General features: G+C 59.4%; 31 protein-coding genes and 3 pseudogenes (1 of these 34 only partly in view). 16 read left to right on the top strand and 18 right to left on the bottom strand.

Annotated elements, in window-relative coordinates; all coding sequences use genetic code 11:
* Positions 1 to 955: 955 nt before the first annotated feature.
* The 5 genes from LB555_RS02765 to LB555_RS02745 all read left to right on the top strand — a co-directional run bounded on the left by LB555_RS02765 (position 956) and on the right by LB555_RS02745 (position 8,408).
* On the top strand, positions 956 to 2,470 hold the full coding sequence (locus LB555_RS02765; protein WP_224682227.1) for a hypothetical protein: 1,515 nt from the start codon (positions 956 to 958) through the stop codon (positions 2,468 to 2,470).
* A 50-nt stretch (positions 2,471 to 2,520) separates the two neighbouring features.
* On the top strand, positions 2,521 to 2,730 hold the full coding sequence (locus LB555_RS02760) for a hypothetical protein (RefSeq protein ID WP_224598478.1): 210 nt from the start codon (positions 2,521 to 2,523) through the stop codon (positions 2,728 to 2,730).
* 186 nt (positions 2,731 to 2,916) lie between these two features.
* Positions 2,917 to 5,229: a peptidase domain-containing ABC transporter gene (locus LB555_RS02755; RefSeq protein ID WP_224682226.1), complete on the top strand. Its 2,313-nt coding sequence runs from the start codon at positions 2,917 to 2,919 to the stop codon at positions 5,227 to 5,229.
* Entirely contained in the window at positions 5,226 to 6,632 is a 1,407-nt protein-coding gene (locus tag LB555_RS02750; RefSeq protein ID WP_140877032.1) for an HlyD family type I secretion periplasmic adaptor subunit, read from the top strand. The genes LB555_RS02755 and LB555_RS02750 overlap by 4 nt, the downstream gene beginning before the upstream one ends.
* A complete protein-coding gene (locus tag LB555_RS02745) occupies positions 6,633 to 8,408 on the top strand; it encodes an SEL1-like repeat protein (RefSeq protein WP_140877034.1) in 1,776 nt (591 codons plus the stop codon). It abuts the gene before it with no gap.
* 12 nt (positions 8,409 to 8,420) lie between these two features.
* On the opposite strand, the gene LB555_RS02740 is transcribed toward LB555_RS02745, so the two are convergent.
* The 3 genes from LB555_RS02740 to LB555_RS02730 form a co-directional block, all read right to left on the bottom strand.
* Positions 8,421 to 9,140: a Crp/Fnr family transcriptional regulator gene (locus tag LB555_RS02740; RefSeq protein ID WP_140792991.1), complete on the bottom strand. Its 720-nt coding sequence runs from the start codon at positions 9,138 to 9,140 to the stop codon at positions 8,421 to 8,423.
* A gap of 714 nt (positions 9,141 to 9,854) precedes the next feature.
* Complete coding sequence (locus LB555_RS02735; RefSeq protein ID WP_141906359.1) at positions 9,855 to 12,155, bottom strand: mannose-1-phosphate guanylyltransferase/mannose-6-phosphate isomerase; 2,301 nt, start codon at positions 12,153 to 12,155, stop codon at positions 9,855 to 9,857.
* Positions 12,156 to 12,168: 13 nt separating this feature from the next.
* Positions 12,169 to 13,689, bottom strand: a complete 1,521-nt coding sequence (locus LB555_RS02730) for a phosphomannomutase/phosphoglucomutase (protein WP_224682225.1) — start codon at positions 13,687 to 13,689, stop codon at positions 12,169 to 12,171.
* A gap of 718 nt (positions 13,690 to 14,407) precedes the next feature.
* Between LB555_RS02730 and LB555_RS02725 the strand changes: the two genes are divergently transcribed.
* Both LB555_RS02725 and LB555_RS02720 read left to right on the top strand, forming a co-directional pair.
* Positions 14,408 to 16,288: a GumC family protein gene (locus LB555_RS02725; protein WP_140877040.1), complete on the top strand. Its 1,881-nt coding sequence runs from the start codon at positions 14,408 to 14,410 to the stop codon at positions 16,286 to 16,288.
* A 127-nt stretch (positions 16,289 to 16,415) separates the two neighbouring features.
* The gene (locus tag LB555_RS02720; RefSeq protein WP_224588080.1) at positions 16,416 to 17,207 is read left to right on the top strand and encodes a sugar transferase; all 792 of its coding nucleotides are present in this window, start codon (positions 16,416 to 16,418) and stop codon (positions 17,205 to 17,207) included.
* A gap of 15 nt (positions 17,208 to 17,222) precedes the next feature.
* Here the strand turns inward: LB555_RS02720 and LB555_RS02715 are convergent, their stop codons facing one another.
* From LB555_RS02715 to LB555_RS02705, 3 genes are all read right to left on the bottom strand, one after another.
* Positions 17,223 to 17,459: a hypothetical protein gene (locus tag LB555_RS02715; protein WP_140793001.1), complete on the bottom strand. Its 237-nt coding sequence runs from the start codon at positions 17,457 to 17,459 to the stop codon at positions 17,223 to 17,225.
* A 314-nt stretch (positions 17,460 to 17,773) separates the two neighbouring features.
* On the bottom strand, positions 17,774 to 19,087 hold the full coding sequence (locus tag LB555_RS02710; protein WP_140877044.1) for a polysaccharide biosynthesis/export family protein: 1,314 nt from the start codon (positions 19,085 to 19,087) through the stop codon (positions 17,774 to 17,776).
* 15 nt (positions 19,088 to 19,102) lie between these two features.
* On the bottom strand, positions 19,103 to 19,975 hold the full coding sequence (locus LB555_RS02705) for a glycosyltransferase family 2 protein (protein ID WP_140793005.1): 873 nt from the start codon (positions 19,973 to 19,975) through the stop codon (positions 19,103 to 19,105).
* 246 nt (positions 19,976 to 20,221) lie between these two features.
* On the opposite strand from LB555_RS02705, the gene LB555_RS02700 reads away from it, so the two are divergent.
* Positions 20,222 to 21,454, top strand: coding sequence for a glycosyltransferase (locus LB555_RS02700; protein WP_140877046.1), 1,233 nt, complete (start codon positions 20,222 to 20,224; stop codon positions 21,452 to 21,454).
* On the opposite strand, the gene LB555_RS02695 is transcribed toward LB555_RS02700, so the two are convergent.
* Positions 21,447 to 22,577, bottom strand: coding sequence for a glycosyltransferase family 4 protein (locus LB555_RS02695; RefSeq protein WP_224682224.1), 1,131 nt, complete (start codon positions 22,575 to 22,577; stop codon positions 21,447 to 21,449). The two genes, LB555_RS02700 and LB555_RS02695, sit on opposite strands and share 8 nt — an antisense overlap.
* A gap of 187 nt (positions 22,578 to 22,764) precedes the next feature.
* Between LB555_RS02695 and LB555_RS02690 the strand changes: the two genes are divergently transcribed.
* Together LB555_RS02690 and LB555_RS02685 are read left to right on the top strand one after the other, a co-directional pair.
* Positions 22,765 to 24,036, top strand: coding sequence for a glycosyltransferase family 4 protein (locus LB555_RS02690; RefSeq protein ID WP_224682223.1), 1,272 nt, complete (start codon positions 22,765 to 22,767; stop codon positions 24,034 to 24,036).
* A gap of 250 nt (positions 24,037 to 24,286) precedes the next feature.
* Complete coding sequence (locus LB555_RS02685; protein ID WP_224682222.1) at positions 24,287 to 25,723, top strand: DUF4214 domain-containing protein; 1,437 nt, start codon at positions 24,287 to 24,289, stop codon at positions 25,721 to 25,723.
* A 595-nt stretch (positions 25,724 to 26,318) separates the two neighbouring features.
* Here LB555_RS02685 and LB555_RS02680 read toward each other — a convergent pair.
* Complete coding sequence (locus tag LB555_RS02680) at positions 26,319 to 27,077, bottom strand: response regulator transcription factor (protein WP_140793011.1); 759 nt, start codon at positions 27,075 to 27,077, stop codon at positions 26,319 to 26,321.
* 611 nt (positions 27,078 to 27,688) lie between these two features.
* On the bottom strand, positions 27,689 to 27,907 hold the full coding sequence (locus LB555_RS02675) for a hypothetical protein (protein ID WP_140793013.1): 219 nt from the start codon (positions 27,905 to 27,907) through the stop codon (positions 27,689 to 27,691).
* Positions 27,908 to 28,416: 509 nt separating this feature from the next.
* Between LB555_RS02675 and LB555_RS02670 the strand changes: the two genes are divergently transcribed.
* Positions 28,417 to 29,883 (top strand): hypothetical protein, encoded by a 1,467-nt coding sequence (locus LB555_RS02670; protein WP_140877049.1) that lies wholly within the window; start codon positions 28,417 to 28,419, stop codon positions 29,881 to 29,883.
* 111 nt (positions 29,884 to 29,994) lie between these two features.
* Here the strand turns inward: LB555_RS02670 and LB555_RS02665 are convergent, their stop codons facing one another.
* From LB555_RS02665 to LB555_RS02655, 3 genes are all read right to left on the bottom strand, one after another.
* Entirely contained in the window at positions 29,995 to 31,080 is a 1,086-nt protein-coding gene (locus LB555_RS02665) for a glycosyltransferase (RefSeq protein WP_140877051.1), read from the bottom strand.
* 687 nt (positions 31,081 to 31,767) lie between these two features.
* Positions 31,768 to 32,091 (bottom strand): DUF982 domain-containing protein, encoded by a 324-nt coding sequence (locus tag LB555_RS02660; RefSeq protein WP_140877053.1) that lies wholly within the window; start codon positions 32,089 to 32,091, stop codon positions 31,768 to 31,770.
* 1,239 nt (positions 32,092 to 33,330) lie between these two features.
* Positions 33,331 to 33,747, bottom strand: coding sequence for an ArsR/SmtB family transcription factor (locus LB555_RS02655; RefSeq protein ID WP_140793021.1), 417 nt, complete (start codon positions 33,745 to 33,747; stop codon positions 33,331 to 33,333).
* A gap of 979 nt (positions 33,748 to 34,726) precedes the next feature.
* On the opposite strand from LB555_RS02655, the gene LB555_RS02650 reads away from it, so the two are divergent.
* The gene (locus LB555_RS02650) at positions 34,727 to 34,921 is read left to right on the top strand and encodes a hypothetical protein (protein WP_140793023.1); all 195 of its coding nucleotides are present in this window, start codon (positions 34,727 to 34,729) and stop codon (positions 34,919 to 34,921) included.
* 35 nt (positions 34,922 to 34,956) lie between these two features.
* Here the strand turns inward: LB555_RS02650 and LB555_RS02645 are convergent, their stop codons facing one another.
* From LB555_RS02645 to LB555_RS02630, 3 genes are all read right to left on the bottom strand, one after another.
* Positions 34,957 to 35,343 carry a response regulator gene (locus LB555_RS02645; protein WP_224682221.1) on the bottom strand — a complete coding sequence of 129 codons (387 nt, stop codon included), beginning with the start codon at positions 35,341 to 35,343 and terminating at the stop codon, positions 34,957 to 34,959.
* Between the two features lie 847 nt (positions 35,344 to 36,190).
* Positions 36,191 to 36,994, bottom strand: a complete 804-nt coding sequence (locus tag LB555_RS02640) for a DUF4239 domain-containing protein (RefSeq protein ID WP_140877057.1) — start codon at positions 36,992 to 36,994, stop codon at positions 36,191 to 36,193.
* A gap of 992 nt (positions 36,995 to 37,986) precedes the next feature.
* Entirely contained in the window at positions 37,987 to 38,499 is a 513-nt protein-coding gene (locus tag LB555_RS02630) for a ferritin-like domain-containing protein (protein ID WP_140877059.1), read from the bottom strand.
* 748 nt (positions 38,500 to 39,247) lie between these two features.
* Here LB555_RS02630 and LB555_RS02625 point away from each other — a divergent pair.
* Both LB555_RS02625 and LB555_RS02620 read left to right on the top strand, forming a co-directional pair.
* On the top strand, positions 39,248 to 39,661 hold the full coding sequence (locus tag LB555_RS02625) for a chemotaxis protein CheB (protein ID WP_224682220.1): 414 nt from the start codon (positions 39,248 to 39,250) through the stop codon (positions 39,659 to 39,661).
* 744 nt (positions 39,662 to 40,405) lie between these two features.
* Positions 40,406 to 40,720: pseudogene (locus tag LB555_RS02620) on the top strand (SOS response-associated peptidase family protein); the annotation flags it as partial.
* A gap of 149 nt (positions 40,721 to 40,869) precedes the next feature.
* Here the strand turns inward: LB555_RS02620 and xth are convergent.
* The 3 genes from xth to LB555_RS02605 form a co-directional block, all read right to left on the bottom strand.
* Positions 40,870 to 41,673, bottom strand: coding sequence for an exodeoxyribonuclease III (gene xth / locus LB555_RS02615; protein ID WP_140877063.1), 804 nt, complete (start codon positions 41,671 to 41,673; stop codon positions 40,870 to 40,872).
* Between the two features lie 4 nt (positions 41,674 to 41,677).
* A complete protein-coding gene (ligD, locus tag LB555_RS02610; protein ID WP_224682219.1) occupies positions 41,678 to 43,597 on the bottom strand; it encodes a DNA ligase D in 1,920 nt (639 codons plus the stop codon).
* Positions 43,598 to 44,027: 430 nt separating this feature from the next.
* The gene (locus LB555_RS02605; protein WP_140877065.1) at positions 44,028 to 44,408 is read right to left on the bottom strand and encodes a hypothetical protein; all 381 of its coding nucleotides are present in this window, start codon (positions 44,406 to 44,408) and stop codon (positions 44,028 to 44,030) included.
* A 718-nt stretch (positions 44,409 to 45,126) separates the two neighbouring features.
* Here LB555_RS02605 and LB555_RS02600 point away from each other — a divergent pair.
* A pseudogene (locus LB555_RS02600) lies at positions 45,127 to 45,530 on the top strand (DUF3788 family protein); the annotation flags it as partial.
* Positions 45,531 to 45,680: 150 nt separating this feature from the next.
* Positions 45,681 to 45,989 (top strand): annotated as a pseudogene (locus LB555_RS02595) (NADP-dependent oxidoreductase) (its annotated part continues 298 nt past the right edge of the window); the annotation flags it as partial.

Here is a 45,989-nt window from a genome sequence, read left to right as displayed (position 1 = left end):
GGCGACAACGGAGCAACTGGCGCAACGGGTGATACCGGAGCCACGGGTGCAACCGGCGATACCGGAGCCACGGGTGCGACCGGGGATCCTGGCTCAACGGGTGCCACCGGCGCTACGGGCGACACCGGTGCGACTGGGGACACCGGCGCCACAGGTTTAACGGGTGCGACTGGCGCGACCGGTGACACTGGAGCGACTGGCGACACTGGAGCGACTGGCGACAACGGAGCAACTGGCGCAACGGGTGATACCGGAGCCACGGGTGCAACCGGCGATACCGGAGCCACGGGTGCGACCGGGGATCCTGGCTCAACGGGTGCCACCGGCGCTACGGGCGACACCGGTGCGACTGGGGACACCGGCGATACCGGAGCCACGGGTGCGACTGGGGATCCTGGCTCAACAGGTGCCACCGGCGCTACGGGGGACACCGGTGCGACTGGCACAACGGGTGATACCGGAGCCACGGGTGCGACCGGCGATTCGGGTGCAACGGGTGCCACCGGCGGTACAGGCGACATCGGTGCGACTGGCGCAACGGGCGATACCGGAGCCACGGGTGCAACTGGCGATACCGGAGCCACGGGTGCGACCGGCGATACCGGAGCCACGGGTGCGACCGGCGATTCGGGTGCAATGGGTGCCACCGGCGGTACAGGCGACATCGGTGCGACTGGCGCAACGGGTGATACCGGAGCCACGGGTGCAACCGGGGATTCTGGCGCTACGGGTTCGACTGGAGCTGCAGGCGCGACTGGCTCTACCGGGGCGACTGGCGCGACCGGAGCCACGGGTTCAACTGGGGCAACCGGTCATTCGGGTGCGACAGGGGCCACGGGATCGACAGGTCATACTGGCGCAACGGGTTCGACCGGGGCAATTGGCCATTCTGGTGCGACCGGGGCCACAGGGGCGACAGGTCATACTGGCGCCACGGGTTCGACAGGAGCGACCGGTGCTACCGGAAGCACAGGCACAACTGGGACCACCGGCGCAACGGGCGACACCGGAGCAACTGGCGCAACCGGTGATACTGGTGCGACCGGAGCAACTGGCGCTATGGGTGATACTGGTGCGACCGGGGCTACCGGAGCGACGGGTGACACCGGAGCGACCGGCGATACTGGCGCCATGGGTGCGACTGGGGATCCTGGTGCAACGGGAGCTACCGGCGACACCGGAGCAACTGGCGCGACGGGTGATACTGGTGCGACCGGGGCTACCGGAGCGACGGGTGACACCGGAGCGACCGGCGATATTGGGGCCACGGGTGCGACTGGGGATCCTGGTCCAACGGGAGCCACCGGCGCTACGGGCGACACCGGAGCAACTGGCGCCACCGGCGACATTGGAGCAACTGGTGACACCGGAGCGACTGGCGCGACGGGTGACACTGGAGCAACTGGCGACACCGGAGCAACTGGCGCGACGGGTGACACTGGAGCAACTGGCGACACCGGTGACACCGGAGCAACTGGCGACACCGGAGCGACTGGCGCGACGGGCGACGCCGGAGCAACTGGCGCGACGGGTGACACTGGAGCAACTGGCGACACCGGAGCCACCGGAGCAACGGGTGATACCGGGGCGACTGGCGCGACGGGTGACACTGGGGCGACTGGCGCGACGGGTGACACTGGGGCAACAGGTGCGACCGGAGCAACGGGTGCGACTGGCGACCCTGGTGCAACGGGAGCCACGGGCGCTACAGGCGACACCGGAGCAACTGGTGACACCGGAGCGACTGGGGCGACCGGCGACACCGGAGCAACTGGCGCGACGGGTAACACTGGGGCAACAGGTGCGACCGGGGCCTCCGGAGCAACGGGTGATACCGGGGCGACTGGCGCGACGGGTGATAGCGGGGCGGCTGGCGCGACGGGTGACACTGGGGCAACAGGTACGACCGGGGCTACCGGAGCAATGGGTGCGACTGGCGACCCTGGTGCAACGGGAGCGACCGGCGCTACAGGCGACACCGGAGCAACTGGTGACACCGGAGCGACCGGAGCGACCGGCGACACTGGAGCAACTGGCGACACCGGAGCCACCGGAGCAACGGGTGATACCGGCGCGACGGGTGACACTGGAGCAACAGGTGCGACAGGGGATCCTGGTGCAACTGGTGCCACCGGGGCAACAGGTGCGACCGGCCATACTGGTGCGACCGGGGCAACTGGGCACACCGGAGCAACGGGTTCCACCGGAGCAACGGGCCATACCGGGTCCAGTGGTGCCACCGGTCATGGCGACAACGATCATGACCACAACGGCAACCACCATCACCATGGTCACAATGGCAATCACGACCACGATCGCCACAATGGCAATGGTGACCGTCATCACAATGACCGTGGTGACAATGGCCGTGGCAGCCGTGACAATGGTCATGGAGGGCATGGCAACGGGGATCATGGTTCGTCGGCCAACAGTCAAGGTGGCTATATCTCGACCGACACGCTTGGGCTGAAGGACATCAAGCAGTTCATACAGTCCAGTAGTTCCGCTGACAGCCAGGACTTGTTCAGGCAGCTCATCAGCCTCGCCATTGTTTCGGTGGCAGTGGACCTCCTGAACCTGCTCACTTCTGTCGCAGGCTTTGGTCAGACCCAGAACAAGCCGTTCGGTTCGACCTTGGACCTGACATCGGACAAGCAGAGCTCGGGGTATGCTCAAACCGACGACACACTGAAAAAGACACTGAGCAATATTCTGAAGCCGCATGACTAAGCGGTTGAAAACAGTGGACGCGGACCCTGCTGGAAGGCGGGGTCCGCGCCTGCGCGCTTCCAGCGCCGGCAATTGTCTCATCTCGTATGCCTGTTGGAGATGCGAACGGTCTCGCCAACTTCCATTGCGACAAGACGTAGCGAGCCTCTTCGAACTCTTGAGGCTGGTTCGCGGGAGCAGTGCACTGTGAGCGTACAACTCAGTCAAGGCCCCAAACCGAGCCCGAACCATCATGACGCGCAAGCGAATGCGGCCGGCAAGCATCCGGGCGAGGGCAAAGCGCAACGGAGTCCAGGCGGGCCTGCCGAATTCGGTCAGGTCGCACCGCGCCTAAGGGCTATGATCAAGGTCGCACGTTACCACGGTGTCGAGCTGGACCCCAACGAATTCAGGGCCGCAAGCGTAGGCACCACTCCGACCGCTGCGGATCTCTCTCAATGGGCGCAGAACGGCGGGATGTGGTCGCGCGCGGTTCGCGTCCGCTGGTCGCATCTTCTGCGCTTCGAACAAACCGGACCGGTGGTTCTGCTGTTCAGCGATGGCCGCGCTGGCCTGCTTACTGGAGCTAGCGCCGAACGCAATCTCATCTTCTTGAAGAGCGTAGATGCGCCGGATGATGCCCAAGCGATCGCGATCGACGAGCTGAGGTTGTCGCGGGTCTGGTCGGGTGAGGCGGTGCTGCTGCGTCCTCAACGATCCTTCGTCGCCGCCGACGCGCCGTTCACCTTTCGCTGGCTCGTAGATCTTGTGCGGCTCGAGGCTGTGCCGCTGCGCGACATCGGCATCGCTTCGTTCACACTCAGCATCCTGACAATTCTGCCGCCCCTTATCGTCATGACTGTGGTCAACAAGGTGCTGCAGTTCAACAGCATCTCGACTCTGGCATTGCTGAGTGCAGTGATAGTCGTCGTTTTCGCCTACGAGACCCTGCTCGGCCACGCGCGCCGCCTGATCATCAACGTGGTCGGCGCTCGCTTGGACACCAAGCTGAACTTGCACGTCTTCGGTCGGCTGTTGCGCCTGCCGCTTGACTATTTCGAGCGCCATCCAGCGGGCGAGACAATGTACCATCTGGCACAGGTCTACCGCATCCGCGAATTCCTCACAGGCAAATTGCTCAGCACCTTCCTGGATCTGATGACGCTGTGCGTGCTCATCCCGGTCATGTTCTATATCAACGCAACACTCGCCTGGATGGTGCTCGGCTGCGCCGTCTTGATCATGCTGATCATCCTTGCTTTCCTTGCGCCGCTGCGGGCCAGCTACCAACGCGTGGTGAATGCCGAGACCTGGAAGTCGGCGGCGCTCGGCGAGACCGTCGCCGGGATCAAGACGGTCAAGGCGCTTGGTCTCGAGCCGCAACGCAAGGCACTTTGGGACGAACGGGTGGCGGACGCGGGTAAGGCGCGCCTGGCTTTTGGGCAACTCGCCAATTGGCCGCAAACCCTCGTAACGCCAGTTGAGCGCGCGATGGTGTTGGGCACCATGCTGATGGGGGCGTATCTGGCCATGAGCGACAGCACTGGCTACATGGTCGGCAGCCTGTTTGCATTCATGATGATCGCCCAACGCGTCGCGCAGCCCCTTGTCGGCCTGGCACGTCTGGTAGAGGACTACGAAGAAGTCGGCGCGGCCATCGGTGAGGCGGCGTCAGTTCTCAACCGTCCATTAGAAAGCAGTTCAAATTCCGCGGGCCTGAGGCCAAAACTTGTCGGCGAAATCAAGTTTAGCGACCTGACCTTCACTTACATGGGTACCAAGACGCCGGCGCTCGACCGGGTCAGCTTCGACATTCCGTCTGGCTCGATGTTCGGCATCGTCGGGCGCAGCGGGTCCGGAAAATCGACCATCGCGCGTCTTCTGCAAGGCATCAACCGCGACTACAGCGGGTTCCTCAAGCTCGACGGGATCGACCTCAAGGAAATTAACCTGCGCCACCTCCGCCAGGGCCTAGGTGTTGTCCTTCAGGATAATTTCCTTTTCCGCGGTTCGATAAGGGACAACATCATCGCGGGACGTCAGGGCTTGACGCTTTCGGATGCCATGCGTGCTGCTCACCTCGCCGGCGCGGCTGAGTTCATCGAACGCATGCCGAATGGCTATGATACCTACATTGAGGAAGGCTCACCCAATCTGTCGGGCGGGCAACGGCAGCGATTGGCAATAGCCCGCGCGCTCATTCACAACCCGACCATCCTGATACTGGACGAAGCGACAAGCGCGCTCGATCCCGAGAGTGAAGCGGTGGTCAGCGACAACCTCATGCGTATCGCCAGCGGCCGAACGATGATCATCGTCTCGCACCGGCTGGCATCGCTGACGGAGTGCGATCAGATCCTCGTGGTGGATCAGGGCAAGGTTCTCGATGTCGCGCCGCATTCCGTCCTACTGGAGCGGTGTGGCGTTTACCGCCAGCTTTGGCTTCAGCAGAACCGGCACCTGGAAGGCCGGCGTGGCCGATTGGCGGCTGTGCCCTCCGTTGATGTGAGCCGGCCATGAGCGTCACCCCCTATGCGCCAATTGCTGCTCGCCGTCGTCGGGCAAAGGCCAGCGATCCGACGGCGCCGGTCATTCTCGAATTCCAATGGCCATCGACAGCCGTCGAAAACACGCCGGTTCCGCGAGTGGCTCGTAGCATCGTCTGGGTCGTATTTAGCCTGGTCGTCGCGCTGATAATGCTCGCAGCTCTGATACCGGTTGACCAGGTGGTCACGACGAGGGGCCTGGTGGTGGCACAATCGCCAAACATCGTCGTCCAGCCGCTCGAGACAGCCATCGTCCGCTCTATCGAGGTACGCGAAGGACAGCAGGTCAAGGCCGGCCAGGTGCTTGCCCGACTCGACGCCACTTTTGCCTCGGCCGATCTCACCGCATTGGCCGCCCAAGTCACGACCCTCGAAGCCGAGGTGGCTCGCCTGAAGGCCGAGGCCGACGGAAACTCATTCACCTATGACGGCCTGGATCCGAGTTGGACACTGCAGGCCTCGATCTTCGATCGTCGCAAGGCGGTCTATGACGCCAAGCTGGAGAGCTTCGATCGACAGGGTGACCAACTCAGTTCGGTCATCTCCCGCTCCCAGTCCGATGCCGATGGCTATCGGCAGCGATTGGCCGTCGCGGGGTCGATCGAGCAAATGCGCAAAAAACTCGAAGTGAGACAGGTCGGAAGCCGTCTCAATACGCTTCTTGCCGAGGACAACACAGCTGAAATGTCGCGAGCTCTCACCAACGCCGAGCAGACATCCGAGGCTGCTAAGCGCCAGCAGGCTGGGGTTGCGGCCGAGCGTGACGGCTTTGTCCAGAGTTGGCGCGCAGACGTTTCGCAGAGCCTGTCGGAGGCCAATTCGCGCATATCCGACGCCCGCGAGCTTCTCAACAAGGCCAAGCTGCGCAAACAGTTGGTCGAGCTCAGGAGCGAGGCCGACGCTACCGTTCAATCTGTGGCTAAAGTTTCCGTGGGTTCGGTTCTGCAGTCCGGAGAGCGGTTGATCACCCTGGTCCCGGCTGACGCGGTGCTTGAGGTGGAGACGAATATCATCGGCCGCAGCAGCGGCTTTGTTCACGTCGGCGATCCCGTAGCAATCAAATTCGATACGTTCCCCTATTCGCAATATGGCCTGGCTCACGGTACGGTACGCTCGGTCAGCCCGGATTCCTTCTCTGCCAGGGATCAGGTGCGTGACCCGAATAGCTCGTTGGCCATGCTGCCCTCGGATGCCGACCAGTTCTACCGCACGAGAATTTCCATCGACGACGTCGCCCTTCATGGCGTGCCCGCCGGCTTCGCGGTCAGCCCCGGCATGCCGGTCACAGCTGATGTGAAGGTAGGCCGCCGCACGGTGCTCAGATACATCCTCGGCACGATGCTGCCGATCGGTCAGGAAGCAATGCGGGAGCCATAAATGGCGTTGATGGATCGGTTGGCCGGACGTATCCACCCGGCGCTGGCGCTGCGCAGGGCAGCTCAGCTTACTGAACAAGGCAAAGCTGCCGAAGCGTTTCCGCTTATAGCCACCGCTGCTCGTGCCGGGGTTCCAGAAGCGGAATGCCGCGTCGCGCGCTGCTATCTTGAGGGGTCGGGCGTACCGCCAAGCCGATTGGAAGGGACGCGCTGGCTACGGCGGGCTGCTGACCATGGTAACCCCGATGCGCAGGCACTCCTTGCCGCGCTTTACAGCACTGGGCTGGCCGAACACGAGGACAACACAGGAACCAGCAGTTCAGAAAGCCTGTTCAAGTCGCCGTCTTCACGAAAGCCGGATTTCGAGGCAGCGCTTCCGTTCGCCCAAAAAGCTGCCGAGGCTGGCTCCGCAACAGGGCAGGCCATACTCGGCTATATTCTAAGCAAGGGCCCAATGCCGATGCGCAACCTCAATGCCGCTCATGGCTTGTACGAGAAGTCCGCGGCGGCCGGTTGTCCGGAAGGATGCCTTGGCCTCGCCCTGTCACTTGCCCGTCGCAAGCAACCGGAGCACAGGACTAGGATTGCCGAAGCGATGCGGCGTGCGGCCGATGCAGGTCTGCCGACAGCGATCTACCTTCTTGCGGTCCTCACCGAGCACGGAATGGGGGTGCCCGTCGATCGCGAGGCGGCTGCTGAGCTTTATCAGCTGGCTGCGGAAAAGGGCCTCGCTTCGGCCCAATTCAGGCTGGGGCTTTCTCTCATCGAGGGCAGCTTGTCACGTCAGGACCCCGCAGCAGGCGAGGCGTGGATGCGTCGCGCCGCAGTGGCCGGAAACCTCGACGCCGCCTATCGTATAGGCGAACGGTATGTGAAGCGCCCTCAACCGGATTATGCGGAAGCCGCGACGTGGTACCGGCGCGCTGCGGAGGCAGGTCATCCAGTAGCCGCTCGTGCCTTGGCATCGCTGTATCTTTCCGGGAACGGTGTAGCTCAGGACGCCGAGGAAGGAACGCGCTGGCTGCGCGGCGCCGCTAATGGTGGCAATCGAGAATCCCAGGTCGACCTTGCGAACCTTATCCTGGAAGGCGCCGGCGACCCTACTGATGGTCTCGATGTCGCGGAGTGGTTCGAAGCGACTGCTTCGTCAGGAGACGCAGTCGCGGCCTTCAATCTCGGGCTTTGTTTTGCCGAAGGGGTCGGAGTGAGCAAAAACCAGGAACTGGCGGCGAAGTGGATGAGGCGCGCAGCCGAAGGCATGGCGCAGGCGCAGTATATGTATGCGCGCATGCTTCAGAATGGACGCGGTGTGCCAGCTGACCAGATGCAGGCCAGGCTTTGGTTTGACCGAGCGGCCAATGCTGGCATGGTGGACGCGCAGGTGGCTTTGGCCGAAATGCTCTACAATGGGCGTGGAGGAGAGCGCTCGGCGCGCGCCGCGGCGCATCTATTCAAGCAGGCTGCCGCCACCGGCCATGTTGGCGCGATGTTTGCAATCGGGGCTCTATACGAGAGCGGGCAGGGGCTTACTCCGGATCGGAAGGCGGCGCAGAAATGGTTCGCAGCCGCCGCTGAGCGAGGGCATGGACACGCCCAACTCATGCTGGGCCGCTACCTTTCCCAAGGTGTTGCCGGTGAGTACGAGCCAGTTGCCGGCCGGATCTGGCTCGAGCGAGCCGCCTCTCAGGGCATTGATAAAGCGGCCGATGAGCTTGCTGTTCTTCGAGAGAGACGCGAAGCTTCAGGTCCCTCAAATGCAAGGATCCCAAGGGGCTGAGGCGCCTGGTGCTCAGCTCCTGATGTATTCGCCGTCGAATCCGGCGAACTTCGTCAGGCCCGGAGAATCGAGCACGCGGACATGGCCCTGGCGGAATTCGAGAAACTTCCGCTCGCGAAGTTCCCGCAGCATTCGATTGACATGGATCGGAGTAAGACCAAGGGCGTCCGCGAGATCGTATTGGGTGAGCGGGCAGTCGAAGCCGTTGCGGTCAACCGCGCCTACTCGTTGCAGGCGCGCTGTCAGTTCGAGCAGCAAATGTGCTGTTCGCTCCAATGCGTTGCGTCGTCCTATGTTGGCGAGGTGCTGGGCCATCACCGCGCCGTTGCGTACGAAAGCCCCAACAATGAACGAGAAGAGTTGAGGCGATTTCATAGCAGCAAGCGTCAAAGTCTTGGTGGGTGCCACAAGCAACGAAAGTTCAGTTCGAGCTACGAACGTCTCAATAGAGCCGCTCCCATGTGATTGAGGCAGAACGACATCGCCTGTCAGGGCAAAATCGAGAATTTGTCGCTGGCCATCCGGAAGCTCATGGGAAATGCATCCCCAACCCGACTCGACGACGTAAATACGATCCTTGTTGTCACTTTGGCTGAAGATCACCGCGTCGGCTGGATATCGCTTTGCGGTGAACCCGAGAGTCTTGATCAGAGCGGCGTCGTCATCGCTAAGTCCAACGTATGTCGAACGGTGCTCATCTCCTCTCGAAAAAGAACGTGAAGCATTCGCCATCCCTACCCCCTACGCCAACTCCATGTGTACCTTCCTGAACTTCACCATGTATATAAAAATTCATGTGATGGGCGCCTCTTTGGATCCCGGCAAAGAAAGGTCGCGAAGTCAATGTCGTATCGAAATCTGGCTCGCAACACGCTAGGGCTCGATTGACGCCGCTTAGAGCTGGCGTCATCTATGACTTACTTCTCTTAAAATTCTCTCTCATTGACTCAACTATTTCGCTGGCAACGAGACAGCTCCGATTATCTGCCTGGTCGGCGGCGTTGCGCAACGTCAGCGACGCATCCCTCAGCAGTCCCCTGATCTCAGACGGAGACAACAACTCCGATGCTTCGAGTTCCAGGAGGACCGATTCACTCACATGAAGCGCGGCAAGCGCAACGGCCCGAGGCCTTGTTGCAAGCAGCTTCAGAAGATCACCACTGCGCCTGTGCCGCGATTTCTTTTTTGCCATCGTCGCCTTCAACTGTACGGACAACGGTTTCTAATTCCCACGTCTTGACAACTTTACGCAGCCTCAGATCGAGAGGCAGGTCGATCCTCTCGTTTTGGCGTGACTTCCACGATATCGCACTTTGCTGTGGTGACACAGAGACAAGAAGATACCGAATTAGCGGTAGCTGGCGTCCAAGGCGTCACAGGGACGAATGGCGAGAAAACATTCTGTTTGGAGAAGATCCGTCCCTTTGCGATGAGCGATCGCTTTCTTTAGCCATAACTCTGCTTCGCGACAGCGCTGTCGTCTTTGAGAGACGGTACGGGGAACGCCTCCACCTGCCCCTCGGTCTTGTCGAGATATTGCATTAACGCTGTCACCAAATGGTAGAAGATGCTGGCAGGAACCTCCGTCGCCAGCGATCGGCCGCGCTCGTCGATCCTGTCCATCCACAGGCCAAGCGGTGCGGGATCGATATGCCATCTGAAAAGGCGCGCGACACGAGCTTCGATCTCTGGTTTCAGATCGGGCCCGCCGATGCCATCCAACGCGATCGCCGCCTTGATCGCTTCGCATTGCGGCCAGCTACGCGAGAGCCTGTCGAGAGGCAGCCCTTGTCGCGAAACGGCCGCATACGCCAACCCTGTGGCTCGATTCAGCCCGCTGGCGACCGCCGACGAATAGAGTTTCCTCGCATAAGCAGCCAGATCTTTCTGCCCGCTTGCCCGCGCGAAGTCGACGAGCAGAGAGGCCCATTCGAAATGGTGCCCCGGTTCGGTCCACTGCCCCTGGTCTCCGGGCAACGGCAGCCAGTCCGCATCGAAATACTCGCCGAGCGTCCAACTTTCCTGATCGAAGAAATGGCTGCGGAAGAGATCGATGACGCGAGCCGCTCGACGCAGATATACGCGATCGCCGGTTACGGCATACCAAGCAAGGAAAGCTTCAAGCATGTGCATGTGTGGGTTCGAGGACCGAACCCCATTCCAGCCAGGTGTCTCAAGGAAGCCATTCAGGCTGCCATCCTCGAGGTGAGAGTCGATGAACTGAAATGTCTCCTGTGCAAGCTGAAGGCCAGCCTTGTGGCCGCATCGATAGGCATGGGCAAGTGCGAGGAGCACGCAGGAGTGATCATAGGCGTCCTCCACGGGGTCCGCCACGCTTCCATTCGGATTGAGGGTGCGTACCCACCCTCCGCGATCGGTGCGGCCGTATTTTGAGATGAAGTCGATTCCGTGATCGATGAGCTTGTCGGCGTCCCCGGTCCAGCCACGTTCCTTGGCCACCGCAAAAGCATAGATCTGGCGAGCCATCGTCCGCATCCGCTTGGGTTTGCTTAATGGCGTCGCATCGAAACGAAGCGCTTCGTGGAAGCCGCCATGCACATTGTCGACCCCTGCGTTTGACCAAAGCGGAAGGGTCTCGTTGAAGAGCCAGTGCTCGACGCGCTTGCGCCATGACCCGCTGACAATGACCCGGTCTTCCGACGCCGTGAATTTCGTCTCGAGACGCCCACTCTTCTCGAGTTGCTCGACGACCTTCTTCACATTCTGGCTATGGCTGACCGGGGCGACGAATATTGCGTCCGGCGTTGCGACCACCGCCACATCCTTCATCCCTATAACGGTGAGCAGCCGACCTTGGCTTCTGAGGTAGGAACTGTCGCAGTCCATGGCGACAACATCGCCCATTACCACGTTGCCATTGCCGTCCACGGGGCTCGCCTCCAGCAATGATTGCCACGATCCAAGGTCGTTCCAGCGGAAGGACGCCGTCACCATCGCGATGCCCTGCCCATGTTCCATGACCGCATAGTCGATCGATGTGGAGGGGACCGCCGAGTAGAAGCCTTGTGGCAGGTAAAGACCCGAGACATCCACCTTGGCCGTCTTGAAGGCGCGTTCCGCCGTTTCCCATATCTCCGGCTGAAATTCGATTAAAGCTCTCTGCATTGTGTCGGCACGAAACAGGAAGATGCCCGCATTCCAGTAGAACCTTCCCGACGATAAATACTTTTGCGCCGTCTCGATGTTCGGCTTTTCGACAAACCGTGAAACCGCGGCCGCGCCGTCACCATTGGCCGCAACCTCAATGTATCCATATCCCGTCTCTGGATGAGTGGGCTTGATGCCGAACACGACGATGCTTCCCGAGTCGGCGGCAGGCATGCCCGCTTCAACGGTCTCCCAGAACTGCGTCTCGGTCGATATCTCGTGGTCGGAGGGGACCACGAGCACAAGCGCGTCCTTGCCGTGCTTCGAAATCGTCTGCAGTGTCGCAATAGCGACAGCTGCCGCGGTATTGCGGCCCAGGGGTTCGAAAATCGGCTTTCCGCCGTTCAGCCCAAGCGGAGTTATGTCCGAGATGACCCGTTCGGCATGACGTTCGGATGCTATCAGATAGATCGGCGTTTCGCTGTGCGGCCACGCCTTCAGGCGCCGAACCGTCTTCGCCAGCATGGAACCGTCCCCCGAGAGATCGTGGAACTGCTTGGGATTGTCTTCGCGCGAGAGCGGCCATAGCCGGGACCCGACTCCTCCGCTCATCACAAAACTTACGATGCGGTGTGCCATGCTTCAGCTCCTCTCAGAATGTCTGGTTGTAGGCCCCGACCTCTGGATTGCGGCGCAGGACGGCGTCGATCGCCTCGAACATCTGGCGACGGCGCTCCGACGAGACGGGGCTTTCGACGACGACGACAATTTCGGGCTTGTTCGACGAAGCTCTGACCAGACCCCAGGTGCCGTCTTGAGCCACGACACGCACCCCATTGACGGTAACCAGATCAGCCAGCGGCTGACCCGCGAACACCGTCCCGTCCCCCTTCATCTTCATGAAGTCGCCGACGACCTTGTCGACAACGCCGTATTTGACTTCGTCGGGACAGTGAGGCGACATTGTTGGCGTGCCAAAGGTTACGGGCAGGGCGCGATAGAGGTCGGCCAGCGTCCTTCCCGGATTGCGGTCGAGCATCTCGCAGACGGTGATCGCCGTTATGAGGCCGTCGTCATAGCCACGCCCGATCGGCGGGTTGAAGAAGAAGTGCCCCGACTTCTCGAAGCCGGCGATTGCGTTAAGCTCGGCAACCCGTCGCTTGATATAGGAATGCCCCGTTTTCCAATAGTCCGTCCGTGCACCGTTTTGCGCGAGAACGGGATCGGTCATGAAAAGTCCGGTTGATTTCACGTCTACGACAAAGGTGGATTGCGAATAGAGGCTGGAAATATCTCGCGCCAGCATGACGCCGACCTTGTCCGCGAAGATCTCGGAGCCTTCATTATCCACCACGCCGCAGCGGTCGCCGTCGCCGTCGAAGCCGACACCCAAATCGGCACCGGTTTCCAAAACCTTGTCCCGGATCGCATGCAGCATTTGCATATCTTCGGGGTTAGGATTGTAGCGCGGAAAGGTGTGATCGAGCTCCACGTCAAGGGGGATCACCTCACAGCCGATGGTCTCCAGCACCTGGGGGGCAAATGCGCCCGCCGTCCCATTACCGCAGGCAACGACGACACGCGGCCTGCGTCGAACGTTCCTTCCGGTAGTCAAGTCTTCGATGTATCTCTCGCGAAAGTCGGAAACGAATTCGTAGCCGCCGCCACCCACCAGATCGAAGTCGCCGTTCAGCACGAGCGCCTTGAGCGCTGTCATCTGGTCAGGCCCGAATGTAAGAGGCCTCTGCGCGCCCATCTTCACTCCGGTCCAGCCGTTCTCATTGTGGGAGGCCGTTACCATGGCAACAGACGGAGCGTTGAGTGCGAACTGCGCGAAATAGGCGGTCGGGGAAAGCGCAAGGCCGATGTCCTTGACACGTGCGCCAGCCGCCATCAGCCCTGACACCAACGCCATCTTTATGGACATCGAATAGCTGCGAAAGTCATGGCCGGTAATGATCTCAGGGCCCACGCCCATCCGGCGGATCAGAGTACCCAGACCCATGCCCAGCGCTTGGGCGCCCATCAAATTGAGTTCGGGCTCTTTCTCAGAGCCCGGATGCCCAAACCACCAGCGCGCATCATACTCGCGGAAGCCAGTGGCTTTGATGAGAGCATTGTTCTCGAACGCGAATGTGTTTGGCTTGGCTTGGCCGACTATGTTTAGGGTCACGACTTTCGCTCCGAAATTGCGCCAACATTCCTAGCATCTCGGCGAGCCACGGCCGCTTCATGAATTCGGGTAGCGCTACCCCACGCTTCGTGCCGCCTCATCCAATAGGTGGAGCCCATCGATGATCGAAAGGATGTCTCGTCTGGGCATGGCGGTTGAGTATCGTGGGAAGTAGGCCCGCGTCGGGCGCTAACCTCAATGTGGCTGTGTAGTGCCGCTGACACCATTCAGTTTCCTTTTTCGGAAGAACGTCGATCATAGGCGTTTCCGAGCCTTGGCACGTGCGCTCGACGGCATTCAGCCAGAAATCGAAAGAGAATCGGAGCGACTTCGCGGGGCCTGGAAACACATGACAGATTGTGCGGCGTTTTCCCTGGAGGCAACGGAAAACGGGGATAAGAGCGAACGCCTGTCAGCTAAGCTGGATATTCTCGCCCGGGACCTTGCAGCCAACGGAGCACGACAGTTGCTGCTGGAACGGCAGAAGTCATTTCTAGCCACGATAAGGGCCGGTCTGCCGCGCATTCTTCACTCCCACAGGGCGTAGGTCTACGCCAATTGGTGGCGTTTACCTTCCCCCGCGTCGGCGTAGTCTTTCTTGCAAAGCTTGGGATCGCGGGGCCTCGGCTCTTATGAGAACATCGGGCGGACGCCATGAAGCTCTTGTGTCGGGCGGCGTGCACGAAGGATTCTCCTTCATGCCCGCCGGAGACGTTGAATGAACCGTTTGTTCGCCAGCCAATGGCCCTTGGCAACCAATCATCAGGCCAATGCCGGACAAGAATTCATCGGCCTCTCGGACATAACCGAGTTTCTGAGATATTATGTCGGAACAATGTCGGCCTGCCTTGCCGCGGCACTCCTGGTCGCATGGTTTTACAATTCGACCACCGATCCGGTTTTTACAGCCAGCGCGAAGATATTGATTGAACCGAAGCTGCCCCAACATCTGCAGGAGGGTGGCGAAATAAATCTCTCGTTGGACACCGCACAAATAGAAAGTCAAATCGCTGTACTGCAATCCGAGAAGATTGCTTCCATGGTCATCGGTCGGTTGAAACTGATTGAGGATGCAAGTTTCAATCGCCCCGAGACACCGATATTGCAGGAGAGATTTAGGAAAATCAAAGATATAATGGTCCAGGCTGTGGGGCTTGAGAAAAGCATCTGGCTGAACGCGCTCTGGGGGCATATCGGTTTAGGCGCTCCGGAGTCGGTCGCGAAGCTGACCGACTACCAGAAGTCACGTCTCAGCATGCTGATTTTCCTCAATGGCCTCGATGTGCGAAGGGTGGGTGTCTCCTACGCGATAGACATATCCTTCACCTCCGCGGATCCCGAGGGCGCCGCCAAGATTGCGAATGCAACGGCCGACGCCTTCGTGCATGAGCAGATCGACACCAAGGCCGAGTCGGCAAGAGAAGGTGGGGCATGGTTGGAAAAACGCCTTCAGCAACTGCGCACCCAGATGAACGAGGCAATGGCCAGGGCACAGGCATTCCGCTCTCGACACGATTATAGCGTAGGCGCTGATTCAAGTGCCGGTGACGGCGTCAATTCTGAACCTACTCTCGAAGAACTCGAGGTGACCGCCGACACCTACCGAAAAATGTATGAGAGCTTTCTGCAGGCTTATACCAATTCAGTAAGCCAGCAATCCTATCCCGTCGCCGATGCAAGAGTAATCACGGCCGCGACACCACCGCTTCTTCCAAGCGCTCCAAAACCGAAGCTGGTGTTGGCCTTCGCCGGCGTCGCAGGGCTCATTCTCGGCATTGGCCTTTCCTTCGCGCGGCATTCATTCGACTGGACCATACGCTCGCCACGTCAAATCCGCGATAACCTGGAAATAGAGTGCGTAGGAGAATTGGCGCCCACCAGCAAGCGCAGGGAATTCGGAAACGTCGACGAGGTGACTAGGCATCCGTGGTCGCGATACAGCCAGAGTCTGAGGAAAGTGCGAACCGAAATCAGCTTGGCGGAGACGAACCATCCGGTGAAATTCCTTGGCCTGACTGCAGTGTCGAACAACAGTCAGAAGAGTTCCGTCGTCAGCAATCTCGCGACCCTGTATTCTATGTCCGGCCTAAAGACATTGGTGATCGACGCCGATGTCCGGAGATCGACGATCACCACTCAACTGCTTGGGCGCTCGAACGTCCAGGGCAAAGAGTGCCAGGATGGTTTTCAACACAATGTCATTCGCGCCCTGGGGCGGCGGTTCGACGTTCTTTCAAGTTCCGTGGTGGATGCAAAAAGCCTGCTCGTGCCAAGAAACATGCAGGCTTTCCTGTCTCAAGTCAGTGCTGAGGATCCGACAGCCGACGAACTGGCCGCTTATGATATGGTCATCGTTGACCTGCCAACGCTCGAATCCGGGGCGGATGACCTGATCGTTGGATCCGTGCTCGATGGTGTCGTGGTCGTTGCGGAGTGGGGAAGGACGCACGTCGACACGTTGCGGGAGCTTGTGAGGACGCTGCAGGCCTCCAGGACGCCGATACTTGGCGTGCTTCTCACGAAGGCGCGGGCAATGACGTCCAAGCACCGTCGGATTGCGGCCAAGCGCAGCGCTTTCGGAAGTCGGCAAAGCGTGTAGGGCAATCATACGTGAGGATTAGGGGGTAGCCGTTGGAGTATCGCGCTACCTCCTTTGCATTTCTTGCCGGCAAGTTCCGTCCTTGGAAGACTGTGGAAGTTGAACAACGAGAAACAGCGACCGTCACATGACAAACGCCTTCGAGAAGCAGTCGCACCAGGGGGGGGCGCTTTGGGGCCAGCCCGCTGTGCCGGCGGCGGTCGAGAGCAGGGCGGTCCTGCATGTTGTTTCTGCGCGTGACTACGCCGGCGCCGGGACCGTGTTGAATGACCTGTCGGATGTCATCACTGGAGCGACGAACCCTCCGATCGGAGGCGTCCTCAAACGGATCATGGATCTGGTCATCGCCGGCGCAGCGCTCGTTTTCGCCGCGCCCGTCATGATCCTCGTAGGTCTGTTGATCAAGATTACGGCCGGCGGTCCGCCAATATTCTCGCATAGCCGCGTAGGCTTCGGCGGAAGGTCATTCGATTGCTATAAGTTTCGCTCGATGGTGCGCAATTCGGACGAAGTTCTGAGTGCATATCTTGATGCCAACCCCGACGCACGCAGAGAGTGGGAAGAGACCCACAAGATCAGGAACGATCCGCGCGTTACGCTCTTGGGGCGACTGCTGCGCAAGTCCAGCCTGGATGAGCTTCCCCAACTCATCAACATACTGCGCGGTGACATGAGTTGCGTGGGCCCAAGACCTATCGTCAAGGACGAACTCAGGCGTTATGGCGAGCATCAGGCGGAGTACCTCGCAACCAGGCCGGGACTCACCGGTCTTTGGCAGGTGAGTGGAAGAAGCAGCATGGACTATGATAACCGCGTTGCGCTCGACAGCCAATATGTGCGGAACTGGTCGGTCTGGCTCGACGTCGTGATCCTGCTCAGGACCATTGTCGCGGTCATGCGGGTCGACAGGGCCTCCTGAAGCGTCGAGCGACGATCACTTTTCGTTTCGAGTCCAGCAGTGCGCTAGAGACAAGCCTGCGAGGTAGGCGCAAGCCAGAACAAATACCAGAATTAGAGATTTGCCAACGGTCACATAGCCAGGCAGCCCCATGCTATTCCAGGTGACCGCCCCGATCACCAGCAGCGCGGTCGCTGCCAGCAGCGCCGCAGCCTTGAATCGTAAACCCAGTAGTATCCCTGCCACCGACACGGCCAGTATGCTTGTGAGCACCGATATCTCCAGTGGCACCAGCAGAACCAGTCGGCTTGCCGCGGCAGGGAGTTCCGTCAGGGGCCAAGAGCCCGCGTGCGCCAACTGATATGCGGCCTCGCAGTGCAAGGCAAGTGCTAGAGACGGTGTGTCGGAATGCTGTTCGAGATCGCGAACGGGTACTTGTAGGGCGACATATTTTTCGGGTCATAGCCACGAGCATGACCATGCACGACCCGCTGTGCCCGTCCAACGCCACCTGTAGCAAGAGGGCAGCCCGGTCGATCAGCGGCCGAGCCAGGATACGGCCCTGGTTGGCCCCAACCCGGATCCGGTCAGTTCGTACTTCCAACAGCAGTTGTTTCCGCCTGGATGCTTGTATCCGCTGCGGGCAAGCTATCTAAGCCCGACTGCGGCAGCGGGATTTCGACCTTCACGGTATCGCCCGGCTCGACGAGGGTTGTCTCCTGGGCAGCAAACTCTTCCGTGCCGCTGTCTTTCGGCCTCACAATCGTGAAGATCGGCTTGGCCCTCGCGGCATTTTGCCTTAGCGCCAGCAGTGCGGGCACTGCAACCTGGGTCTCGCGCAGCAACTGCACCGCGGTGTCGGACTTGCTGGTGACCTCATTGAGCTGCTGTTGTGTCTCGCGCAAGCCCTCGGCAACCTCGCTGGAATGCTGATTGCTGAGGTTGAGGATTTCGATGTCCGTCTTGCTCATCTCCTGCCTGACACGCAGCATCGAGGTCTCGGCCGCCAATCTGTCGCTCTGCATCTGGGCGACGGTCCCCTCCAGCGAGAGTTCCCGCGGTGCGACCGCGAGGCCCTTCTGCACGAGATTCGAGACACCCGCGAGCTCCTTTTGGATGAGTTCGATCTGTTTGTCATGGAAAGTCAGCTGTTGCTCGAGCGAGGCCAGCTCCTGTTGCAGGAAGTCCTTGAGTTCTCGCAGTGAGCGCAGTTGGGTCGCCAGTGCATCCTTGCGGATAACGAAAATCTTGCGTTCCTGGTCCATTGCCAGCGCAACGGTTGCGTTCGAAGCCCTGTCCCTCAGTTCGCTCGGGAAAGCGATGTCTTCACTGCCGGCCAGCTCTGACAGCAACCGCGCTTTGCGCGCGAGCAGGCTGACATTGTTCAAAGCCAGCAGCCCGACATCGCCTTGGCCCGTAATGAACTCTCGTCCAAGCCGAGACACATCGTCCTCGCGTATAGGCAACCCGCCGGCGACCCCGAGCGCCTGCAGTACCGTCAGGCCGGGCCTGTAGGGAAATTCTCCGGATTGCTTGACGTTGCCGATGATATAGAATGGCCTATATTGGGCAATCTCCACGGCCACATCCGGCTGGCGGCCGAGACCCATGTGCTGCATCAGCCGATCGCCTATGGCGTGAGCGAGATCCCCGGGAGCGGAGCCCTCGGCGCGCATCTGCCCAACAAATGGCAGGAAGAGCGTCCCATCGGCACCGACAGTGAAACTGTCATTGAGAGCCGTCCACTCGAAGATGACGTCACGCGATGCGCGCCATTCGTAAACCTTGAGCCTGACCTTGTCCTGCGGCCCAAGCAGGTACTCCGCGGCTGACGCCGGCAGCGGACAGGCAGCAGCTGCCGCCAATGAAATCCCTGCCACTGTTGAAAGCAATTTGCGCATTGTCTTCCCCCGTCGTCAGATCTTCAGGATGTATTCGGGTTCGATTCGCCCCATGGCGATATGCAGGATCGCGAGCGCGTTCCCGCTGAGACGACCCCTTCGGTCGACATATGGCTCGGGCCAAAGGCTCTTTGCGAGGTTGGCTGCAATATTCCTGAACATAAGGGGAAGCGCGAAAGAGGCTGGAACTGTCCCTTTCCTTACCAGGTAGACGGCATTGGCGACCTGGGAGTAGCCGAACCGCTTTCCGCTGACGCGTCCCGTTTTTATTCCAAGATGAACACCCGTGATCGACGTCACGCATACGACGCGACCTCTGGTTCTCATTTGACTTGTGAAGTCGATGTCTTCCTGCCAGCCATAGAGGACGAGGCGCTCGTCGAAGCGCAAATCGCCAACCAGCGAGGAACGGAACGACATGTTGCATCCGTAGGCACCGACATGGTCGACCACGCAGGGTCCATTTGCTGTGTGGCCTTCCGATTCCCTTAGCGCAGCTTCTGCATCCTCCCAGGTAAGACCGGCATTGGTGGCGCCGTCTCTGACGACCCTGCCCATCACAACCGCCCATCCCTCATTTCCAGCAAATGCCTCCTCGACCTGCCCCAGGTATCGAATGGAGGGAACGAAATCGTCGTCGAAGAATGTTATGATGTCGAAACGCCCCAATGCGGGCACAAGAGCCGTGTTGCGTTGGGCAGCCAATCCTTTCGGACCGAAAACACTCGATACCGGGAACGGGCAGCCGTCCGGCAGTTCGATGTGTGTGGCGTCGGGTGCCGACAATATGACTTCATCGGGAGGTCTTGTCTGGCCGCCTAAATATCCAAGCAGGCGAGCAACTTGCTCGCTGCGTCCGAGGGTCGGGATAATTACTGCAAGTTTCATGTTTCTTCCAGGCATCGCTTCCCTGACCCTATGATGACGCGAGGGCTCAAGCAGCCTGCATAAAAGTGGGCTCGACCAACGGGGCCTACCCCCGGGTACCCGCTTTTGAAGTATTTCCCGCAAGCGGCTCACAATCATAAGCGGTAGGGCAAATGCCAGCCGGCAGCAGTCCGTGACCGATCGGACAACTTGCGATCCTCCTTCGACAAAACAGAAACTGAGGCCTCAAAGGGGAAGGGGAGAACCATGCTCCATGAACGCTCTTCCGACCTGGCCATCGCGGCCAAGGTCGAAATGCCGATTGAGGAGTTTCCGGCTGCTCCGGTGTCCGACTTCGACAGATATGCCAGGATAGCGGTCGTTCACGACTGGTGCCCAAATTTCCGGGGTGGCGAACGAGTTCTGGCGCAGATATGCAAGCAATTTCCCAATGCAGAGGTGTTCACACTTTTTGATTTCCTCCCGGCTGAGGTGAAGGAGCAATACTTTCGCGACGTGGAATTTCATGCCTCCGCGGCCAATCGGATACCGATGGTACGGAAATTCTACCGGTCCCTCTTCTTCTTTTGCCCATTTCTGATCGAGCAGTTCGACGTGACCGGCTATGATGCTGTGATCTCGTCTTCGGCGGCATTTTCCCGAGGTGTGATCACAAGACCTGATCAGCCGCATCTGTGCTATGTGCACAGCCCCGTCCGCTATGCCTGGGATGAGCAATTCTCCTACCTTCAACAGGGCAAGCTCGGCTTCGGTCCGAAAGGACTGCTCTACCGCTATATGCTGCACCGTCTGAGGACCTGGGATACGAGAACCGCGCACGGTCCAGACCTGATGCTGGCGAATTCAAACTATGTCCGTTCCCGAATCCAGCACATTTACGGACGTGACGCACGGGTTGTTTTCCCGCCGGTCTCGCTGAAGGAATTGCCCTGCGTAGAGGACAAGGACGACTACTACGTCTCGGCGTCCTTCCTGGCCCCCTACAAGCGCACCGACCTGGTGATCAGGGCTTTCAACGAGATGCCGTCGCGACGGCTGGTCATAGTCGGCGAAGGGCAGCAATCAGCCAGTTTACGATCGCTGGCGGGTCCGAACGTCACATTTTCGGGGTTCCTCCCTCGCAAGGAATATATCGATACGCTTGCCCGGGCGAAGGCGATGGTGTTTGCGGGTTGCGAGGACTTCGGCATCGCGCTGGCCGAGGCGCAGGCCTGTGGGACGCCGCTGATCGCTTTCGGCAGAGGCGGCGCGGTCGATATCGCGCGAGGCCTGGGAGCAAAGTCCGAGCCGACGGGGGTACTGTTCAAGGCTCAGACCATCGAGCACCTCATAGACGCGGTCAAACGGTTTGAGGAACACAGCCACCTCATCACGCCCCAGGCCTGCGGCAAGAACGCGCAGCGCTTCTCGGAAGAGAATTTCGACCGCGCCATGCTGGAGTCCATAGGAGCGGTCCAGGCACTTCACGCGATCATGTGAGTTCACGCAGCCTGACTATGTTGGTTTCTGTATCGATACCGTCAGCAACAGCCATCGCCTGCAGGTAGCGCAAGGCGCTTGCTCTCCAGCTATATGCCGAGGCTCTAGCCTGTCCCGTCCCTATCAACTGCAGGCGCAGGCTCCTGGAATTGCGGAGTTCCATGAAACGGTCGAACCATGCCTGCGGATTGTCAGCGGCAGCATAGAGGGCTGCGTTCCCACAGACCTCTGGCAGGCTGGCGCGTTCGGACACGACAACCGGACAGCCGAGCGCCATTGCTTCGACAACCGGGAGACCAAAGCCCTCTGTTAGTGAAGGAAAGGCCAGGCAAAGCGAGTCCGTCAACAGCGCAGCCAACTCGTTGTCGCAAATGCGTCCGAGCCAATGGATGTTTCGGGCTTCAGCTCTGGCCGATCCTGTTTTGAAAATGGCCGAACCCGCCATGCCGACAACCGCGATCTTCAGTCCAGCTTTGCCAAGGCGGTCGGCCATATCGAGAATGAGATTCACATTCTTGTGGGGTGCGGCGCTGCCGATCATGACGATGGTTTCGCGCGAGGCGGCCAATCGTGTCGCTGCCGAGTGTTCAGCCTTCCACAGCAAGGCATGTTCATGGCCGTTCGGCGCAACGAAGACCCTCCGCTCTGGGACGATGTCCCGCCGGACCAGTTCGCCTAGCGAAAAATTGGAAACTGTCGAAATGCGGCATGCCATCTTGCCGAGGCATGGTAACAGCGCTTTGTAGGAGGTCCTGAAGCCAAGTGAATAGCTTTGTGGGGCATTCCAGACATTTGCATCGTGAATGCACACGATATGCTTGCGCGACAGAACCGGCCCGGTATTGCACAGGCTGAGTAGCCCGCCGCCGCGCACAGAGGCGGCTAGCCGGGTCTGCTCCCATAGATGCCCACCGCTGCTGCCTAGCACGCAACGTTCGATAGAATTGAGCGGTATGTCCGAGCTCCCCGGTGGGCAGTGAAGCCTGAGCTCAAGCCCACAGGTGAGCGGCGCCTGTTCGGTGATCAGCGCGTCCAGCGAACGGACGATCTCTCCCGCATAGCGCTGGACGCCCGTTGTCGGTTGGGAAAGGAAACGTCCGTTTATTGTCCAGTGCCGTGCCATGTCACCCTCTCGATGTTTCTAGTTTTAAACCGCTAGCGCGTGCGGTCACTACGGCCGTTGGGTCATCCAGACGCGCTGAGGGTCATCCAGCCAGGCGAGGGCGAGCGTTGGAACTACCTCAAACGTTTGAGGGCCGCTGCGTTGGCGACGGTGTTAGTCTGGCTGTTGGTCCGGCAAGGTGGAGGAGATGGTGGGCAAATCTGAGTTCAATGCGGCGCCGGCGTTGCAGTCCAGGAACTCGCGCCGGCAGAGCGCCGCCGCGATGGTGGCAAGATCGCTTCCCGACGGCTCGCCGTACCTGATTGGCCATCCTGGCCGGACACCGTCGGACTTCGAGCCGCCCAAGCGGCGGTGGACGATAAACGGCGATTTCACGACGCTTCGACGCAATGGGATAGCGCGTTACGCCCACGAGGTGACGATGGCTCTCGATGCCCTTATTTCCGAAGGGCATCCCTTGGGTCGCGACCTTGAGATCGATCTCGTGGTGCCGCGCCCGCCTGCCGAGGCTCTTCATCTCAAAGCCATCTCGATGCGGATCGTCCCTGAGTTCAACAGGCCTCGACTTCCGCAGTTGTGGGTGCAGGCGCAGTTGCCCTGGCACGTGCCGGGAGGGCTGCTCAGCTTCTGCAACCTCGCGCCCGTCGTGCTGAGACGCCAAATTGCGTGCATCCACGACATGCATACGAGAATGATGCCGTCGAGCTACGCGAGAGGGTTCCGTTGGGCACACCGCCTGATCCTTCCAATGCTGGGCAGGCGGGCCGCACGGATCACGACGGTTTCGCAACTCTCCCGCAGTCATTTGGTCGAGTTCGGGATCGCACGCGAGGAAAATATCGTCGTTACCTACAACGGCAGCGATCATGCCAAGAAGTGGGACGCAACAAGATCATCCCTGACCGTCAATCGGGGCAGGCCATATGTCGTTTGCCTAGGCCGGGGGGATCAAGAATACAAGAACATGGGGCTTCTAGCCAAGCTCGCATCGTTTCTAGATGGGATGGGTCTCGACCTCTGGATGCCTGGGGATATCGACGAGACCACGGTCTTGCGGCACGTCCCGGAAATGCCGTCGAACCTAATCCTTCTTGGGCGCGTAAACGATCACGACTTCAAAAAGGCGCTCGAAGGCGCCCTCTGCTTCCTGTTTCCATCACGGATCGAAGGCTTTGGGCTGCCCGCAATCGAGGCGATGGCCTCGGGTTGCCCGGTCATAGCCTCGACTTCGCCCTGTTTGCCTGAAATCTGCGGAGATTCCGCGCTCTATGCGGACCCGGACGACGTACAGTCATGGGCCGAAAACGTTCGCCAGCTAGCGGTTGACCCGGATTTGCGTAAGCGAATGGTTGGCAAGGGCCATACCCGGGCGAGCAGCTATTCTTGGCGATGGATCGCATGGAAGTATCTCGAGCTTATGATCCAGGTCGACGCGGATTTCGGGGAAGTCTACGGGTAGTCGAACGCAAGTGCAGTTACCCCCAACTGATTGCCGCACAAAGCACATATCAATTCGTTTCATCACGGCACGCATCAACGCCCATCCGAGTGTCCTGTCAGGGAAGTGGCAGTCAAATAGTCATGCCGCCTGATGGCTAGGTCATGGCCTCCAAAGGAGGTAATGCGAAGCTTCCCACCCCCGTATAGGCAAATTGCTTCAACATCCGGTAGTTCCGACAATCCCGATATTGAATGTCGTACAGGGAGGCATGATCGCTATGTCGTTTCGTTTTGCAGCCGCGGCTGCTTTGTTGCTGACAGCATCCGCGCCCGCATCCGCCGATTTGCTCTGGGGCGTGAACGGCCATCCGGTGGTTTCCTACCCGGATGTTCCGATCGAAAGACAACTCGATTTCGTCAGAGATCTCGGCGTCAAATCATATCGGGTCAACATCACGGCGGCAGATCAAGGAGATACCCTTGCGCGACTCGTAAAGGCCGGCAAAGAAAGAGGGATCGAAATACTGCCCGTGATCACGCCGGGACTAGACCTGGACAAGGACAAGCCGGAAGAGCTTTATGGCGAGGCTCGGCAATTGGCGTTCGCCCTTGGGGCCAGGTTCAAGAACGATATCCGCGTTTGGGAACTCGGCAACGAGATGGAGATATACGCCATCATAAAGCCCTGCGAGAAACGCGATGACGGGTCGCAATATCCATGCGGGTGGGGTCCAGCGGGTGGAAACGGAGTGCTCGACTACTACGGTCCGCGCTGGGTGAAGGTGAGCGCCGTCCTCAAAGGCCTGTCCGAGGGCATGACGGCAGTCGACCCGAGCATAAAAAAGGCAATGGGTACAGCTGGATGGGGCCATACTGGCGCCTTCGCGCGGATGAAGCAGGATGGAATCGCCTGGGACATCTCCGTCTGGCACATGTACGGGGAAGATCCCGAATGGGCTTTCCGCGAGATTTCCTCCTACGGCAAACCGATCTGGGTCACCGAATTCAACAACCCCTACGGAAGTCAGCGCAGTGAGCGCCAGCAGGCTGACGGCGTCAAGCAAACAATGACACGGCTTCGCGAACTCCAGGACAAGTACAAAGTCGAAGCAGCGCACATCTACGAGCTGCTGGATGAGACCTACTGGGCTCCAAGCTTCGAAGCCAATATGGGGCTGGTCAGACTTGCCGCAAACAAAGGCAAATGGATAGCAGGTGAACCCAAACCTGCCTATATGGCTGTTCGCGACATCACCCGTGGCCCGCAGCCCCTGCCCAAACCACGCCGGGATTGCGATGCGGGTGCCAAGTTTGCCGACGGGTTCACCTATGTGCGTCAGGTAAATTTTGCCTATTGCCTCGTACTTGGCCATAACGGCGACGCTGCGGAGTTGGATCGCTGGTCGGCAACGCTCGAGAGCGGAGACGCCCGGCTCACCAACGTGATCATGGAAATGATTCGCTCCGAAGAATTCGAGGCTAAGTATGCCACGATTGGGCTTACCGACCGCGCCTATGTCGCGTTTCTTTACCTGCTCTTGTTGGAACGCCCTGCGGACAGCTACGGTATGGAAACCTATACCCGCCAGTTGCGCTTAGGATCAATGACGCGCGATGCCATTGCCTTTGGCATCGTCAGCTCGAGCGAATTCAAATCCCGACATTCTGCCATGCGCGACGCCTCGGATGTGCCCGCGCCCGACTAAGCAGGGCAAAGACGCCGGTTATGGCGGTGGCATTGCAAGTCCATTGCTCCGGCCGCGGCACAAGACTTGAGGCCACCGCCGGCAGGTCCGTCTGATTTCACGGTTGACCGGAATCTGTACAAGCATGGTTGTTTCGCGCCATACCATGGGCCCTGAAGGACGAGATCATCAGGCAGATGCATCACCAGCCGGCCGGGGCGCGAATTTACCAATTCCTTTCGCGACAGTGGCCGCGCCCCATCGGAGTTGCCGAGATGAACGCCGTTCCTTTTTGCCAGGGTCGCAGCACGCGCATTCGCGACGTTGGAACCGCCGTTGCAGCGCTGCCCCCCACTGCTCTTAAGACGGCCGGAGAGACCACGATTGATGAAACCTGGCGCGAGAACCGACACTGTCCTTTGCCCGCGTCGGTGTGAGAGCACCTGCAGTTGGTGCATGATCCTGCAAACGGAATAGATTTGCGAAAACAACCGCGGTGCTTAAGCCGATATTGCGTTTTGGCTCAGACGAGACGCCATTCGAACAATGGCGGAGCGATATTAACAAAAATACGGCCCCCCGGGGCTAATCCCCAACGGGCCGCCTGAAACCACTATCATTCTTGCGCGAGAGCGCCTTCGCCGAAAAGATCGTTCACCTTGTAGGCGACCTCTGTCCTGTTGGTTGCCTTCAGTTTTTTCATGATGTTTCGGATGTGCACCTTCACAGTGCTTTCGCGCAAGTTCAGTTCGTAGGCTATGATCTTGTTCGCCTTACCTCGCCGAAGCGCCTGAGCCACTTCAGCTTGCCGGTGCGTGAACATAGCCGTCAACGGACGCGTCTCGCGGCTGCCTGAATCGATCAGATGCCGCATCGACAGCACGCTGCTGGCCGGCACGAAGATGCCACCCGCCGCCGCAAGGTTGACGGCTTCGACGCAGACGTCAATACCAACAGAAGTCGGGATGTATCCGCGTGCGCCGCATTCAAGTGCTGTTAGTATTTGCCCGAGATCTTCTGTATCAGATAAGATTATTACTGGAACAGAGCTGAACTCAGAAGAGATGGCTCTGATCTCATCTGCAATCCCGCGGTCAGTAAATTTGCGTCCGCCAAGATTAAATAGAATGGCAGCTAGAGGAGGATAAGCCCCCTTCTTTATACGCCATTCTTCGATCAATCCCATGGCGGCAACGGCCATTCCCAGGTCATGATCCTCGAGGGCCGATGCGAGACATTCGCGGTCCAACGCCCTTCCGTCCAGAATAAGGAGGCATTCTCTATCTGCTTGTTCGCTGCCCCTTCTAATGCTGCTCGACGGAGTTTCTGGTTGACTTGCGGAGTCGAAATTATGCAGTCCGTTTGCAGAAATCATACTAGTACCCCAACCCTTGATCAAACACGACGACCTTCTGGCGGCCGACATAACCCCCTCAAATTCCCGGATTTTCTTGAAGTTTTCTGCCCGTCCCGTGAAGGCCTAGCTGGACTTCTTCAGCTTAGAGCGCTCCTCGTTTCCCAAACGCCACCTAGGATTGAATAGTTTATGCTTTACAAGTGGGTGCTAATCTAAGTTAATTTTCCGATAATTTTTTTATTCAAGCCGAGCGAATGTCGCCAGTTGCGCGGGCAACAGGGCCGGCCGATAAGCTCAGTTCATGAACCGAGCATGCAAATAGTCCGAGATTGACTAAGCCGTCATGCTCATTCAATAGGCGGAAGCTGGGCAGGCAGTACTCTGTGGCGTCTTGCCACAAAAGGCTTCGTTGACGAAATGCGTTGCCCAGGACGAACATCGATTTGCCAGCGTCTGCCCGGGCCTTCGCGGTCTGTCTGCGGACACGCGAGACAAGATAGGGGAGCCGCCCGCCCGCCCCGATGGCTCCTCTACCGCTTTGCGGGAGCAGCGCCAGGACGGCGTAGTAGAAATCCGCCTGCCGGCATTGGCTGACAGGCTGATAATGCTCCTGGAATTGACGCTGGACCTCAGGCGTTTCCCTGGGGATCCGTCTCACTCAGCCACCGCCTACCCTTTTCATCGCTGCGGGTCACGGTTTCGAAGGCATCGATCAACTTCTTGGCGGCCTTGTTGGCAAGGTGGGATTCAGGATAATGGGCGCTCACAGCGCGCGCCCGTTCGTAAATTTCCCTCAATTGCATCATCTGCTTAGGGCCAAATGCGCCATGGACAACCTGGGTGGTCATACCGCTTATCCTCCTCAACATGGACCTCTGGAGAACCCACCCCGTTTGCCAAGAGCTCCCGATAGTGTCCCATTAACACGACGTCTCTCGATTGTAAGCAGAGACGTGCCCGCAGTTCTGTGTATAAGTGTGACATTCGCCGCCGTCGAGGCGTTCTTTAGTGTGCGTTTGCCAATTAGCCGTTTGCAGGAAGGGGTAGGCGGGAATCCGCAAGGGCGGCGTCTCGAAAATTCCGGAGGTGTCGGCCCTACGCCGCACGTGCTTCTCTTGCTCAAGCAAATCGCTCCATGCTCGCCATCCATTTCTGGCAGCCCGTTTTACCAGGCTCACCGACAAGCATAACGCCGCGGTGGGGTCTGCCGCTGCTCGGTGCTAGGGCCTCCCGCGGGACACGGGACTACGCCGTTTGGCTCTCTTGCCCAAGCTATGTGCCTGTCGAAAGATGCATCACCGGATAGCGTCTTTCGTCAACGTTACCATGACCAACTGAGAGCGGGGCTCGATCAGCAATGCAGGTTTCTTTACCGGGTCTGCTGGTGTGCGCGGCTATTCTGATCATTGCATACTATTCCCGGGGACTGCTGATCGTTGGGCTGATTGCTTCCCAGGCATTCGGCGCCACGGCCCTCATGACCCTGACTGTTTTGGGTGGGTCATCTCCGCTCATCTACACCGTGTTCGAGGCTCTACTCGTCGCTGCCGTCGCTGCCAGACGACGTATATGGCTTGACTTGGGAAGCGTGTTTGGGAGCATCCGCCCGGTCTGGATCCTTGCGAGCCTCATGGTGTACGCAATCATTGGGGCGTGGCTGTTTCCAAGGTTCTTCGCCGGCCAAACGGCCGTCTTTGTCCAGTCGAAAATCCGCGGCACCGTCGTGGAAGCGTCGCTGGCTCCGGTTTCAGGCAACATCTCTCAGACGGGCTATTTCATTCTCGGTGGGCTCACGACCATTGCGCTTTGCACCCTGTTGCTGCACGCCGACAGGATAGACCAGCTACGCCGTGGCTTCTTCTTGTGGTGCGCCCTGCACGCTGGCATGGGGCTGATTGATTTCGTCAGCAAGAATGCCGGTGTGGGCGACGTGCTCGCCCCGGTCAGAACCGCCAACTATGCGATCATCAGCGACGCGTACGAGGCCGGTTTCGCGCGCATCACGGGACCTTTTTCCGAGGCTTCTTCGTTTGCCGGCGCTTCACTGGTCTGCCTGGCTTTCTCTTACACATATTGGAGAATGACCGGATCGCGCCTTGCCCAGTGGCTGTCGGCCATCCTGATTTTCCTGACCATCCTTTCGACGTCCTCGACCGCCTACGTTGGCCTGACTTTACTGTGTATTCCGGTCGCCCTCTCAATGCTGGCATCAGTTCTCCGGGGAAGAGTCGAACGGGAGGAGATATTGATCACGGTGCTGATGGTGCTGGGCGTGGCCGTTGTTATGGGCGTCAGCCTCTACCGGGCCGACGCGCTGGACCCCTTCGTCAGGCTCATCAACAGCACCATCGTCAACAAAGCCGATTCCGCCTCGGGGCATGAGCGCACCTATTGGAACCTCAAGAGCCTGCAGTCCTTCGTCGACACCAGTGGCCTTGGCGTCGGCTTCGGCAGCTCCAGGGCATCGAGCTGGCCGATCGCGGTTCTCTCCCAGCTTGGTTTGTTTGGGTCTCTGATGCTGGCAATGCTGCTCGGTGTCCTGATCAGGGGCTTGGGCGGGCTCCAACAGTGGGTGGCGCCTGAAACGGCTGCAGTTGCAATGAGCATCAGGAACGCCGCCTTCGCGGGCATAATCGCTAACTCGGTGTCTGGTGGCAGCGCCGACCCCGGCGCCGTGTTCTTCATCGCAATCGCCGTCGTCTCTGCCACCAGGGTCAGCGCCTTGCGCATGGCGGCAGATTTTGAAAGGCGCAATCCCTATCGGGCGGCACAGCCCACGCCTGCTGTCGATGCCGCTACCCCTTTTGGCGCCGAGACGGGCTGAAAATGAAGGCGTGCGCTGGCAGCGGGCAATGCCATTTTGATCTCGCGCGGCCCAGCCCCTTTTTGACCGCCGCCTATGGGCGAGGCGGCAATCCAACGCCCTGGACCCATTTTATGCTCCCAGCAGGAGACTTCTCCAGCCCTGCAGGAAGCTTCGTTTCGAGGCGCGGGAAGCAACGTCGCGCAGCTCGAGGCTGGTCTGCGCCTTTTCGTGAGAACTCCGTAAAAACGCGCGCCGCATCGCCTGTCCGATTGCTGCCGTGTCTTTCGGCGACACTTGTGCGCAGACGCCTTCCACGGCTTCCACCAAGGCACTGTCTTCGGAGACGATGGGGAGAAGGCCCATATGGGCAGCCTCCAAGGCTGGCATGCCGAACCCTTCCAGGAGGCTCGGCAGGACGAATGCCTCAGCGTGCGCGTAGAGCCAGCGCAACTGGCTGTCCGGCACATATCCCGGCATCACAACCCCCGGTATCGAGTTCGCAAGATCAATGATCTTATCGCGGCCCTCGCCTCGCGGACCGCAAAGCACGTATTTGATACCTTGCTCATAGAACCCGGCGTCCCGATATGCCTCAAGCGCGGCCTTCTGGTTCTTGCGTGTTTCAAAGGCGCCAACCGTCAGGAAGAAGGGGCTGTCGATACCAGGAAGGGCTTCCAGGGCTCCGGTAAATAGACCCGTACGCACGTACAGCGGAATCGTGGTGAGGAAGCGGAAGTGCAGCCCGAAGATCGAAACGAAATTATCTTTCGACCAATCGCTGACGAAAACGACCCCGGGTCTGCACCTGCGGATTTTTTCATAAGCGACACGGTAGTTCTCGACGGTTACAGCGTCATAGAGAAAACTATGGCTCAAAGGGCCGACGTCATGGCAGAGCACGATATCTTTTTCGGCCAGCTCCGATCTCAGCACAAAGAGCGGATCGAGAAAGACGCGCGTGTTCCGGTCGGCGGCTTTGCTGCCGATCAAGCAGCGTGGGCTGTCCTTGAGCCAGTTGATTTCCAGCATCATCAGCCGCGCCGCGATCTTGCGGGCCAGGCCTTCGGGAGCGAGCGCACCAAGCCGCCAATACCGAACCTGCGCGTGTTCGGGAACGAACTCCTGACAAAGGTCCTTGGCGATGTGCCAAGCGCCAGTCCGGTTCAATATCGATAGCGAGTTTTCAAAAAGTGGACGGCCGACAGCTGCAGCCACGGGCGGCTCTGCACAAGCCGATGCAAATCTTCCCTCCGCCCTCCGTGGAGCTTGCCGCTTCTCAATTTCCAACAACCGTTCACCTAATGTCGAACCGTCGGCGGCTTTGATCCGATGCGCAGCATCGGAAAAATTGTCGCAAGTTTCAGTTGATTGTCAAAAGCGTATCGGGGGGCAGGTTTTTGTCAACAAAATCACTGGGGAGGAGGCTCCTCTAAAAGAGCAGGTTCGGTCTAACCTTATTGGCTGATAGTTGCGCCACTGAGATTGACCATCCACCTGCAGATTTCGCGCCTCCTTGCGCTCGCTATGTCGGCCGACTGGCATGGCGCAGGTCGACTGCGGGTCAGGGCAGTCGGCGCTCTACCACCTCTGCCATGCCCGCCGCGAGTTCTGCAGCCAGTCATCGATAATTGGTGCAAGAGCGTCATCGTCAGGCCATTGCAAGGGCAGCGAGTGGACACGTATTCAGTCCACCCGGTCGAAGGATGCCAGCCTCATTCGGACTGGCGGGCCGCAGCAGGGGAGGGCGGATATGCCGCCTTTCATTCAGTTCCAGATCAGCGGGCGAGCGAGCGGAGCGAAAGTGGGGTCGTCCTCAGCTAAAACACCCAGGGCCTGGAGGAAGGAGCCTAACCCTTTCAGGCTCCTCCGGGAGCCTGCCGGGATTGTCCCCTCGCGGTCGATCTAATTATCAGCAAAAGATTCAGAACGCCCGTCGTAAGCTGTCATCCAATCATCCGCCGCGCGTGCGACCGCAAGTTCAGTTGGATCCGGCGCTTGAATTCCGTGGGCTTGAGCATAGGCCTCAAAGGTCGCGCACGCCGCCTCAATGTCTCTTTTGTCGGCAAGCGCGGACCGGCAAAGGGCGGCTGCCGCCTCATAGATGGGGCTGCGTCTGCCGGTCCACTCATCGAGGACCTGAACGGCTTCTTGAACGGACGTCACAGGATGGGGAAAGCCAAGCCCCACGAACACGTGAACTGGATGACTGAAGCGGTGCACCGACATTGTAGGAGGCTCCGTTGGGATGGGCTGTGGCCCGACTGCCGGGGATGATTTTTGGACTTATTTGGCAGCCGGGCCGGGGCCATCACTGGCGTGCTTATCTTCGCCGACTATCAGCAACAACACAACTAAACCTTAAGGATAGCCCTTCCGAACGTGGGCCATTGCCTCGATAACCAAGGTGCAGTTCGCGAAGTAAAGTCAAAGGCATTTGCGGTTTTCCTTTCGCGGGTTACGCAGTAGGACTTAAGTCTCATGTCCTAGGTTCCTAAGGTCTAAGCTGGCCGCTTTGGTTCCGCGAACGTCTATGGAATGTTCCTTCGTCGAGTAATCTCGATTAGTGCTCCAGGTAATACGCCGGCAACTCACGGCGGTCCAAGAGGGAGGTCGACTGTTCAGGTTCGGCGGAGCGATACGGGCAGACTTCTCATCTTGGTCAATCAAAACCAGATAACATCGGCGACCCGTTAAGCTCAGCACGCCCTTAAGGCACGGTGGCAGCAATCTACCGCCGAGCGCGGGAACGCCCGCTATTGCGCGGCTCCTTCGGCACTCCGTTAAATTAGACTCGAGGTGGCAGCCAGGCGAGATAATTTCAGCCAGATTATCGCACGCGAGACCGTCAGCACGGCAAAGCGCGCCGGTCTTACCCGACTCCTGTCTCACTTCATGATCCTGCCGCGACCTTTGCCCGGTCCTGGCTCCGCCCGCGATTGAAGTAGTGCTCATTTCCTCCGGGTAGCAGCGTCGCGATAACGCGCCACTCGAAGTCGATGGAATCCTATCAGCTCACGGCGATGCTGAACCAGGCTTCCAGCCCGGGCAAGACCGCCAGCCTGTGACTGAGCCTGCCTTGCCGTTGTGAGCGTCGCGGCCACATACTCACTGCGATTCAGTTTGCTCGAGCGAGGAAGGCAATGCGGACCTCACTCTACGACCTGAGCGAGCCTACCTTCCTGCAAGCCGTGAGACCCTTCCGAAGCGTTCTCGGCCGTGCCGTCACCTCTTTTCAACACCGGTGTCGATCCCAATCGGTTCGTGCACACCCGTCTTTTCGACGAGATGGCGCCATTTCATGTTCAGATCGAAGCGGCGTGGCATCATTCCGTGTTGGGAGGTTGAGGCTCTCAGGACTGGCGCGTTCAGAAACGGCCCTGAGGCCGTCGCCCCGGAGAGATTGACGGCTGCGCGGGCAAGCACCTAGACCTGACATACAAGGCGGCGCGGCTTGGTGCCCACCGATTAGCCGGGGCGCCAAGAAGATGACCCCTTTCCCGATCTCTTTCGCAGCGGAAGCTTGTCGCTTTCGGCGATGTCGCTAAGAAAGCCAATCACCATCTTCGCCTGTTCGGACGTACAGGAATAGAAGCGCCGTTTACCTTCGGTACGCGATCGGACGATTCCGAATTTGGCCATGCCGCTCAAATGCTGTGAAAGGGCGGTCTGGGTCCCGCCCACCAGAGAAACTAGGTCCGACACGGATTTCTCACCATCCATCAGATGAACGACGATCAGCAATCGCTTGCTGAAGCCCAAGGCTGCGAATAGCCGAGAGGCAACGGACATCTGCCGTCGCGAAGGTTTTCCCTTAGAGGGGCGGGTGCGAAGGGCGGGATCCGCTTTGATTTCTGCAAGGCGTTGCCGAACATAGGAGACCAAGGGACGAGCTCCAACAAAGGACCCGATTTGCCTTGGTCATCGAACACTTGTCAACGGTGCAGAAAGCCCGCCTGGACGGCGAGCTTTCCGAGCTGCCGGAGGCCAGGAGAGTGCGGCCAAAGCCTCACGGCCGCGTCTCGGTGCGACGGCGGCATTTCCATACGACCGCATGACGGTAGAGCGGTTTAGAAAGACCTTTCCTCGCGCCCGCTGGAAAGACGATCTGAAGGCGTGGTTCGTCCCAGGCAAAACTGCGGCGCGGCGTCGATCGATGGCTCGAACGAGAGCGTTCTCAGACGGAAACCCATGGCGATCTCAAATGCCGGGACGCCTTTGCCTTTGATCCCCCCTTTCCAAGTATCTTCGTCGGCTTGATGACTATTTGGAAGTGGTGACGCCCTATCCACGCGTCGTCGTCGTTGATGAGATGCGCGAGGTGCCATTTGCCTCCTGGAATGCCGATCGCCGTGTATGGACGGTCCCCTACCGGTCCTATGAAGCCCTGCGCCGGCGCTGGAGCCGGATCGAGGAGGCGGCTAGGCGTGATTGTTGAGTCCCCGTTCGATCTGTCGTGCTGAGGCGAAAAATGTCATCAAAGCTGGGCGATGCGTATTTCCGCGCCCGTCTGCTCACGTGCGGACGCTACCCGTGGCCTTTCGTTCTAGCAAGGGCACCGCAAACACCGAAGACAATGAACCCCACCCGCTGCCGCAAGGTGACGGGCTTATTGCTATGCTCTGGAACAGCCCGATCCAATGCAAGTTGGGGCCAACGCAGCGCACTCCCCACGTTCCTTCGCGCTGCTGCCCAAGGGAAAACTTGGTCGGCCCGCGCTTTTCTGCCAGGGGCGCGGGCCAAACCCCGCAGCCCGCTGACATTCGGACTTGCGCTTGCGAGTCCCTGCGATAGGCCGTATCCATTTGCGGCGAGGGGTATCTGAGGACCTGGTAGTGCTCCCGCTTGGGACGGGGGGACTGCAATGGGGGATTTGCGCTCAAGGGCTGAAGTCTCGACGTTCGATTGCAACATTATGCGCGATGCCTTCCGCGTCATGGTGCGTGAGGAACATATCCCTGAAGGCGAGTGGCAGGAATTCGCTGCTCAGCTATTTCGTGATTATACCGGCTACGAAGAGATCGAACCGCGCTTGCTGGAATGGATCACGCGCAAGTAGGGCGTTATCCACCGCTGGTACCAGTGAAATTGCATTTAAATTGGCGCGCCAGGATCGCGTGGTAGCTGCTGGTTTAGGAGCGTGGCTAGTGCCGTTGTGATCTGCGCGACGGCAAATGGCTTTGAAATCATGATGCTGTTTGGAACGCCCCGTTTAGCCCAATGCAAGGCACTGTCACCGCTGACGTAGACAACTGGCATGGCTGGTGCGGCCTGACGCAAATATTTGGCGAGTTCCCATCCACATTTCCCGGCCCCCAAACGAATGTCGGTGACTAGGGCACGAATATTCGATGGGTCTGTGTCAAACACCTCGATCGCAATTTCTGCGTTTTTCGCGCGCACGACCTCGAACCCAGCGTCTTCTAACCCCGATTCAATTTCCATTAGAATTAGCGGGTGATCTTCTACGACCAAAATCACGACTGTTACACCGGCCCCCTCAATGGACGGCATCTTGCGATGTAAGAGAAAATTAGTCCATGCTAATAGCCTTCCCTATTGAGGTTGGCTATCCACCCCCATAGGGCGTATGGTGACATCGTCGCCCGCGAGATTTGCCGGCATCGGACGTTTGGAAGTGAACATCATGCTTTCGCCCTAGCAGGGAGATGGAAGCATGGATTCCGTCAAAGATTATCTTCGTGACATCGTTTGGACCGCCTTGTCCATTCAGGACCGGATATTGGAGCGAATCAGGAAGCGGGCGGCCGACAGGGCAAGAGGAGCAGCTGCTTGAAAGTTTACTCGAAAACCTGAAATCCGCGCAGGATGCCTCCGGCGGCAGGAGGATAAGTGGAACCTATCAATCAGCATTCTCGCCACCTCCGGCCGCCGCTGCGCAGCAGCCGCAAGACCGCCCATCAAATGTTGAGTGTGTTACGAGCGCGCCGTATAGGTCGATGCGGATTCGGGCTCGCCCCGCTCACTGATAACCGCACGCGCAGCCTCGGCAACATCCTCCTTTTTGGAATTGCGAATCGCCTTGCGCTTAACCTGTGATAGTGCCTGTTCGTTCCGTTCAGAAGATGGCACAGAAGTCACAGGCTCCCCGGAGGCAAAGGCGTTCCACTGATCGATGCGGCGCAACAGACTGATTGAAGCTTGATGGCGAGGGGTGATCTGGCTGAGCCAATGAGACTTCCTGTGTCAACCTTTAGGGATATGCAGGCGTGCGGCGGGGTGTTTGTTGGGGTCGCCGGAGGGCGGCAGCAGGCGGCTGGCTTACCTGCAACCAGACGCATAATTGTCTAGGCGGACGGAGAATTTCCTAGCTCGTACGAGCCAGCATCGCCTGCAAAGCGCGCCGCATGCTCACGCTGGATATGCTGAAAAATCCCCCGTAGGGCTGACTAAGGTCGGCGATAACGAACATAACGCTGCTGAGTGAGATCGCGCTTAGAAGCATGAGGGTCCATGTCAGTTTCGTTCGTGGAGCGATGAGACCGTGGCAGGCGAAAATAATCATGAGCCACACGATCAGAATTCCGTAGAAGGGTTGCAGCAATTCACTGCGTGCCGCCTCGATCACGCCGAGACGGGCCGTAGAGACTTTATCATATCGGGCACGGCACATCGCTGCGATCGCCGTGTGTTGCGGATCGGCTGGCATGAGTTCGTTCACCTGGAGACCGATCTTGTTCATCAGCTCTTCAAGTTCCGGTGTGGCGCCCACAACAGGCATACGCGACGTGTCAGGGTAGGAAACACCGGTGGGCCGAGCTTCGTTAGGCCAAGTGCTCGCAATAGCGGCAGCGGTGTAACCTGCTAGGTCGACGCGAATGCGGGCGGCGTCAGTTCCGTAGTCATGTAGGCACGCATCCATTAGGTCAAGCTGCAGGGCATATTGCTGCCGGTCCAGAGCCGAATTGTCGTAGGCCTGCTTCACCGACGCGGTGAGAAGACCGAGAACAACCGCCGCAAAGGTCGCAAGCAAACCTACGGTTAACTGCATCAGCAGCGTGGCTTCCGGAGTCTGGTGCTGCGCGGGAAGCCAACCCCGGATAAGGATGCCCAAGCCTGCTCCAACGCATAGCAGCAGAAAGACCACTATTGCTGACAAGACCTCGACCAAGTGCCGCCCTCCTTCGACTGTCCAATCCTGCCCGCGACCGCCGCGCCTTCGTGTTTGCCGTGCGTACCTCTCATCCTGCCACAGGACCTGAAGGTGAAATAGCCGGCCCAGGATCCTGCGTACGTGAGGGCGAAGTCGTCGAGCATATGACATGTCGAGCCGCCATCTCGCGCCGGACCTGGTTTCGGCATTGTCGCGAGGACTGGAACCAGCGGGCATTCGCCTGGAATGGAAAGCCGCGCCGGTCAGCCCCGCCGGGCTAATAATCACCTTAGACTTCCCGCACCTCGCGCTGATCGCGCTCAGAGTTTCAGGCTCGTGCGAATGACGGTGACCGCACCGATGCGGCCGATATCTTGTCAGTTCGTGGTCGTCGATGTGTTTCGACGATGTCGGCTGCGAGTTGGGAGGTCAGGCCGCCGACGAGCCAGCGCGAATGCCGCATCCAGATGGCGCGCGCCGTGCTGGTTCTCGGGGCGGGTTCCTGCCTGGAACACGGAGCCGGCGAATCCTGCATGGTGCCTGCGGCGATGAGCCGATGATCGGAACGAACAGCTCCGTCAATTCCTCGAGCCACTCAGCAATCATCGCTGAGCTCTGCCCGGCCGGACGATGCACCGGAAGCCGAGATGGGAGATCGAAGTGTCCACCGGCTGAGCCATCCGCGCGGCCGGACGGTCGCGCCGGCGCGCGCACATGCGAGCCGCCCCTGGTGATGTTGCGCGGGATTTCACATTCGGCTGGCGGGGATCATAGCTCGCTTCACCGCGCGGGTTTTCGGCCGAGCAGCACGGGGTCAGGCCCCAGGAAGAAAACTGCCTACGCTCACGGAGATGAAGGACGGGAACCGGACCTTTGGTGACGTTGCTCGGACGAGGACCAAATGAGTACTCGCGTCAATCTCGAGACAGGAGCTGAGCGTCTGGAAGACACCCGCCGGCCACGGCGACCGCCAGAAGCCTTGCGGATGACAGAGACCGATGTCGCAGTTCCTAAGCCGCCTCGGCAGCGACGTTCACGGCTGACACTGCGAGCTGCGTAAGGGCTTCATCGGTGTCCTTTTCCTCGCCAAGGGTAAGCTCGAGAAGCTTAACCGCTTCGGCCATGCCGAGCTCGCTAGCCCAGGTCCGCAACGTACCATAGCGGGAGATTTCATAGTGCTCTACTGCCTGAGCCGCCGCAAGGAGACCAGCATCGAGAGCCTGAGAGCCCTTGTACTCGTCCATGATTTCGGCGCCCTCCTCGGTGATGCCCATAATGGCGGCACAGGTCTTGCCCTGGGGCTTCTTGCCTAGGGCTTCGAATATTTTCTCCAGGCGCGCGACGTGCTCCTGGGTCTGGCCGCGGTGCTTTTCGAAGGCTGCCTTAAGGTCAGGGCTTTGTGCCGCCTTGGCCATCTTGGGAAGTGTTGCCAGGATCTTCTTCTCGGCGAAATAGATGTCCTTCAAAGTGTCGACGAAGAGTTCGTTCAGGCCTTTCGTTGAGGCCCTTTTGGCGGTTGCCATGACTGTCTCCCTTTTTTCACTGCCTCACAAACGGGGCGGACGAGAAACAAAATTGCGCCAATGCAGTTCCATCGGGATTAGACTGGCATGCCGAACGGCTCTTGCCGGCGGTGCATGCAGATGCAAAATCACCGCCGAATTCCGACAAGCCATCGCCACTGCCGGCACACCTCTTTGTCACCAGCTCGATCAATCATCGCCACACATCGACTCCTTATCCATCCAGCAGGACGACTGACCGACTTTCGATCCGGCTCCACGCGCCTACAGAAAGGAGCCTGGTTAACCCTGTCGAATCTAGATGCGCTTGGCCTTCAGCCGGCGTATGACAAATTAGCAGGAGGGCATCTGGGAGGAGCCCATTATGTTTGAGGTGCGAAGTTTTATCGCCAAGCTGGTGAAACGCGAGCGGATAGCTGCCAAGCAGCGAGCGATGCAGCCGATAGCGAACACAATCGCCGATCGGCCTGTTCACAACAGACCCCGGCCAGTCAGGAACAGACCGTCTCCGCCGCAACATCACGCCGCCAGCAACATGTAGGCTGCCAGACGCCCTGGGCCGCGCCTTTTGCCGGCTGCGGCCCTCTCCGTACCCATTTGGATGACCGGAGGCCGGGCTCGGTGGCAGCCCCTGAGGGACCGTTGGGGAGCAATATTGTGCTATCGCGAATGCTTTGAGGTTATCCTCGCGAAGCTGGTGCGAACCTGTTACCCTAGCAGATGCATATCCCGCACGCTAAGCACGAACGTGGCCCCTTTCTTCGTCGCCGTCGGCGCATCGGGATCAGATGGCCTCAGCGACATTAAAGACCTTCTTAGCAACCTGCCCAAGGACCTGCAGGCCATCGAGGGCGCTGGACACATACATCGCGGGCAGACTGTCGACATCCTCTTCAATTCTGTGGCCGTTCACGCCAAGACGTGCGCAATCGGCATCGTGTTATCGGGCTCGCTGAGTGATGGCTCACGTGGACTTGCCGCAATAGCCCACGCCAGCGGCGCAACGAGGGTCCTTACCGAGGCCGGCGAGATCAAAGCCGGGATGCCGATGAAAGCGGCAATGTATGATGGGCCGCTCGACTTCACCGGTTCTGCCGATCAGATCGCCGGTGGGGTCATCCGAAGAGTGCGGCGAGCTCAGCCCCAGCCACTACTCGTTTAATCGAAAGCGAGGGGCAACTGAACATAACATTCTCGTTTGGTCCCACGGTCGGCAGCTCGCGTGCTGGTCAGGTCCCCGATACCCAGCCAGCCCCGCTTCCCTGCCGGTGAAGCAGGCCCACACGGTCGGCAAAGGTGGCAAGCTCCTTCGTTGGAACCTAAACGCCCATAATCGGTTGGGCGCTTGGTGGCAGTGGCCCTCCAGGCTCGCCGCTGGTTGAGGTCCGGCCTCAACTGCCCGCGCTTCTGCCGAGGGCGCGGGCTATCACTTAGGCCCAGAAAATGCGACGCAAGGTAGACAAATTAAGGCACGAACGGACTGACCGCGAATTTCGAGCCGTCATCGATGCGGAGCGCAGAGCCCGTGAAGAGAAGACGGCTCGTCTAAAGGCCGATCGGCTGGGGCAGCGTTCCGTCCCGCATGCAAATGTCGAGCCGAAGAACTTACGCTAGTCCGTGCAGCATGGGTAGGCTGCGGGCTTTTTTGCTACCGCCAAGAACCGATTCTATCGGCCCAAGGTCATTGCCTGGCGCCCATTGACACCTCCCAGGCCGGGAGGCGCCGAAGAGTTGTTCAGACAGCTTCGGGGCGCCCTCCGGACCCCCGAGAGCAACACATAAGACGCCGGTCGGCTTTGCCCAGGCCTTCCAAAAAGGTGATACCTATTGTGATACCTATTGTGATACAAATTCGCGTCAGGTACACAAAAAGAAAAATAAAAACAATAGCTTATCCATCGGATCGATCCCAGCCGATGGGTTTTATGAATTCACCGAACCAGCAGAGAAGAGCAAGAAGCGCAAGGACAAGTGGCTCTTCACCAAGCGCGACGAGCCGGTCTTCTGCATTGCCGGGATCTGGCGCGATACCAGTGATGCCGGGGAGGCGTTCACCATGCTCACGATGGAACCTGGCCCGGACATCGCGCCATATCACGATCGGCAGATCGTGATCCTGGAGCGCAAGGATTGGGCGAGTTGGCTTGATCCCTCCGTGTCCGCCAAATCCCTGATCAAGCCGCTTCAGGCGGGGACGCTGGTCGTGGAGCAGGTCGGGTGATGTGAGGCGGTGCGCCGCTCAATGCTGCCGCGATTTGGGCGGAGGCATTTTAGGCGCACCAAGCCTGTGGGCCCCGCGGCTATATGGCGCGAAGGTTTCATCATTGGCGAGCAACCAACGCCCCAGCCGAGACCGGAGCTGAATCGTCGTCAGGCCTTCGAACGGACGCGAGGCGGTGCCTTTTGCGAGAGCTCGATCCAGACCGGCGCGTGATCGCTGCTTCTTTCCCAGCCGCGCACCTCGACGTCGACCTGGGCGTCGATCAGCCGCTTCTTCAGTGACGGGCTCAGCAGAAGGTGGTCGATGCGCAGGCCTGCGTTGCGGCCGAAGGCATTGCGGAAATATTCCCAGAAGGTGTAGATCTTCTCACCGGGATGACGCGCGCGCAGTGCATCGGTCCAGCCTTGTTTGAGCAGCGTCGCGTAGCCGGCGCGCGCCTCGGGCGCAAACAGGGCATCGTCCAGCCAGCGCTCGGGCTTGTAGACATCGAGTTCGCTCGGCATGACGTTGAAATCGCCTGCCAGCACCACCGGCTGATTGGAGCCGAGCAATTCTGCCGCGTGGTCAATCAATCGCTCGAACCAACGCAGCTTATAGTCGAATTTCGGGCCAGGCTTCGGATTGCCATTCGGAAGATAGAGACACCCGATAATGATGCCATTGACTGCTGCTTCGATGTAGCGGCTATGGCTGTCGTCGGGGTCGCCCGGTAGGCCGCGCCGCGTTTCGTGAATCTTGCCGACGCGGCTCAGGATCGCGACGCCATTCCAGCTTTTCTGGCCATGCCAGATCACGTCATAGCCAAGGTCGCGGATTGGCCCTTCGGGGAACTTCTCCTGCGGCGCCTTCAGTTCCTGAAGACAGGCAATGTCCGGCGCTGCCTCTTCCAGCCAGCGCAGCAGCACTGGCAGGCGGCCGTTGACGCCGTTGACGTTGTACGTCGCGATCTTCATGGCGTTATAGATCCGGGAGGAACTGATCGGCTCGGCCCCATCCCGCGAGGGCCTTCGATGCGGCGCGCTTCTTCAACTCGGGCGCATCGCCGACATGGAAATGGGAGGGCGCATCGATTGTCTTCATCTCCGCCCAGGTGACCGGTGCCGCGACCGGGGCTCCTGGCCGCGACCTGGCGCTATAAGGCATGATCGCCGTTGCGCCGCGCTGGTTGCGCAGATAGTCGACGAAGATCCGTCCCTTCCGTTTCGCCTTCGACAACACGGCCGTGAAGTGAGCGGGGTCGCTCTGCGCGACCGCCTGTGCAAGCCCTGAGGCGAAGGCCTTTACCTCAGGCCATTCAGCTCGCGGCGTGAGCGGCGCGATTACATGCACGCCCTTGCCCCCCGTCAGCATCGGGAAGGTGGTCAACCCAAGGGACCTTAGTATATCGCGGAACTGGAATGCGGCAGCGCGAACCGCCTCGAAATCCAGTCCCTCGTCGGGGTCAAGGTCAAAGACAAGGCGGTCGGCCTTCTCGACGTCTTCGATGCGAGCTCCCCATCCATGGAACTCGATCGTTCCCATTTGCACACAGGTCACAAGCCCCTCGGCGTCGTCGACATAAAGATAGGGCTCCTCGTGACCATCCTTTTCGGTGATCCCGACCTGATGGACCTTCTCGCCGAAGCTCCCCGCGTCATGCTTTTGAAAAAAGCATTTCTTTGCTCGGCCCTGTGGGCAGCGGACAAGACTGATCGGCCTGCTGCCGGCCCAGGGAAGCATGATCCCGGCGACTTCGGTGTAGTGATCGGCAAGCTGACCCTTGGTGATGTTGGATTCAGGGTAGATCACGCGGCCGCGATTGCTAATCGCGATCGTTGTCGTTGTCGTTGTCGTTGTCGTTGCCGGCGGCGGCAGTGTCGCTGTGCAGTGTTCCGTCTCGAGCACGACCGCTTCCGGTTTCTTGTCCTCGCGCAGCCCGAGATAGCTTGGATGCCGCAGTGTTCCTTCATTGGTCATCTCGGTGAAGGCGATCTCGGCGACAAGCCTGGGGCGCAGCCAGTGCGCGCCGCGAACCTCCGCCCGCGGCGCTTCGACCGTGGCGGCCTTCTGCTCGAGTGGCGCCATGCTCTTCATCAGCCGGGCCATCTTGGCAGCATCGAAACCAGTCCCGACTTTGCCGGCATAGCGCAGCTTTCCGCCGTCATGGACCCCAAGGATCAGCGATCGAAAGGCGCGATCCTTGTCTGACGGGGTCCAGCCGACGAGCACGAATTCCTGACGTTTGATGCACTTGATCTTCAGCCAGCTTCCATCGCGGGCTCCGACATAGTCCGAATCCGCCAGCTTCGAGACAACCCCCTCGAGGCCGGCGCCGCAGAAGCGGTTCAGCAATTCTTCCCCCCGGCCCTGGATATGATCGGAGTAGCGAAGGATGGGGCTCTTCGCTGGCAGGATCGTCTCCAGTTTCCCCTTGCGCTCCAGAAGCGGCAGCCTCGTCAGGTCTTCCCCGTCCAGTTGGAGCAGGTCGAAGGCATAAAAATCGATGCTCACGGGAGCAGCCTTCAACGCGTTCTGCAGCGCCTGGAAATTGGATCGCCCCTCGGTGTCGATGACGACAGCCTCTCCGTCGATGAGGGCGGAGCGAACGTTAAGCCTGCGTGCCTCGGACAGGATCGAGGGAAAGCGGTCCGACCAGTCCAGACCGGAGCGCGTATAGGCGCGCGCCTCGCCGCCGCCCAGAGAGACAAGAATACGGTAGCCATCGTATTTCATTTCGTGGATCCAGCGGTCGCCGGGAGGAACCGTGTCCACCAGTTTTGCGAGCTGGACCGGCCGGAATGCGGGCGGCGCGAGTTTGGGTGCGCCGTCGGACGCCGGCTTCGCAAGGGGAGATGAAGATCCTTTGACTGAGGGCCGACGCAAAGCTGACTTGCTCACTTGAGTTGACCCTGTTCAGACCGAACTGTGCAATGGATCATTTCGAACACCCAGCTATATCTTCGGTTTCTCCGCGGCGTCATTGAGCATGTCGCGATCGTTGCCGACCGCGTGATCAGGTCTTCGGCCTGTTCTGCTGATACTTGCGCGCGAAATAACCGCCCTCGCAGCCTTCACCGCCGGAAACCGGCCGACGGTCTGCGGCGCCGCGCTTCAATTTGTTGTCTGCCATTATCGTCTCCCCTGTTCCATAGGCGCGCCGTCACGACGTTCCAGCTGTAACGCTCTGGGATGGCTTGCGATCCTGAGCCGGGCAAGAATTCGGCGTTTCACCTTCTCGCGTCTTGACGTTGATGTTGTTGATGTGAAGGTCCGGGATACAGGTTGCACGGCTACCCAGCCCATGGGCGGCAGCTGCGTGAATAGCTCATTATTTGAAGTGTCCGGAACTGCGCAGCTTCGCCAGCAGGATCATTGCGGTTCCGCGGTATTCAGCGCGCACATGCTCGCTCAACGGAGACGATTCCCAAGCAGCCAGTTCGGCGACGAAATGAGAAGCGTCACCATTTACTGACGCGCATCTGAGGCGGCCACCCTTCTCGAGCACGACTATCGCCGCATCCGATTCACCGTACCCTATTGCGGCCATCCGCTGAATGTTGACGTCCCCATCGATGCGGACGTCGAACAAGACAGATCCCGCCGTTTTATCCGCAGCATCGGCCACCCTGTCGGAAAACGGTCGCTGTAAGCCATCGCTATCGGCGATCGATTGCTCAAACAGGACCATTTCAACGTGTCCAGCCACCATGCTGGCGACTAGTGCGCGGTCCCTCAAAATTGGCAATGGCCACGGCTGAACATCCGTATATCGCAGTCATCTTTCACACAGGAATCACCGTATGGCCACGACGCACCAACAGCGTGCACATCCGTGCCTATCGAATAGAGGACGTGAACCCGGGATCAGGCTGACGCGGATGCGCTCGGTCTGAGATCGTGGCGAGCACGAACAAGGCGACGGCGAACGCGAGTGGCGCCAACAGAAGAGCGGCGCAAATCGGGTTGATCTTCCACATGCGAGGACAATCTGTGCAGCTATTTAAACAAGCCCGAACAAACATCGTTAACGCGGCCCAATCGAGCCGGGCAAGGATCAACTATGATTTCATACTGTTACGGCGGCGCCCGCGGCGCAGATGAACAATGCCCGGCCAAACCACCACAGCCCCGTTGAACGGCTGGGTCGATGAGGTGCGCTTCACCAAAAGCGGCGCGCTATCCTTCAGATGGGTCTCACCGTGCAGCCGCTGCCGTCAAGCCAGGAGTGCCCCCTTTTGGCTTCGTCCTGCTCGTCGCCATTCAGCCGCCTGCGCCTCGGCCTCGCTACAGAACCAGCGCTCCCCATACTGCGGGCCGATCCTTCCCAATAATGTCTTGGCCCGGGGACGTGACAAATGTGCTCGGCGCTATTCTGGCTGATGTGACGTTGCATCTCCTGAAGTCACGGCCGATCAACTGGCGACAGGATCACCGACAAACCAGCACCGCCCGATGACAGCGCCGTCTGCGGATGAATCGGACAAGAGGCGTTTAAGCACTGGGCCAAGCTGCGGCGCTGGATCGACGAATTCTAGGCGTATTCGCGCCCGACTGGCTTCACGGTGGCTAGAACCGCGGTTGGTCCTTTGCGCTACAACCAGGGCGTTCACCATGTTACCGGCGGCTTTCGGGCGTGATGGTCATGGGCGGGGCGGAACGAGAGCAGTTTGAGGAGCGGTGTTATGTCTGGTGTCCGCAATTGGTCAAGCTCTACGATGAAGCGAAAACATACATCGACGGAAAATGGCTGACGATTGCCATCTCATCGGCAGATGATCTGCACAAAGTGACGAAGCTTCTAACTATAAGCGCCCGCCAGATGTCTCGTCGGCATCACGCAGCAGTTCGACATCAAGGTCTTCGCGGAAGGCGTCGAGCCGATAGCCAACTGCGTGAGAGATCGAAAAGACCTTCCACGTCTGCAATTTATCTCGAACCAACAATCACTGGAGGAGACTATTCCCATGAAAGCATCGTAGTGATGGACCAGGCTGCAGGAACAGCCGGGATGAAGCTAGTGGAGCGGCCCGAGCCGCATGCCGCAATAAACGACGTGGTCGTGCAGGTTCATGCAGGGGGATTCGTCAACACCGAACTGGAATGGCCTTCGACCTGGGCTGATCGAGCCTTCAGGTGACCGACGCCGTCGATCCTCGGCCATGAGCTGGCCGGCGTGGTCACTGCACCGGTTTATGATACGACGGTGCTGCCGGTCGGGCAGCGGGTGTTCGCCCTTGCGGATTGGCATCGCGACGGCACGCTCGCGGAGTATGTAGCCATGGAGGCACGC

This window comes from Mesorhizobium sp. BR-1-1-10 (assembly GCF_020165595.1).
Lineage (GTDB): Bacteria > Pseudomonadota > Alphaproteobacteria > Rhizobiales > Rhizobiaceae > Mesorhizobium > Mesorhizobium australicum.
This window is presented reverse-complemented; position numbering and strand designations above follow the sequence as displayed.

Bases quoted from the DNA above. Each gene is read 5' to 3' on its own strand.
- LB555_RS02700 (WP_140877046.1), top strand. From the start codon at position 20,222: ATGCTCCATGAACGCTCTTCCGACCTGGCCATCGCGGCCAAGGTCGAA.
- LB555_RS02750 (WP_140877032.1), top strand. From the start codon at position 5,226: ATGAGCGTCACCCCCTATGCGCCAATTGCTGCTCGCCGTCGTCGGGCA.
- LB555_RS02745 (WP_140877034.1), top strand. From the start codon at position 6,633: ATGGCGTTGATGGATCGGTTGGCCGGACGTATCCACCCGGCGCTGGCG.
- LB555_RS02690 (WP_224682223.1), top strand. From the start codon at position 22,765: ATGGTGGGCAAATCTGAGTTCAATGCGGCGCCGGCGTTGCAGTCCAGG.
- LB555_RS02705 (WP_140793005.1), bottom strand. From the start codon at position 19,975: ATGAAACTTGCAGTAATTATCCCGACCCTCGGACGCAGCGAGCAAGTT.
- LB555_RS02670 (WP_140877049.1), top strand. From the start codon at position 28,417: ATGCAGGTTTCTTTACCGGGTCTGCTGGTGTGCGCGGCTATTCTGATC.
- LB555_RS02660 (WP_140877053.1), bottom strand. From the start codon at position 32,091: ATGTCGGTGCACCGCTTCAGTCATCCAGTTCACGTGTTCGTGGGGCTT.
- LB555_RS02710 (WP_140877044.1), bottom strand. From the start codon at position 19,087: ATGCGCAAATTGCTTTCAACAGTGGCAGGGATTTCATTGGCGGCAGCT.
- xth (WP_140877063.1), bottom strand. From the start codon at position 41,673: ATGAAGATCGCGACGTACAACGTCAACGGCGTCAACGGCCGCCTGCCA.
- LB555_RS02740 (WP_140792991.1), bottom strand. From the start codon at position 9,140: ATGGCGAATGCTTCACGTTCTTTTTCGAGAGGAGATGAGCACCGTTCG.
- LB555_RS02675 (WP_140793013.1), bottom strand. From the start codon at position 27,907: ATGACCACCCAGGTTGTCCATGGCGCATTTGGCCCTAAGCAGATGATG.
- LB555_RS02680 (WP_140793011.1), bottom strand. From the start codon at position 27,077: ATGATTTCTGCAAACGGACTGCATAATTTCGACTCCGCAAGTCAACCA.
- LB555_RS02735 (WP_141906359.1), bottom strand. From the start codon at position 12,155: ATGGCACACCGCATCGTAAGTTTTGTGATGAGCGGAGGAGTCGGGTCC.
- LB555_RS02650 (WP_140793023.1), top strand. From the start codon at position 34,727: ATGGGGGATTTGCGCTCAAGGGCTGAAGTCTCGACGTTCGATTGCAAC.
- LB555_RS02725 (WP_140877040.1), top strand. From the start codon at position 14,408: ATGAACCGTTTGTTCGCCAGCCAATGGCCCTTGGCAACCAATCATCAG.
- LB555_RS02685 (WP_224682222.1), top strand. From the start codon at position 24,287: ATGATCGCTATGTCGTTTCGTTTTGCAGCCGCGGCTGCTTTGTTGCTG.
- LB555_RS02630 (WP_140877059.1), bottom strand. From the start codon at position 38,499: ATGGCAACCGCCAAAAGGGCCTCAACGAAAGGCCTGAACGAACTCTTC.
- LB555_RS02695 (WP_224682224.1), bottom strand. From the start codon at position 22,577: ATGGCACGGCACTGGACAATAAACGGACGTTTCCTTTCCCAACCGACA.
- LB555_RS02605 (WP_140877065.1), bottom strand. From the start codon at position 44,408: ATGGTGGCTGGACACGTTGAAATGGTCCTGTTTGAGCAATCGATCGCC.
- LB555_RS02720 (WP_224588080.1), top strand. From the start codon at position 16,416: ATGACAAACGCCTTCGAGAAGCAGTCGCACCAGGGGGGGGCGCTTTGG.